Source organism: Mycolicibacterium austroafricanum (assembly GCF_902705885.1).
Lineage (GTDB): Bacteria > Actinomycetota > Actinomycetes > Mycobacteriales > Mycobacteriaceae > Mycobacterium > Mycobacterium vanbaalenii_A.
On sequence record NZ_CACSIP010000005.1, the window covers coordinates 1 to 56,352 of the forward strand.

Consider the following 56,352-nt stretch of genomic DNA (forward strand, 5'->3'; position numbering starts at 1 on the left):
ACCCCACCCCAACGCCGCCCCCCGTGGCATAGGCAATGTGCCCCCTCGATCATTTTCTTTTTTTGCTGCAGCAGAAGGGATTTCTGACGTGACGGAGCGGAAGTTGCGTGCGGTGAAGGCGGGTGAGAAGGCGCCGGCGGGGCGGGCTCCGCGGAAAGTGACGCCGAAGTCGGTGGCTGCTGCGGCGCGGTCGGGAAGTCGTCGGCAGTTGTTGGTGGCGCTGCGGAATCGGATTGCGGAGGCGATCGACGATCCGAAGACCGCGGGTCCGGCATTCGCAGCGTTGGTCAAGCAGCAGCGCGACATTGCCGTGGAGATTGAAGCTATCGATGCGGCCGCAAAAGCGAAGGGGGCGAAGCCGCCGAAGTCGGTTATCGCTGACACTCCTGATGAGGCGTGGGACGAGTCGATGATCTAGGCGCTGTGGGCGGGCCGACCAACATTGGTCGTCGACGCCGCCGCCCAGTCGTGACAAACCCTCTGTTCAGCGACTGGCCGCCGACCGCCCGCTACCGCCCACGGCGAATGTCGGCACGAGACTCATCGTTGATCACCTCAATCAGCGCATCTTCGGCTTTGCCGATGGCCTCCCAAGTCTCTTCCTTGAAGGTACCGACGTGCGCCAGTAGCGCGTCAAACACGGCCTGCTGGGTTTCTCTGCCCTTCGGATCAAGCGTCATCCGTAGCGTCGAGTAGGTGCGGGTCACGTCAGCCGTCTCTTCTTGTGTGAGGTCCGAGTAGTCGGCGCCGTCAGGAACCGCATCCCGGCTCTGCGCTGCAAGCTGCCAAACCGCTGTCAGGAATTCCGCGCCGAGCTCGCGTCGCTTGTCGACGACGCGCGATTGGCGCTCGATCGCCGAAGTGCGTTCCTGGCGCTGATCCGCTCTTCTTTGTGTGTAGACGATCCCACCGACACCGACGAGCGCCACAATTAGCGAGGGAATGCCGCCGATCAACACACCGGCGAGAGTCACATCGGGCATATGTCGATAGTTGCAAACCGGCTCTGTTAAGCGATCGACAACCCCGACGAGCGTGCAACTGCCAAGCCGGGATGTCGGGTCCGCGTCGTCAACGTGGGATGAGTCGTTCAGACTCGGGTAGCTATATGCGCGCCGGACGACTATGCGACACGAGCGAAGCGAGCACTTTCGAGCTGACTGGACTACGCCGCCGATTGGAAAGCCTTTGCGCCTGTCCCGATTAAGGCTGACAGCAAGCCCGTTGCCTCTAGTCTCTGTGCCGTGGGGACCTTCGACGATCTCAGGGCGACATTGCACCCAGTCGATAATCAGCGGAAGGGGAAGCAGTTCGAGTCCGTCTGCCAATGGTTCCTAGAAAACGATCCGACCTACCAGTCGCTGCTGCGGCGGGTGTGGCTGTGGGACGACTGGCCGGGCCGGAGAGGCATCGACGCCGGCATCGACCTGGTCGCTGAGGACAACTACGGCAAGTTGTGGGCGATCCAGGCCAAGGTGTACGCGCCGTCGCGCAGCATCAGCAAGCGTGACGTGGACAAGTTCGTCGCGGAGTCCAGCCGGTCAAAGTTCACGCACCGCTTGCTTATCGCCACAACCGACAAACGCCATCACATAGCCACACGCCTGATGGACGACCTCAGAATCCCCTTCATCGGTCTAACTCAGCTGCGCGCAGCCGACGACTACCTCGAATGGCCCAGCACACCGGCTGCATTGCGCCCCTCGAAGCCACCGAAACCCAAGAAGCCCTGGGACTACCAGCGCACCGCCATCAACGACGTTGTGAAGGGCTTCAATGCCAATGATCGCGGCCAACTCATCATGGCCTGCGGCACCGGCAAGACTCTAACCGCCTGGTTCATCACCGAACGACTGAAGGCTGAACGCGCACTGGTCTTGGTTCCGTCATTGTCACTGCTCAAGCAGACGATGCGGGAGTGGCAGACCGCCAACCCTAGGAAGCCGTTCGCCACGTTGCCGGTGTGCAGTGACGAGACCGTCGGCGCCCTCGGGGAGGACGCCGCGGTAGCGCACACCAGCGACCTTGGCGTCCCGGTCACTACCGACCCAGAAGTGATCGCGGAGTTCTTAAGGAAGCGGTCGGGCCCGCGCGTGGTCTTCTCCACCTATCAGTCCTCCCCGCGGATCGCCGCGGCATTCACGCTTGGACGGGTGCCGCAGTTCGACCTAGTGATCGCGGATGAGGCGCACCGGGTTGCCGGGCCGGTATCCGGTGACTTCGGCACCGTCCTGGACGCAACAGCGATCAGGGGCAAGCGGCGGCTGTTCATGACGGCCACGCCGCGCTACTTCACCGGGCGAGTACTGCGCGAGGCCAAGGAGGCCGACTACGAGATCGCCTCGATGGACGATCCCGGCCGCTTCGGCAATGTGTTGCACCGGTTGAGTTTCAGTGAGGCCATCGATCGCAAGCTACTTACCGACTATCAGGTGGCGGTCATCGGCGTGGACGACGCCACCTACCGGGCCTGGGCGGAGCGCGGGGCTCTCGTCACTCTGGACGGAAAGAAGATCACTGACGCTCGCGCACTTGCAGGTCAAATCGGTTTGGCGAAGGCGATGAAGAAATTCGACCTTCGCAGGACGATCAGCTTCCACAGCCGAGTCAAGACCGCGCGCGAGTTCGCGGCGTCCATGCCAACGGTGCTGGCCTGGATGCCTCCCCGGCAACGGCCGAAGGGATGGCTGTGGTCGGACTACGCCTCAGGCGAGATGCCGGCGGGCGAACGCGGCGTGCTCATCCAGCGGCTCAAGAGACTGGATGATGGGGAACGCGGTCTGCTCGCCAACGCCCGCTGCCTGGCCGAGGGGGTCGACGTGCCTGCGCTCGACGGTGTCGCGTTCATCGACCCGCGCCGCTCCGAGGTGGACATCGTCCAAGCCGTCGGGCGCGCGATCCGCAAGTCAGACAACAAGAAAATCGGTACCGTTGTCATCCCGGTGTTCATCGACTCAGAAGAGGACCCCGAGGTCGCACTCGACTCCTCGGTGTTCAAACCGGTCTGGGATGTCATCAAGGCGCTGCGGGCGCATGACACCGAGCTCGGCGAGGAGCTGGACGCCCTACGGCGGGAGATGGGCCGCAAGGGCGGCAAGCCGCGCCTGCCCGACAAGATTTATGTCGATTTGCCGGCCACGGTGGGCAAGAGCTTCGCCGACGCCTTCGAGGTCCGCCTGGTGGACGCGACCACCGCGCCATGGGAGTTCTGGTACGGGCTGCTTGAAAAGCGCGTCGCTCAGATTGGGAACGCGCCCGTCTTTAAAGACGAGGTCTTTGAAGGGCACCGGCTTGGGGGCTGGTGCGTGACTCAGCGGGTCAAGGGCCGTAACGGAACCCTAAGTGAAGACAGATTCGCGCTGCTCGACAGCTTTCCCGGGTGGATGTGGGACCGGCACGAGGGTCGATGGGAGGCAGGCTACCGCCTGATGCTGGAGTACCAGAAAGAACACGGCGACACGCTGATACCGGCAACTGTTGACTACAAGGGCTACCCGCTTGGCACGTGGGCTTCCATTCAGCGGAGTGATGGTCGAGCGGGAAAGCTGAATGTCGACCGCTATCAAAAGCTTGACGCGATTCCCGGCTGGGTCTGGCATCTTGAAGACGAGCGGTGGGAGAACGGGTTCCGTCATCTACAGGAGTACGTGGATGAGTACGGTAACTCCCGAGTTAAACAGTCATTCAAGTCCGCCGATGGCTTTGCGCTCGGCGCGTGGGTCAATTTTCAACGGCTTCGGTACAGGCAGGGAAGACTCGTCGAACCTCACCGCGCTGAGCGGCTCGCTGTGTTGCCCGGTTGGGTGTGGTCCGCGTTAGATGCCAAGTGGGAAGACGGGTTTCAGGCGTTGAAGTGGTTCGCGGAGACGTATGGACACGTGAATGTTCCAATCGGTTTCAAGGTCGATGGTTTGGAGTTCGATCTGAGAAATTGGTACGCCAATCAGAAACCGAAATTTCACAAACTGAGCATCGAGCGACAGGAACGCCTTTCCTCTCTGCCTGGGTGGGCCAGTTCAACGCAGGAGGGCCGGTGGGAGGGTGGGTTTCGGCGGATGCTCGACTACGTCCGTGAGTTCGGTGACGCCAAGGTTGAGCGCGGATACCAAGTCGACGGATTCCCTCTTGGCGCATGGGCAATGACCCAGAGGGGTGAATTCAAGAAAGGAAGTCTCAGCAAGGACCGGATCAAGCGGTTGAGCGCGCTACCCGGCTGGGACTGGGATCGCCGTGGAGGGAAATGGGAAGAAGGGTTTGCGCGCCTTCGTATTTACATCAAGAATCATGGGTCGCCGCCATCGGATGATTATGAAGAGGAAGACCTTTACCGCCTTGGTGCGTGGACAGCCCAGCAGCGCCACCTGAAGAGGTCCGGCAAGCTCTCTCCAGATCGGATGAAGCGACTCGACAGGTTGAAGGGTTGGGACTGGTCACCGCCTCGCGGCGCATCCGCCCGAAGGTGGCGCACCGAATGAGTCGAATACGAGGCAATTTTAAAGCTGCCCGAGCGGCCCATTCACCGGTACGTCGTGTGACCGATCCCCGACGCATTGCATGCATCGAACGACACCGCGGCGGCGAGCAATCGTGCGTCGGCCCACACGAGGCGGGCGTCTGGTCCCACAGCCGGCCCCCCGGGCCCAGGCGGCAGGCGTGCGGCTGCAGGATATTGCGGCTGGGCGGCGCCGACACCCGCATTGGTGGCCCTGACCTGCTGACCTGTCGCAACATGTCATACTCACGACATACCGTCGACCTAGACCCCGCAACGCGGGAGGTGTCACACGGAAAGGGTGCGGACGATGGCAAGTGTTCACGACGTCGCGGCGTACATCCTCTCCAAACGCAACGGCATGTCCACTATGAAGCTGCAGAAGCTCTGTTACTACAGCCAAGGCTGGGCCCTCGCGTGGGATGAGCAGCCGCTCTTCGACGAGCCTATTCGTGCCTGGGCGAATGGCCCGGTGGTCTACGAACTGTTCGACAAACACCGCGGACAATTTCGAGTCAACCGCTGGCCCTACGGCGACGCCAACAACCTGAAAGACTTCGAGAAGGAAACCATCGACGCCGTCCTGAGCAGCTACGGCGGACTGACTGGGCAACAGCTCAGCGATAAGACGCACGCGGAAACTCCCTGGACTCTGGCGCGCCAAGGAACGCAGGATGGCGCTCTCTCGACGGCGGAGATCTCGCTGCAGGCGATGCAGGAGTACTTCGGCGCACTCGCCCACAAGGAGGCGGTGGCCCTCGAACAGGACGACGCCGTTGAAGAAGAAGCCGCAGAACTCCTGGACGACGACGAGGGCGAGCGCGACGAGTTCTACGACTACGAGCCGCCGGACGACTACTACGCGGCCGCGGAGTACGCCGATCTCGGACCGGCCGAGGACGAAGACGCGGACTTCGAGCCGTCCGACGTCTGGGATCGGTAAGCCGTAGCGACGAGTGTCGGGACCACCGCCCAAGAAGCTCTCGAAGGCTGAGGCGCGTCAGCAGCGCAAGGAAGTTCGCCGAAGCTCAGCGGCGCCCGAGCCGATCGACGACAAGTATTTCAAGTGGTCTGCGGGCGACCTCGATCACTCCTACGCCGGTGAGTGGGATTGGAACCTGACGCCGGCCGAGACGGCCCAACTGCTCGCCATCCTTGAAGATCTGGCCGGGAAGACCTGGCGCGAGGTGCGGCAACTCAACGCCAAAGGACATCGACGCCACCATCCTCAGCCCTTAGGGTCCTTGTGCCAAGCCGCGCAGAAGCGGCTCGAAGAACTCGAACTGAACCTCGAAGAACTGTTTAGGCTGCGTCACGGCAGTACCCTGCGGATTTGGGGCCACCTGGTAGGCCCGGTGTTCCGCATCGTCTGGTACGACCGAAACCACCGGGTGTACCCGACGGAACCCAACAGCTGAGGGCGCCTGAGCCAGCCCGCGCGGCGTGGGCTCTACTGCTCAGGGGCCGTCGTATTGCATGCTTGGCGGGTGACTGCGGCAGGAAGCGACGCGCGCTCTGCGGGCAGGCCAGAACGCCGAGATCGGCGATCCGAACCCGTACAACGGGCAGTCGCTCGCGCTGGCGAAACTGTGGCGACGCGGCTATCAGACCATGCTCACGATCCGGTCGTCGGCGACGCCGGCGCGTCAGCAATACCTTGCCGCGCTTGCCGCTGCCGGACACTAGTCGGGGGTAGCGGGCCGCCGCGGCATTCGCAATGGTCGCGTGTCAGACCTCGCGAATATCTTGGGCTATCGAATAGCGTGCGCCGATCGTCAGATCGTAGGGATGGCCTACGGTGAACGTGACGAACTGGGTAGGGGTAGTGCATGGCTGACCGATCGGCGATCGAATGGACCGAAGCCACCTGGAACCCCGTCACCGGTTGCGATCGCGTCTCCGCAGGCTGCGACCACTGCTACGCGATGACCTTGGCGAAGCGGTTGAAGGCGATGGGATCGGAGAAGTACCAGAACGACGGCGATCCGCGCACATCCGGACCGGGCTTCGGCGTCACCATTCACCCACGGTCGCTCGACGAGCCGCGTCGTTGGCGCCAGCCGCGGATCGTGTTCGTGAACTCAATGTCCGACCTGTTCCACGCGCGTGTGCCGGTGAGCTTCATCCGCGACGTGTTCGACGTCTGCCGCGATACGCCTCAGCACACGTACCAGGTGCTCACCAAGCGCAGCTTGCGACTGCGCCGGCTTGGCGAAAGTCTCGACTGGCCGGCCAACTTATGGATGGGTGTGTCCGTCGAGAACGCAGACGCGTTGCCGCGGATCGACCATCTGCGCGATGTTCCCGCGGCCGTTCGCTTCCTGTCGTGTGAGCCGCTGATCGGGCCGCTCGACGGTCTGAACCTCGACGGCATCCATTGGGTGATCGCCGGCGGTGAGTCCGGCGCGAACCATCGACGGGTCGACGGCGAGTGGGTGCGCGGCATCCGTGACGCGTGCCAGGACGCCGGCGTAAGTTTTTTCTTCAAGCAGTGGGGTGGCCGGACGCCGAAGACCGAAGGGCGGGAACTTGATGGCCAGCTCTGGGATGAAATGCCCGCTACTGCGTAGGTGGCTCCACCACCAGATTTTCGACTTTCGGGCCTTTGCCGTCGCTGACGGTGAGGCCCGCCTTGTGCAGATGCTTGACGGCCTGCCGCGCTGCTGACTCGCGGACGCGACCCAGGAACGGGCCGAAGACTTCCATAGGGTAGTCGCCGAGCCGAAATTTGCCGTGCTCGTCGAGCAGGCGCTGGATATGCGCCGCGATGATCGGTACTGCGTCCTCTTCGACGTCTTTGATGGTGCGGGTGGGGTCGAAGAGTGGACCCTCCTCGAAGTCGAAGAGCGTCGCCCCTTCGAGCTCCTTCAGTTTCGCGCGCGCTTCCGTCCACCAGTCATCGGTCGCCTTGGCGGCGGCGTGAGCGAAGTGCCAGATGCCGGCCGGGTGCCGAGTGCCGAATACGAGGTAGTAAAGCGATTTGTGCTTGGGCCAGCGGTGTACGGGGATGGCAATCAAGGTCATCCCGGTGTCCTCTTCCAGCCGTCGGCCGAACTCGGCGAGCACGCTGTCAACGGCCTCGTCGTTGACGCCGTCCTTGAAGTAGGCCCGCCACCAGTCGCCTCCGAGGGCGGTATCGAGGGTTTTCATGCTCGCCTCGTTCGGCGTGGCTGAGGTTACGTGGCCGCCAAGCCGGCGCAGCGCCAACATGCTGAAGTTCAACATGACTTCTGTTGGCGGCCAGGGGTTGTCGCCGCCGCGGTTAATAGCCGCGACCAGGTCCTCATACGGAATCCCGACGCCGCAGGGGTCGAGGAACAAGAAAGCGGGCAGATCACTGAACTTCGGCAGACTGTCGCTCAGGTATTTCCTGGCGTGGCCGCGGTGGGTGTGCACGTCGACGTTCTTGGCGCGGTACGTGTCGCAGAGTTCATCCAGCGCCGCGAACAACTTGCGCTTCTTCTCGCATAGATACAGGGAGATGGGCACGCCTCTGGGCCCGTACAGCTGGCCGGTTGCGAACTCCAGCATTTCGCCAGCTGAACCCAACTTGCCGTCTTCGTAGACTCCACGCCCGGCGAAACCGTCGAAGTAGGCGGCGCGGCCGGCGATCGACGAGGTTCTGATGAGGAACACCGGCAGGTATCGCTTCAGCAGGTTGTGCTTGAGCACGCCAGGCAGTCGCGCATCTTTCCAGTAGTTGTCGTTCGCACCGATAGCCATCCAATGTCCCCCTTGACCGTTCGGTATCGCGCCGTCGTCGGCGGCGACCGACTGCCGCTGACCACTCGACTGTAGGACCCGGACAGGACAGAACCGCGGAGCCGCGACGGTTTGCCGTACGCCGCCACCTAGGGTGGGGCCATGCCGCCCAGTCGCTGCTCGCGGCCATCATCGCCGCGCGTACCTCGTCGTCCTCGACCGCGGTGTATCGCTCAGTGGTCGCGACGCTGGAATGTCCGAGCAGCGTTTGCACCGCGCGCAGGTTTCGCGATCCCCGATAGGCCCTAGTGGCGAATCGGTGGCGCAAGGTGTGCGCCGTCCAGTGATCGGGCAGCGCGCCGGCCATCAGCTTCCAGACCCACTGCGGCGACAAATGCCCGTCCTCGTCACCGGGGAACAGGTAGCCGACGAGGGTGTGCGTCTGACGCACACCCTCGGCGATGGGCTGATTCTGAGTAACCCCATCGGCGATCGCAGCGGCCAGGTCGTCGCCGAGCGGCACGACGCGCAGCTTCCCGCCCTTGCCGTGGACCAGGAGCTCGGCGCCGGCCGGCCCGCGGGTCAGGTCGCGGCGATGCACGCGCGCTATCCCGGCGCGGCGTAAACCGGCTTCGGCCGCAAGTCGCAGCATCAGCTTCACCCGCGGATTCGCGGCGGCGATCGCAGCGATCCACACCGCATCGGGCGCCGGCCGCGGCGCCGGCGCCGCCGCCCGCATCACCGGAAGCTCGGCCGCCGGGTTGGTCGGAAGGTGGCCGGCGCGGTGCGCCCACCCGAAGAACGAGACGGCGGTATTGCGGTGACTGCGGCGCGTCTCGATGCTCCACGACTGCCGGGCGAACCACGCGAGAATCACGGCCGTCGTCACCCGCGCCGGCCCGCACCGCAGCCCGCGCGCCATGAACGCCAGGTGCCCGCGACGGGTCGCGATCGTGGCCGGCGACCGGCCCGCGCCAGCTTCGGCCGCGAGGTACGCGTCGACCAGGCCGGCCCACGCCGGCGGCAGCGGTCGCGGCGCGTGCCCGCTCAACGCGACTCAATCAGCGTCGCGGCGAGGTCGAGCGCGCGAGCAACGCCGGCGCCGTCCTCGCCGGGCCACTGGTCGGCACGCGCCGCCGCGGCGCGGGTGCGCATCGAGTGGGCCGGATCAGCCCGGATACAGACGTCGAAGCTCAGCGCGGCGACCAGGAGGTCGCCGTCGCCGATCGGCAGGCCGGTAAAGACACCGGCGGCGTCGAGTTCGGAGTTGAGGTCCGCGAGGATCGCTTTGGTGTGTGTCATGCGCCGAAGCTAACCCGATTGATCGCGAACTGCCAAGGGGTCCAAGGGAAGTCGTACATATGTCGCTACCAGCGCAAATGTCTGTATCGGGCACATGTCCGGAACCTTGCGAATGTCGTGGCAAAGCGCGTCGGCCAGTCTTCACCCGCGGACAGTCAGTTCTGCGACGTGCGCGTGTGGCGTATGTGGTGGAGGTTCATCGCTTCGTTGATGAAGAGCATCGCGCCCTGGATCGAGACATGGAACCAATCGACGTCGAACGCCCCGGTATTGCCGCGCATGTCGTCAACCCAGTAGTGGCCATGGACCGACGCCGAGCCCTGGCGCCACAACTGGATGAACCCTGTACCGGCGTGGGTGTTCACGTCCACCATGCTCAGCAGCATGTCGAGCGTGCTGGGCGGTTCTGTTAGCCCGTCCGCGCCGAACGTCGACGCCCACTTTTCCAAGCGGGCTTTCTCGGCTTTCACACCCGCCAATATCTGCGATCGTGCCTCGTCCTGCTCATTGACCATGTGGGTCCCCGACATGGTCGTGATCGCCTTCCGCATCTCTTCCAGGTTCTGGTAGCGATAGCGGACTGCGCGAAGCCGCCGCTCTCTTGCGTCGTCTGGCTCTAGTAGCCAACGTGCTCGCGCCCCGCATTCCAGCGCCGTGCGCAGCGCGCTAAACGGCGCGTTAAGCCGCTTCGGGGGCCCGCTCCATACCGCGTCCACGACGAAGCCGAGATGGTCCAATGCCATCACTAGTACGCGGTGTGAGATAGGGGATACCGGGGGCCCCTCCGTATCATCACGGGCTAGGTCGCTGCCGGGCTTGGGCTGNCCTTTGCGGCGATCGCGCAGCCACGGGTCACCGTGATCACGCATCCACTCAATTATTTCGGCAAGCCGTTGTTGCTGTTCATCGACCACGCGACAAGCTTGTAACGATTCGGTAGGCGCCCGCCGCGGATCTGCGGATCTTCCAAGCAGAGGTCAGGTCATATCTAGGTCACGGGCCGCAGTTATTGGAGCAAAACCGCTGGTCAGAGTGGTGCGCGATACTGGGATTGAACCAGTGACCTCTTCCGTGTCAGGGAAGCGCTCTCCCGCTGAGCTAATCGCGCCGGTACATACTCGGAGGTGGAGACGGGAATCGAACCCGTGTGCACGGCTTTGCAGGCCGTTGCCTCACCACTCGGCCACTCCACCGCTGGGGTTGATGCCACTGCACCTTCGAGCGGATGACGGGATTCGAACCCGCGACCCTCACCTTGGCAAGGTGATGCGCTACCAACTGCGCTACATCCGCGCGCCACGGGCGAGATCGTCGCCCGTCGCGAAGCAGAACGATAGTCCACCCACTCAGGGGTACACAAATCCCTTGCTCGCCCGCGCGTCCACATTCAGAACAGGGTGTACGCCTGTTGCGACAAGGTGAATCCGTGGCCGTCGGAATTCGAGCACCGCATTCCGGACGGTTCGCTGTTGCAGCTCATGCCGCCCCCGGCTTGGAATTGGCCGTATTCCAGGGCAGGACCACTCCCGAGTGCAGTGTCCCCGGCGCAGACGAACCCGGCGGGGCCGTAGGGGCCGAGGGAGATGCCCTGCCCGTAGTCGGTGAAGTCCGGGCAGTCGGCGGGGCGCGGGGGAGGTGTCCAGTCCCGGGTGGCGATGTCGCAGCGCACCAGGTCCTCGGCGAGAATGCAGCCGATGTTGCCGCTCGGGGAGGTGAATCCCACGACGTCGGCCGAGGCGGCAGGGGCGCTGAACAGCCCCGCGACTATCGCCGCGGCGAGTAGGTAGCGCTTCATCGTCGTTGCTCCCGTCGAGCGGTCTGTTTCGGAGTTCGAATTCAGTTGTGCGGGTTGCCTGATGAACCCGAAACCGGTGGTAGATGCGGGACGCCGGTCGTCGCCGGCTTCGCGACCCGCCCAGCACCCCCGGCGGTGACCTTACCGGTGAAGTGCCTGATAGGCGGGGTGATGCCGGATATCGCCGACCACGGGATTCCGGGTTGGAGAGCGGTGCGTGTTAGTCTTCTGCCTCGTTCGATTCGTTGGAGTTCCGGTCTCGTAGCTCAGTGGGAGAGCGTCCGCCTCACACGCGGAAGGTCGCTGGTTCGAACCCAGCCGGGACCACCACAAAATAGTCGCAGTTCAGAGACCAGTTCTTGGCGCTCTTACGCCATTTTGGATGTCGCCGTCACTCGTCGATGGGGCCACGCGGTCGGACATCTTCGACGTTGGTCCCCGACGAATCGTTTCGGCGGCCTGACTGCGACGCCCGGCCCGCGCCGCGAACGCGTCGAGGGCGCTAAGAACTTCTGGCGCACGCCACGCTCTGTTGCGTGCGCGGTCGGTGAATTCGACGATGATCCCGGCTTCACACAACGGGTCGATGTATCGGCGCGCGTTGCCAGTCCTGATATCCAGCTCGCGTTGGAGGAGCCTTGCGTTCACCACCGGGCGCTTGATGAGCAAGTCGGCGACGCGATGCACCGCAGAGTCACGCCGGGCGGCGATTCGCGAGTTCCACGACTCCCGAATAGATCTGAGTTCCGCGACGAGCTCACGGCCGTTGGTGACGGCTAGCAGCGACGCTTCCGAGAGTCGCGCGACGATCGGGGCGACGTTGCCTTGGCGATAGGAGCCGAGTGCATCGAAGTACGCATCGGTGTTGGTGAGCAGGCCGGCGGAGATGGGGACTGTGATCCGGCGGGTGAGCCGCTTGTGGCGCAGCATCGCTTGGATGACTGCGCGTCCGGTGCGGCCATTGCCGTCGGTGAAGGGGTGGATGGTTTCGAACTGGGCGTGCGCTATCGCGATCTGGGGGAGTGTGGGCACGTCAGGGCGGCGGGTGAAGCCGAGTAGGTCCGTGATCGCGTCGGGGACGCGCGAGTGCTGCGGGGCGATGTAGTCGGCGCCGCGGGGTCCGAAGTTTCCGCCACCGATCCAGACTTGTTCAGTGCGCCACCGTCCGGCGGAGGCCGGGTCGCTGTCCCGCATCAGTGCGGCATGCATGGCAAGGATCGCGTTCTCGTCGAGCTGATCAGCCAGAGCAACGGCCGCGTTCATCGCCTCGGTGTTGGACACGATCAGCGCGGCGTTGCGCCGGCTGGTGTCTCCGAGTGCTTCGGCTTCGGCGATGGCGCGTGCTGATGCGGTCAGATTCTCGATGTTGGAGCTCGCTGCCGATTCGGATCGCAGCAAGACCGCCGAAAAAGGCGCAATCTCATCGCCGAGCTCAGCGTCGAATCGAGTGATTTCATTGCTCGCTTCCTCAGCGTCTGCCAGCGCCGCGGCCGGGAGCGTGACGGCTAGTTCGGCGATGGACGCGGGGATCGCTGCGTCGTACTTCCCAGCCTGGCGCTGCGCCGCGCGCAGGTCCGCGAGTCCGTAACCTGCTTCAACGGGTGCATCCCAGGTCAGCGTCTCGTATGTGAGCGCGGTGGTGCCAACAACTGATGCCACATTCCTAAGATAGCATCACTTAGCTATTTAAGTGATGCTATCGGACGTGCCGAGCACCTGTCGACCCATGATTGCGCGTGGCGCATCTGGGCCCACCTCAGCGACGCGCGCCGATCACTGCACACCCGAGTGGACTTTGAGTTGCTCTAGTCCAAACCGGCGAGGGCCTGGCGCGCTGCGTCGAGTTCGGCTTCCAGGGCGGCGACCTTGGCGGCCTGTTGGGATCGGGCTTCCTCGATGACCTTGTCGATCGGCGTGGCGAGGTCGTCGTGCAGCTCTTGGGCGGCCCGCGATACAGCGGCGGCCGCGACTGCGAGGTTGCGCGCCACGACGGTCGTGCCCTGCTTGAGCTCGGCCCGCCACTCCCCGTCGGCAGTGCCGACGACGGTAAGGGTCAGCTCGAGGGACTTGGTCTTCTTGCCGACCGCCTTCCTGGCCGGGGACGTCCTGGGGTTCTCGGCGCGGGATCCCGCAGCGGGTGTCGGCGGGACGGCGGGCGAGAGCCCGCCAGCAGGATTCACGACTTCGGCGGGGTTGGATGCAGTGGACTGCGGTTCCGCTGCCAGGGTGTCTGCGGTCATCGGTATGGCGATCTCCTGTCGAACATCGCCCGCGGTGAGCGGGCTGGTGGGCGAGTGGCCTCGAGTAGAACACACGTTCGATGACGGGCCAACTCGACCCGCGGAAACGCTCAGCTCTGCGGGATGTTGAAGACCAGGCAGAAAGTGTGCCCGGCCGGGTCGCGGAACACCCGGAAGTCGTCCTCGCCCTCGGCGTCGGTCACCCGGGTGGCGCCCAGCTTGAGCACATCGTGTTCGGCACGGTCGACGTCGTCGACCTCGATGTCGAGATGGAACTGTTGAGAGCCGCGCGGGTCCGGGAACTTCGGGGGCTCGTGGTCGGGTGCGAGCTGAAAAGCCAGTCGGTGGCCGCCCGGATCGTCCAGCGTCACCCAGGTTTCATCCTCCGCGGCCACGCGCCCGCCCAACACCTCGGCCCAGAACTCGGCAAGTCCCAGTGGGTCGGTGCAATCGACGACAACGGTGCGCAGCTTTCCGATCATGACCCTCGCGTTGCCGTGAATGTCGATTCCGAAACCGCCCCATAGCGCACTGCCGTGTTCATTACCACCACCCGGTTGCCGCCGCGATCTGGCGACCGAGCTCGTCGGCGAGGGTGCGCATATAGGTGGCGGAGAGGTGGTGAGAGTCGTGATACACGAGAACGTTTCCCTCGACGACGCGACAGTGTTCGGCGTTGCACACCGCATCGGTGAGGTCGAGGGGATGCAGCAGCGGATACTGAGCTGTGAGGGCCAGTGTCGGGTTGACCTCTGACAGTCCGGTGGATCTCGGTACCCCGCAGCTGGTCGCGGTGCCGCCGCGGGACAGGCAGTCGGTCGGATCGCGAAGCCAGCCCTGTCGGATCAACCAGGGCGTGTCCCGAATGCCGAGCATGCTGATCCCGTTGCTGGAGAACGTGTCCCAGATCCCCAGGTAGCCGTCGGGCACCACATCACCCGGGCCTTCCAGGTTCGGGCGCGTCGTGGTGGTGAACACGTAGTCGGGACGGTCGGCGACCAGCTTGGCCATCACCTTTTGATTCCAGCGGTGGCACTGCGGATAGGGGTCATCAGAAATGGCGATCATCGGCGACAGGTCGGTGGTGAGCGGACAACCCATCTTCAGGTAGGTGACCACCCGAAAGTGGTGTCGTGCTCCCAGCATGTCCAGCGCTGTGATCCAGTGCTCGGCGTGCGAGCCGCCTGCCAGCGCGATGGTGCGGTCGGCGTCAGGGTCACCGTAGATGCAGTTGACCACAGCGGGATTGAGGAAGTCGCTGATACACCCGTCGGTGGTGCTGGCGGGCACGTCGTCGTCGGCTTCCAGAACGGTGGGCCGCATCGGTAACTTGGGTACCCGCACCCCATCGGTGAGCGCCCGGGCCCCCGGATAGTCCCGCGCCGGCAACTGCGCGAGTTCGTGTCCGTTCGCGCGCTGCAGGACGACATGTTCTCGCCAACCGAACGACGTCACCGTCAACGCCACCGCCACCAGCGCCACCGCCGAGCCCAGCGCCAGTGTCGGGCGCAACAGCCGGCCCCACAGCGGTGCCACCGAAGCCGGCACGTGAGCGTCCGACCGTGGGTAGCGGAGCGGATTTTCGACAAACTGGGTGGTCAGGTAGGCCAGCAGGCCCGAAACCGCCAGCACGGCCAGCCCTTCGAGGAGCCCCACCCCGTTTCTGCCGGTGTGCACCATCCAGAAGATCAACACCGGCCAATGCCAGAGATACAGCGAGTACGCGATCGCGCCCAGCATGATGAACGGCCGCGCGGACAACAGCCGAAGCGGCAGCACCGGCGCGCCGGTGCGTGCCGAACCCGCGGCGATCACCAACAGCGTCGCACCGACCGGGACCAGCGCCCACGGACCCGGGAACTGTTGCGCACCGTCGATCAACACGCCGCAGGACAGGATCGCGACGATCCCCACCGTCGCCGCCACCGTCCGTGCCCAGACCGGCAACCGCAACTGCGACACAAACAGCGCGGCAAGTACCCCGACGAGCAGCTCCCAGGCGCGGGCAAAACTGTTGTAGTAGGCCGCGGCCTGGTTCTCGGACCCGATGATGATGGCGTACACGAACGACGCGATGGTCAGCGCGGCGAGGACGGCGGCAAGCACCGGTTTCAGGCGCGTCCCGAGGATCGGGCGCAACGTGTAGGTGAGCACCAGCGTCAGCGCGAGCAGGGCGATGTAGAACTGGCCCTGCACCGACATCGACCAGATGTGCTGGAGGGGGCTGATGGCCTCACCCGCGCGCAGGTAGTCCGATGCGGAGTTGGCCAACTGCCAGTTCTGGTAGTACCCGAGGCTGGCCAGGCTCTGGTCGGCGAACGTCTCCCACCGGGTTTCGGGCTGCAGGAACACAGTGAGCAGTGCCGATACCCCGAGGACCACCACCAGCGCGGGTAACAGCCGTCGGGCCAGGCGCCGGAGATGCGGTAGCGGGGACAGCGACGAACCGGGGGTCAGTGCGCCGCGCAACACCATCCCGCCGAAGAAATACCCGGACAACACCAGAAAGACGTCAACGCCGCCGGACACCCGCCCGAACCAGATGTGGAACACCGCCACGAGGGCGATCGCCACGCCGCGGAGCCCGTCGAGATCGTCACGGCGGTTGTCGGCGGGTGCTGATAGCTGCCTGGTCGTCGTCTGGTGGGGCGCTACCGATCCGCACACCATGCCGGACACGCTCACCACCTCACTGACCAGGGACTATCTGATTATGGCCTGGACACCCCCGGCGCATATTGCCAGTAATTTACCCAGTCCGGTCGCCAGATGCCTCCTCGGCCGCATTCGCCGGCAGTGCGGGGTGCAGGCCGACCTCTTGGGCTTTCACCACGAAGTACACCGTCTGACCGGGCTGAAGGTCGAGGTCGGCAGCAGCGGCTGCGGTGATGTCGGCGGCCAATCCGGCGCCGCCGTCGGGTTGATCGGAGCCGCGAATCCGGACCGTGGTGCCGTCGACGTCGAGTTCGGCGATCGTGACCGCCAGCACGTTGCGGGGACTGCCGTGCGGCGGGTCGAGGTGTACGGCCACCGCGCTCGGCCGAAACAGCGCGATGGCTGCCGCTCCCGCTGTCACGTTGCCGCTACCGGATATCTCGGTTCCCCAGCCGGTTCGAAGCACGCCCGACCGGGACACGACGCCGGGAATCAGGTTGATGCCCGCGATGCGGGCGCCGAAATCGCTGCGGGGGGTGGACAGAACCCCACGGACCGGACCGCTCTCGACCACCCGCCCGTCCTCGACGACGACGACCCTATCGGCGATGGCGAGCGCGTCGAGCAGGTCGTGGGTGACGATGATCGCGGTGCGGCGGTCGTTGCGCAGAACCTCGCGGAGTAGCCGACGCAGCACCGGCGCCGCGGTGACGTCGAGAGCCGCCATTGGTTCGTCGAGCAGAAGCAGTCGCGGATCGGCGGCCAGGGCGCGCGCCACCGCGACGCGTTGTGCCTGCCCGCCCGACAGTTGCGCCGGGCGTCGATCGGCGAGATCCACCGCGTCGACGGCCTCCAGCCAATGCTGCACGGAAAGACTTGTGGACGAACGGGATTCACCACGGCAGCGAAGTGGGTAACCGACGTTGGCCGCGACGGACATGTGCGGGAACAGCATCGCCTGTTGTGACAGCATGGCCACGCCGCGGGAATGCGCAGGCACGAACGTCCCGGTGCTGGTGTCGGTCACCACGGTGCCGCCGAGTTCGATCCGGCCGTGATCTGGTCGCAGCAGTCCGGCGATCATCAACAGCAGGGTCGACTTGCCGACGCCATTGGGCCCCAGCACCGCGAGCACCTCACCGTCGTCGAGGGTGACGTCGAAATCGACACCCCGCTGCTGCAGGCCGGCCCGGACGCGCACGCTGCTCACAGCGAACCCGTCAGCCGGCGGCCGGCCGAGGCGATGACGATGACCGCGGCCACCGCGATCAGCAGCAGCGACAGCGCGACCGCGGCGTCGGCATCGGTCTCGCGCTGCAGGTAGATCTCGAGCGGCAGCGTGCGGGTGACTCCCTGCAATGAGCCGGCGAACGTCAGCGTCGCCCCGAACTCACCGAGGGAGCGGGCGAACGCCAGCACGGCGCCCGACACCAGCCCCGGTAGCACCAGCGGCAGGGTCACGGTGCGCAGCACCGTGGTGGGCCGGGCTCCCAGCGTGGCGGCGACGTTGTCGTAGCCCGAACCCGCCGAGCGCAGCGCCCCTTCGAGGCTGACGACCAGGAAAGGCAGCGACACGAAGGACTGCGCCAGCACCACCGCAGTGGTGGAGAACGCGATCTGGACACCGATCACTTCGAGATGCTGCCCGATCAACCCCTGCCGACCGAAGGTGTACAGCAGGGCGATGCCGCCGACCACCGGCGGCAGCACCAGCGGCAGCAGCACCAGGGCCCGTAATGCCGATCGGCCACGGAACCGACCGCGGGCCAGCGCAAGTGCCATCGGGACCCCGACGAGCACGCACACCACGGTGCTCGCCGTCGCCGTCTTCAAGCTCAGAATCAGTGCGGCCCGCGAGGATTCGGACGTGATCAACGGGATGAACCGGTCCCAGTCGATCGTGAGCAGAATGGCGACCAGCGGTGTGATCACGAACAGTGCGCCGGCCAGTGCCGGCGCGTAAATCCAGGCCGGAAGTCCGACCTGGACCGGGCCGGGTGGCCTGCGGTGAATGATCACGGTTCGCCGAACCCCGCCGCCGCCAGGACCTCCCGACCTTGTGGCCCGTTCACCAGGTCGATGAAGTCCTGCGCCGCTTCCGGACGGGCGGATTCGGCGAGCAGGGCGATCGGGTAGTGGTTCACCGCGCGAGAGGACTCCGGGAACGGGACGGTGGTCACCTTGTCGCCGGCCGCGGCGGCGTCGGTGACATACACCAGCCCCGCGTCCGCCTGCCCGGAGGTGATCTTGCCCAACACGTCGGTGACGGCGGACTCCTCACTCACCGGAGACAGGGTCACCTCGGCGGCCTTCTCGAGCCTCGCGGCCGCCGCCCCACACGGCACCTGCGGTGCACACATCACCAGCTGCGTTCCCGGCCAGGCCAGATCAGCGAAAACGGTTATGCCACTGGGGTTTTCGGGCGGAGTGACGATGGTCAGCGTGTTGGTGGCGAAGGCGGCGGGGCCGCCGGACACCAGGCCCGCCTCGACCGCCTCGGTCATGCTGGTGGCGTCGGCGGAGGCGAACACGTCGGCCGGGGCGCCCTGGATCAGCTGGGCGACGAGGTCGGAGGAGCCGGCGAAGTTGAACGTCACCGTCGTTCCCGGGTTGTCGGTTTCGTACCGACTGCCCAACGCGGTGAACGTGGATCTCAGTGACGCTGCGGCGAAGACGACGATGTCGCCGGCGCCGCTCGGTGACGGCGAACAACCGACACCCAGGGTTGCGGCACACAGCACCGTGGTCACCGCGATCACCGCTCTCACGAGCTGCCCGCGGGTGTCTCGATGATCACGGTGGTCGCCTTGACCACCGCCTCGGCGACCACGCCCGGCTCGAGGCCCAGCTGACTTGCCGACTCCGAGCTCATCAGCGACACGACGGTGAACGGGCCGCACTGCATCTGGACCTCGGCCATCACCCGGTCTGTGGTCACCTTCGTGACCAGGCCCACGAACCGGTTGCGCGCGGAGCTACCCACATCGAGGAGGTCGGGCGGTGGCGACGCGTGCTCGCGGGCGAACCCGGCCAGCACGTCACCGGCGATCACCTTGCGGCCCACCTCGTCCTTGTGTGACGCCAGGTCGCCGCTGTCGATCCAGCGGCGCACGGTGTCATCGCTGACCCCGAGAAGCGCAGCGGCCTCCCTGATGCGAATGGCCGGAACCATACAGGCAGTCCTTCCGCAAATACGTAGTAAATATCGCATTCTATCCGTATCCGCGGAGTAAACCGATTCGCGAGTGTGGGATCAGTGCACGGGTGTCACTCGTCGTCGTCGTCGAGTACCGAGAACGGCTCGGTCGGGGTCTCGACCACCATCAGCTGTGCGGCCGACTCGGACGGCACCACGTTGCGAGTCAGCGCCTGCAGCGCGCGTTCGGTGCCCACGTCACGACCGGCCTGCTCGGAGAGCAGCCAGCGCACCTCCAGCAGGTCGCAATACGCCTGGATCGGCGTCCCGGTGCCGCCGACCGCGGCGTGCGCGCGGTGCATCATCGGCGTGGCCACCTCCATCACCCACAACTGCGCGGCGGTGCGTTCGTCGACATCGTGACCGGCCTCGCGGCACAACTGTCCCTGATAGGCCAGCAGATCGCCGAGAAGGATGCGCGCCTGCCCCTCACCGACGTCGAGGCCGGCGAGCCGCTGCAGCTGGGTGGCGTGGTAACGGCGGTCACCCACCGCCACGTGTAGCCGGACCTGGTCGGCGGCACCCGCCGGGTCATCGGCGACCGGCTGCATCGACACCTCGTCGACGGCGAAACCGAGCTCGTTGAGCTTGCGGATGGTCCCCTCGACCCGGTACCGGTCGGCGAAGCCGAAGGTCGGCTCGGAGTGCAGCAAGTCCCACAGTCGCTGGTAGCGCGTCCTGATATCGAGCGCCTCGTTGATGAATCCCGGCTCCAGTTCCGGCTTTTCGAGCTTGGCCGCCACATCTAACAGGCCCGCCGCGACGTTCTCCACAGTGATGTCGACGTCGTGCGTGCGTTGTCCGTCGGACAGGCGAGGATGCACCTCGCTGGTCTCTGCGTCGACGAGAAACGCCTGCAGCACCTGCCCGTCCCGGGAGAACAGCGTGTTGGCCAGCGAGCAGTCACCCCAGAAGACCCCGTGTCGGTGGAGTTCGACGAGCAGCGTGGCCATCGCGTCGAACAACCGAGCGCGGTGTTTGGGTGCGTCGGGGGGCAATCGCATGAACAGCCGCCGATACTGCCAAGATCCGACCAGGTAGCGGGTCAACAGGATCGCGGTGTCGAAGTCCGGCTGGAACACCAGCCCCGCGGGCCGGACGGAGTTCAGACACATCTCCTCGAGGCGGCGCAGGACGTCGTACTCGCGCGCGGCGATCCGCGGGGGCAGCTCCTTGAGTGCCCACAGCTCGCCGTCGGATTCGACGAACTTGACCAGGTGCCTGCTCGGTCCGACCGCGATGTCGCGCAGCGGGACCTCCGGCGCGCTCCAGTCCGCCAGCGGGCGATCCCACGGCAGCGCGAGCAGTCCCGGACGTGGTGCCCGAAGTCGCAGCTCGGGAGCCGCCATCGCGGTTGAGGCTCCGCAGCTCAGCCGTTGGTCGCTGCGTGCCGTCCGCGCGATTCGGGTTCGTGTGCCTCGCGCGAGCGCTCGTCGGTCCCATGCTCCTCGCGCGAGCGCTCGTCGGTCGTGGTGCGGGTGAGGTTGTCCCCGGTCTGCGGGTCGAACAGGTGCAGCCGTTCGTCGTCGAGCCACAGCGTGGCCTTGTCACCCGAGCGCACCCGGCTCAGCGGGTCCAGCTCCACACAGATCTGCGTGCGCAGTTGCTCGCTGTCTAGCTCACTGGCCAGTTCGGCGAGTTGTCCGGAGATCTCCGTCGTCGCCTCGAACGGCACGAACGCGTACTGCTCGTTACCCAGCCACTCGGTCACGTCGATCTCCACGTCGAAAGTGACTCCGCGCGAGCGCTTGTCGGTGTCGACGAACTCCGCGTCCTCGAAGGCCCCGGGACGGATTCCGGCGATGTAGACCTTCCCGTCCTCGACGACCCCCCGCCACTCGTCGCGCAGCGGCACCCTCGTGAACGGTAACTCGATCTCGTTGCCCTCTACCTTCGCGGGCACGAAGTTCATCGGGGGAGACCCGATGAAGCCGGCGACGAAGAGGTTGACCGGCTGGTCATAGAGTTCGCGAGGGCTTGCGACCTGCTGCAGCACACCCTTTTTCAGCACCGCGACCCGATCTCCGAGAGTCATGGCTTCGGTCTGGTCGTGGGTGACGTAGACCGTTGTGACACCGAGGCGGCGTTGCAGCCGCAGGATCTCGGTGCGCATCTGCCCACGCAGCTTGGCGTCGAGGTTGCTCAACGGCTCGTCGAACAGGAACGCGTCGGCCTGACGGACGATCGCGCGGCCCATCGCCACCCGCTGGCGCTGCCCACCGGAAAGGTTGGCCGGCTTGCGTTCGAGGTGCTCGCCGAGCTCGAGGGTGTCCGCGGCGTCGGTGACCAGCTTGCGGATCTCGTCGTCGGAGTGCTTGCCGGACAACCGGAGCGGGAACGCGATGTTCTCGAACACCGTCAGGTGTGGATACAGCGCGTAGTTCTGGAACACCATCGACAGGTTGCGGTCACGGGGCGCCTTGTCGTTGACGCGCTTGTCGCCGATCAGCATGTCGCCGGAGGTGATGTCCTCCAGCCCGACGATCATTCGCAGCAGCGTCGACTTCCCGCAGCCCGAAGGGCCGACGAGGATCACGAACTCACCGTCGGCGATGTCGAGGCTCACGTCGTTGACGGCCGGAAAGCCGTCACCGTACTTCTTGACGATATTGCGCATCGTGATTGCTGCCATGAGGTTATCCCTTCACTGCTCCGGAGGTCAGACCGGCGACGATGCGCCGCTGGAAGATGAGGACCAAGATGACGACGGGGATCGTGACGATCACCGACGCGGCCATGATGTAGGGCACCGGCGACTCGAAATACGAGGCACCCTGGAAGAACGCCAGCGCCGCAGGCACGGTACGGGCGCTGTCGGTGGATGTCAGCGAGATGGCGAAGAGAAAGTCGTTCCAGCAGAAGAAGAACGTCAGGATCGCCGTGGTGAACACCCCCGGTGCCGCCAACGGCACGATCACCTTGCGGAACGCCTGCCACTGCGTGGCGCCGTCCACCTGAGCGGCGTGCTCCATCTCCCAGGGGATCTGCCGGAAGAACGCCGACATCGTCCAGATAGACAAGGGCAGTGCGAATGTCAGGTACGGGATGATCAGTCCGAGCCAGGTGTCGTAGATGCCCAGGCTTCGCCACATGTCGAACAACGGACCGACCAGTGCGGCCTGCGGGAACATGGCGATGCCCAGTGCCAGCGAAAGAAGTACCTTTTTGCCCGGGAAGTCCAGCCGCGCAATGGCATAGGCGGCGAACATCGCGATGATCACCGAGATGACCGTCGCGATGACCGCAATGCCGATCGAGTTGATCAGCGCGCGGATGAACAGCGGCTGGCTGAAGATCTGGACGAAGTTGTCCATGGTGAACGTGCTCGGCAGGAACTGCGGGTCACGCGAGACGATGTCTGACGGCGGCTTGAAGGCCAGGCTGATCATCCACAGCAGCGGAACAAAGCTGTAGATCAGGATGACGATGCCGGCGATCGTCCACCACCGGGTGCTCTTGGCGCTGGTCACTGGTCACCCCTGACTTGCGAGAGGTCGGTTTTGAAGACCTTGATGAACAGCCACGCAATGGCGACCACGGACAGGAACAGCAGCACCGAGACCGCAGAACCCATACCGAGGTTCACCAGCGTGACGTTTTGTCGATAGGCCAGGAATGAGATGGTCTCGGTGTTGTTCGCACCGGCCGTCATCACGTACGGGTTGTCGAATATTCGCCACGCATCGAGGGTGCGGAACAGCAGCGCCACCATGATCGCGGCCTTCATGTTCGGCAGCGTGATCTTCCAGAGGCGTTGCCATGCGGTGGCGCCGTCGACCTTCGCGGCCTCCTGCATGTCTTCGGGGACCTGCACCAGGCCGGCCAGCAGCAGCAGCGAGATGAACGGGGTGGTCTTCCAGATCTCGGACAGGCAGATGACGAAGATCGCCGACCAGCGGTCACCGAACCAGTCGAAGTCGGTGATGTTGAGCCACTGGTTGACGAACCCCGAGTCGACCGCGAATGCGTAGCGCCAGATGAACGCCGAGACCACCGTGACGATGCCGTACGGGATCAGGATCGCGGTGCGCAATGGCCCCCGGCCGCGAACGATCCGCAGCATCACGAACGCGAACCAGAAGCCGAGGACGAGTTCGATGGCGACGGTGACGACAGTGATCGCGAGCGTGGTGACGAAGTCGTTCCACCACACCGGGTCGGTGAGGATGACCCCGTAGTTGCCAAGCCCGACAAAACTACGTCCCTGCGGATCGGTCAGGCGGTAGTTGTACAGCGACAGCACCAATGCGTATCCCAGCGGGTACGCGGTGACCAGCAGCATCACCACATACGACGGCAGCGTCAGGTAGATGCCGAGCCTGCGCTCGCCGCGGACCCGCTCGCTGAACGCCGGCTTGTCGGGGTCCTTCTGGATGGGTGCACTCTCGACGGTTGTCACAACAGTCGCCTCCCCGCGAGCACGTCAGCCATGAACTCGTCTGTCCTCTCCGGGGTTTGCGCGGTCACCGACGCCGGCGGGTGCCACGTCTGGGTGATCGCCCCGGCGACGTCGGTGTAGAAGGGCGTCAAGGGCCGAGGTCCACCCTCGGCGATGGATTCCCGGATCAGGTCCGCGTTGTCGTACTCGGCACGGATGTCCGGGTTATCGTAGGACGCCGCGTACGGCGACGGTTCACTTTCGTCGAGCATGTACTGGGTGGCTTTGGGCTCGGCGTTGATGCATTCGACCAACGCGACCGCCTCGTCGGGGTGCTCCGAGTAGGCGCCGATACCCAGGTTGGCGCCGCCGAGGGGTGGTGCGCTGGGGCGGTCGGGGAACACCCTCGGGTAACGGGCCCAGCCGATGTCGTCTACCACTTCCTGCGGGAGCGTGCCTTCCTCGGCGGCGCTGCGGGCCGCCGCGAGCACGTAGGGCCAGTTGAGCATGAACATGCCCTCTTCCGACTGGAACGTGGCGCGGGCCTGCTCTTCGGCGGCGTTGGACAGGTCGACCGGAGCGGCGCTGGAACGCGCGAGATTGCCGACGATCTCGGCGGCCTTGTCTCCGGCCGGGCTGGCCATGGACGGTTTCGCGTTGCGGCCGGCCTCGACGTCCTGGAGCACCTCACCGCCGGCCGACAACACCAGTGCGTTGATCCAGACCATGTAGCCCTCGTACCGCTGGCCCTGGGTGGAGATCTTCTTGCCTTGCCCCACAGCGGCTTTGAGCATCTCGTCCCATGTGAAGGTCGGGCTGGTGGGGTCCACTCCTGCCGCGGCCGCCTCCGATTTGCGGTACCAGAGGAGCTGAGCATTGGACTTGTACGGCGCTCCGAACAGTTGGTCGTCCCACATACCCGTCTCGACCGGCGACGGCAGCATCCCGGCGGTGAGGCGTGCGGACTCCTCGGCGGTGTAGGGGCGCAGGAATCCCGCGTTGGCGAATTCCGCGGTGAACACCACGTCGAGGCTCAGCACGTCGATCGAGGAGTCCCCGGCGGCAAGGCGGCGGACCATTTGCTCCCGTTGGGCGGTCGCGGTGCTGGGCAGCGATTCGATGCGCACCTGGTACGCGCCGCCCGAGGCGTCCGCGCATTCCTGGGCACGCGCCACTGAGCCGCCGTTGTCCGGCAGGATGTACCACGTCAGGGTCGGCGGCCCACCCCCGCTGCCGCATCCGGACAACAGGGTAGCCGCGACCAGAGGCGCGCTGGCCAGCGCGATTGCGCGGCGGCGTCGCCCTCGGGCGAACTGAATTCGTTTCATCACGTCCTCGTCCAAGAAGCCTGCAACGACGCCCGGGTCCGGATGAGGGCCACGGGCAGCACATTCGGTACGCCGATGAGTGTGTCACAGTTCACAACGATGATGGGGCAGTGGTGTCATCGCGGCGGGGCGGTCGACCCGCGGATCACCAGTCGGGTGGGCAGCGTCGTCACCACGGGCTCGGTCTCGGGTGCTTCGGGGTCGAGCCGGGCCAGCGCCTGAAGCGCCGCGATCCGGCCCTGCTCGCGTACCGGCTGAGCGACCGTCGTCAGATCACTGAGGTCGGCTGACGGGTGGTCGTCGACACCGATCACCGAGACTTGCTGGGGGACAGAGATTCCTGACCTCCGCAGGGTCCGCAGTGCGCCCAGTGCCATCTCGTCGGAATGGCAGAAGACGGCGGTGGGCAGCTCCGGACGGCTCAGCAGCGTCTCCATACCTCGCGCGCCGCCGTCGATACCCCACTCGACGGTCACCACGGTCGAGTCACCCAGGCCGGCCGCGCCGACCAGCCGGTGAAACCCGCGGATCCGGGCCTCGTTGGTGGCCCACGGGATTCCCTCGTCGTCGCCGGCCTGGATCATCGCGATGTCCCGGTGGCCGATGCGCAGCAGGTGCCCGACGGCTTGTTGCGCGGCCATCTCGTCGTCGATACCGACCCACGGCTGACCGTCACGAGGATGGTGACCTCCGACGAACACCGTGGGAAGTCCGAGTTGGTCCAGCCGGGTGTGCTCACGGGTGGTCAACGGAACGGAGACGACGATCACCGCGTCGACCTTGCGGCGCAACGGGAGTGCTTCGAAGAACCGATGCCGCGCCGCGGGATCCGGCAGTGCACAGAGCACCAGATCCACGCCGACCGCGTCGAATTCGCCGGCGATACCGGCGAGCACGGTCGAGTAGAACCACGCGTCGATTCGGGGCACCACCACACCGACGCGGCCTGTGGGTCCCCCCGACAGCCGGGACGCCTCCGGCGAGACCACGTAGGCCAGTTCGCGCGCCGCCGAGAGGATTCGTTCCCGAGTGGCGGGCGAGACGCCGCTCTCACCCCGCAGGGCACGCGACACCGACGCGATCGAGACACCCGACCGCTGGGCCACGTCGGTCATGTTGACCGCTTGTTTCGGGATCATCGGACCCGAGAATAGCGCAACGTAAATAGTTACGTATATAGGGAACGGATTGACAATATGGAGTGTTTTCTGGACCCTGGGAACGTAAACGATTACGCAATGAGTCAGAGGAGAGCCGTGTCCGTCACAACCCCGTCGTGGTGGCAGACCGCCGTCGTCTACCAGGTCTACATCCGCAGCTTCGCCGACGGCAACGGCGATGGCATCGGCGATGTCGCCGGGATGCGCGCCCGGCTGCCGTACCTGTCGCAACTCGGGGTCGACGCCATCTGGATCAATCCCTGGTATCCCTCGCCAATGGCCGATGCGGGTTACGACGTCGCCGACTACCGCGACATCGAACCGTCCTATGGCACCTTGGACGAGGCGCAGGCGCTCATCGCCGAGGCGCACGCGCTGGGTTTGCGAGTGCTGCTCGACATCGTGCCCAACCACACCTCCGACGAGCATGCGTGGTTCCGAGCGGCGCTCGCCGGTGAACCCGGCACGCGGCAGCGCTACCACTTCCGGACAGGTCGTGGGGTCGACGGCGAGCTACCGCCCAACAACTGGCAGAGCGTCTTCGGCGGCCCGGCATGGACAAGAATTGGCGACGCCCCGGGGTCCCCGTGGTATCTGCATCTGTTCGCGCCCGGTCAGCCCGACCTCAACTGGGACAACGACGAGGTTCGCAGCGAATTCGAGGACATCCTGGCGTTCTGGTTCGACCGCGGCGTCGACGGCTTCCGCATCGACGTGGCGCACGGACTGGTCAAAGAGGCAGGGCTGCCTGACGAGGAAGATGTCCTCGACACCGCACAGACCCTCGTCGAGCACCGGGAGGGGCACCCCGCCTGGGATCAGGACGGGGTGCACGAGGTCTACCGGGGATGGCGGGCGGTGGCTCAACGCTATTCGCCGGAGCGGATTTTCATCGCCGAAGCCTGGGTGCCCAGCAATGAGCGGCTCGCCCGTTACCTGCGCCCCGACGAACTGCACACCGCCTTCCAATTCGACTTCCTGCGCGCGCCGTGGCGCGCCGAGTTGCTGCGCGCGGTGGTCGACGATGCCATCGCCGGCGCGGCCACGGTCGGCGCGCCGCCCACCTGGGTGCTGTCCAACCACGACGTGACCCGGACGGTGACGCGGTTCTCCCGATCGCAGCCGACGCATCTGGTCGGAACGGACTGGGAGCGCGGGCGCTGGGGTGATGAGGATCCTGACCACATCCTGGGACGTAAACGCGCCCGCGCGGCGGCGCTGCTGCAGCTCGCGCTGCCGGGCACCGCCTACGTGTACCAGGGCGAAGAGCTGGCCCTCGAGGAAATCGAGGACCTGCCCGACGAGGTACGCCAGGATCCGACGTGGTCCCAGTCCGGGTTCACCGACGTCGGCCGCGACGGATGTCGAATCCCGTTGCCGTGGAACGCGACGTCGGCACCCTACGGATTCGCACCCGACGACGGCGCCGCGACGTGGCTGCCCCAGCCGGCGCACTGGGCAGAGCACAGCGTCGAGGCGCAGGATCGCGACCCGGACTCCACCCTCAATCTGTACCGGTCGGCGTTGCGGTTGCGCCACTCGCTGTGGCGCGATGCCGGTGACGTCAAGTGGCTGGACGTCGGCCCAGAGGTCGCCGCGTTCGAACGCGGCGGTGTCCAGTGCTGGGTCAACACCGGCGAGACCGACGTGAGGCTGCCCGAGGTGGCGACCGTGGCGCTCTCGTCAGTCCGGGCCGTCGACCGCCTCCTGCCCCCGGATGCGGCCGCGTGGCTCACGTTTGCGGAGCCCACCGAGTAGGGACCCATGAGAGGTCTTTGTGCCCTCTTTCTGACCCCCTTGTGTGGCGCACCCTGGATCCACACGAACTATGAAGGGGGGCGCGATGAGCGGTCACTTCGCAGACCTCGAGACCATCCGGTCCGCGCTGTCGCTGGCGGCACGTGCTCCGTCGGTGCACAACTCACAGCCCTGGCATTGGCGGGTGGGGGAAGACAGTCTGCACTTGTATGCGAACGGTGAACTGCTTCTGCCGCATACCGATCCCGATGGCCGGGATCTCATGCTCAGCTGCGGTGCGGCGTTGAATCACTGCGTGGTGGCGCTGGCCGCACTGGGCTGGCAGACCAAGGTCCGACGATTTCCCAACCCCGCCGAGCCCGATCACCTCGCCACCCTCGAGTTGTATCCCTATCCTCCCGCAGACCTCGACGTGGCCTTGGCTGCGGCGATCCCACGCCGGCGCACCGACCGCCGCCACTACAGTTCCTGGCCGGTACCCCGCGCCGACATCGCGCTGATGGGTGCGCGGGCTGCCCGAGCCGGGGTGCTACTGCGCAGGGTCGACGATCTCGACAACCTGAAGAGGTTGGTGAACGACGCCGCGTTCCGGCACGGGGCCGACAAGGATTACCTTGCCGAGTTGGCCACCTGGAGTGGTCGGTACGCGTCGACAGCAGGGGTGCCTGCGAAAAGTGTGCCCGGATCCGACGGCACGGGACCGATCCCGACGCGGACCTTCGCCGGTGGTGTGCTGCATCAGGCTCCTCACACCGAGCCCCAAGACGAGCACGCCGTCGTCGTCGCGCTGGGCACGGTCGACGACGGATCGTTGTCCCGGCTGCGTGCGGGCGAGGCCACCAGCATTGTGTTGCTGACGGCAACGGCGCAGGGGTTGGCGAGTTGCCCGATCACCGAGCCGTTGGAGATTGCCGAGACACGGGACCTGCTGCGCAGTGATGTCTTCGGCGCCGAAGGACATCCGCAGATGCTGCTTCGGATCGGTTGGGCCCCGGTCAACGCCGATCCATTGCCTGCGACTCCGCGCCGCGGTCTTTCGGAAGTCGTTGTCCGGCTGGACGGCTCGCCGCTGCTGTGAGCGCTGGACCCTAGGCCGGACCTGCTGATCCCGGGTGGTTCTGCCGATCGAGCCTGGACACGAACACCGCCGCCTGGGTGCGACGCTCCATCCCGAGTTTGGCCAGCAGCCGCGAGACGTAGTTCTTCACCGTCTTCTCGGCGAGGAACATCCGCGCCGCAATCTGCTTGTTGGTCAGCCCCTCACCGAGCAGGTCGAGAAGCACCCGTTCCTGATCGGTCAGACCTGAAAGAGGATCGGCGTGGCCACCCTCCCCGCGGAGTTTGGCCATCAGTGCGGCCGCCGCCCGGTTGTCGAGAAGGGAACGCCCTGCGCCGACCTCTTTGATCGCCTTCGCCAGTTCCATGCCCTTGATGTCTTTGACCACGTATCCGCTCGCCCCGGCCAGTATCGCGTCGAGCATCGCCTCGTCCGAGGTGAACGAGGTGAGCATGAGGCAGCGGAGATCGGGCAGCCGGGAGAGCAGATCGCGGCACAGTTCGATGCCGTTGCCGTCCGGCAGCCGAACGTCGAGAACGGCGACGTCGGGTTGCATCGCCGGGATCCGTGTCATCGCCTCGCCCACCGAGCCGGCCTCGCCGACTACATCGAGTTCGGGGTCACTGTTGAGCAGGTCGATCAGGCCACGCCTGACGACTTCGTGGTCGTCCACCAGGAATACGGTCACCATGTTGCGATTGACGCCTCTCTCGGCACTGTTCACAGTGCGTTGTGCGGTTCACAGATCAGGATCGAACAGTCGCTGTCGCGCAGGGCGGCGTTGCCGGGCGGACCGACGAGTGCAGCCACGCCACCCGCTCGTTCGCGACCGGCGACCACCAGCTGGATGGAGTCGGCGTTGGCGGCGAGGTAGTCCAGGGTGTCGCCGCGGGTCTGCACTGATGTGATGTCGAGGTCGGGGTAGCGACGCTGCCATTCGGCCAGCCGACGCTGCTGGCGCTGGGGCTGGACATCGGAGATCGTTCCGACGGGGGTCAGGACCCGGACCGAAGCCCGCCGCCGCCGTGCTTCCTCGAGGCCGCGCTGCAAGACCGTGTCGCTTTCGGCAGCGTTATCGACCTCGATGACCACCGCGCGGTCTGTGGCGTTGGTGTGGGGACGATGGGTCCGCACGATCGCAACAGGGCAGCGGGCGGTCGCCGACAGCGCCGCCGCGGTGGACCCGATGCGCCCCCGGGTGGCGTGCTTGAGGCCCCGCGCCCCGACACACAGCATCGCCGCGGATTGCGCCGCCGCCAGCAGTGCCTCGATGGGTCGGCCATGGAGGATCTCCCGTTCGAGTTCGACGGCGCGCCCGGTCGACTCCAGGGCAGTGAGCGCAGAGCGCACCGCCGCCTCGGCCGTCGCGACGCGGTGGGACTGCGCCTGCGCATCGATGTCCGGGTGCTCGGAAGGTTCGATCACACAGACCAAGCGCAACGGGACACCGAGTTCGACCGCTTCATCGACTGCCCACAGGCCTGCATCCACCGCGGCCGCGGAACCGTCGATTCCCACCACGACGCCGGATGTCCGACTGTCCTCTATCACTCTCGCCCCCTGTGCAATTGAAGTACTTCGTCGACCGGGCGGCGCGGAGTCGGGGGAGGTGTGGCATCCAACGCCGGCGCGAGCCCCACCCGCACGAGTGTTTGCGGGATGGCATCGCCCGGGATGAGTGCGGCGATGATATCGCGGCCCGTCGGCACCTCGGTGATGTGGCTGAACGTGCACGTCGACAGCCCTGCTGCAGCAGCGTCCAGTAGGACAGCGGAAAGCACTTCACCACAGTGCAATACGCTGTGGCTGGAGTCTTCTTCGGTCGATATCGCCAGGATCTTCGACTGGTCGTGATCAACCTCGGTGCGGCGTTCGGCTTGCGCGACGACGGGAAATGTTCGTCCGACATCGACGCGGTCGCTTTCGGCTGCCGATATCAGTGAACTCTGCGGAATTCCTTCATGACTGACGAACCCGGCGGTCCACCACGACAGTTCGGAGTGATACTCCGCATCGTAGACGCGCAGTGCCTCAACCAGATCAGAGGCCTCCGCCACAGAGTTGCGGAACTCGTCGGCAACCACATCCACCCGGATACCGCCGGACGTCGTGTGCTGTCTGAACGAGCTTGCCAAGTCCTCCCAGCCCGGTGGCGCGGTCAGCGGAAGCCGGTCGCTGCGACGCAACAGGATCGCATCGGCCCGGCGCCGTTGCAGGTCGGAGACCGCCGCCGCGGTGAACGTGATCGTCGCAAGGTGAAGGGGGTCGGCAGGGTCGGGAAAGCGTTGTACGGCAGCCCGCCACCCAGAGGCGGCCATCGCCACGCGGAAATGATCGAGTACCGCACCGCAGCTGATCAAGGCCTCGCGGCCGGTCGTGTCGGCCGACCGGACAAGGCGGGCGGGGTCGGCGAACAGTTCGACGGTGTCGTCGGTGGCGACCCAGCGCCAGGGTTGACTGTTGTGCAGTGAAGGTGCCCTGCAAGCCAACTGCAGCGCGTCGACGATCACCTCGCATCGAGGTTGTATCGCGGGCATCGGGCCTCCGTTCGGTGCACCGTAAGCATTGCTGCTCTGCTGCTGGACCGGACAGGGCCAATAGTCCTCAACCGACGGGCGATGAGACACCAGTCCGAACAGCGTCCACCCGCGCGAACGCCGAGGCGGCTGGTTGTCCGATGCTGTGCGTCAGCGCCGGCAAGGATCACAATGTGGCGCAGGGGATCTCACGGCGGATCGGCACCCGCTACCGCGCCGAAAACCAGGTACAGGCACTAGTCCACGGACGACTGTGCGTCCTCGACCAGGCCGGTGGCGACCTTGATCAACGGCACATTCGAATCCTGCGACAACTTGCGCAACAGCTCGAAGGCCTGGACGGCGTTCACCCCGTATCGCTCCATGATCATGCCCTTGGCCTGGCCGATGATGTCGCGGCTGGACAAGGCCCGGCGGAACTGCTCGTCACGGCGCGCCGAGTTCCACGCCACCGATGAGTGCGCCGCGAAGACCCGTCCCAGGTCACGCGAGTCGGTGTCGAAGGCGCCGGGTTGCTCGGAGAACACGTTCAAGGCGCCGACCGTCTCGCCGGCGATGAACATCTGGAACGCCATGATCGACCGGATGGGCGTCTCGGCCAGGACATCGCGGCGGTAGTTCGGGAACCGGTCGTCGGTCGCGAGGTCGGCGACGTGGATGATCTTCTCGTCCCACGCCGCGGTCAGGCACGGGCCTTCCTGGTGGCGCTCCTGGATCTTGTCGAGGAGCAGCGGCCAGTGGTGCGACGCCGCCGGGGTGTCGACTTTCTTGGCGTTCCGGGTGAGGGTGATCCCGGCGTACTGCGCCCCCGGGATCTCCACGGCGGCATGTTCGGCCAACTCTGCCACGACGGTGTCGGAATCGGTGTCTGGCCTGTTGTGCAGCCCCTGCACCAGCTCCGCGACACGCAGATGCGCAGTCTCCAAGCCGGCTTTATCGTTCACCGTCACCGTCCGTTTGGTATCGAGCCAGATTCTCGGTGTTCAGGTTACCTGTGACCACCGCGAATGGCCCACGCATGACGATTTACGAGTCTGTGACCGCCCGGCGGCCGGTCACAGGGCGCGAAGGTAGCGATCGGTGACGCGGCGCTGCACCAGTGAGGTGACGGGAGAGCCCAGCCGGCTCCACCACGTCGCGTGCCGGGAGAACGCGATCACCTCGGCGATCACGTTGTCGGTGGTGGGGTCGTAGCGGACCAGGAACAGTTCCTCGCCGGATTCCGCATGTCCGGGCAGCGTGCCGTAGGCGAAACCACGGCGGTCGGGCTCGTCGACGACGTAGACGACCCGGCACGGGGCAACCACCGGGCCGAGGTGCACCAGCACCTCGGCGCCGACCTCGGCGACCGGGGTCGTCGCCTCCACCCGCAGACCTGCCCCGCGCAGCATGCCCCAGCGCATACCGCGCGCGGCAGCCTGGTCGAAACGGTCCCGGCCGCAGCCGATCACCGACGATTTGCGCAGGTGGTGGTACCCGGACGGCATCGGTCCTGCGGTCGCCCCGACCTCGGTGTACGTCAGCGGCTTTCCGGACAGGGCGCTCAGATTCACAGGTGTCAGCTTGTCACCGTCGGCGTAGCGTCGTCACCGTGACGTCGACCTTCATCCTCGGTGGAGGAGAACTTCGCCGCCACGGAGATCGACCTCACCGACGCCGAATTCAGCACGCTGAGCAAAGCCGGGGAAGCCGACACATGAGACAACCAATACGGTAAGCGGGTGAGCGCCCACGAATCCGTCGATGTGCACGCAGGTGGGGGATTCAATCCGCCGGAACCCACCCGCAGTGGCGGACCGGACTACGGGCGTTTCGTCGAGGCGGTGCGATCGCTGCAGGACCGTGCCCGCGCCGCCGACGCGCCCGACGAGGTGATCACCGAAGCCGCCGACCTGCTCGAGAGGGCGTCGCAGCTGCTCGCCCCCTACGACGCCGATGAATGGTCGTCGCCTTCGGGACGCAGGATGGACCTGCCCAATCGCGGCAACATCCTGCAGGTACCGGTGGACTTGCACGTCACTGACGACGGCCGCGTCGCGGGCACCGCGGTGTTCCGCCGCTTCTACCTCGGTCGCAACGGGGCCGCCCACGGCGGCGCCGTGGCGCTGCTGTTCGATTCGCTGCTCGGGTTCACCGCGTTCAAACTCAGTCACAGCCGCGCGCAACGGACCGCGTTCCTGCACGTCGACTACCGCAACATCGCCCCGGTGGAAAAGCAGCTGCGGGTCGACGCGGGCATCGACTCGATGGAGGGTCGCAAGATCTTCGTCTCCGGCCGGATCCGCGACGGAGACGACGTGGTCGCCGAGGCGCATGCCCTGTTCGTCACGTTGAAACCCGGGCAACCATGAGCGAGGGCGGCCGGCGGGTGCTGTTGACCCGGCGGTGGGCGCGCTGGCGCGACGGTCTGCGCGAACGACGCGTCGCCGACCTCGTGTACCGACTCGTCGTCGGTGTGGTCGGCCTGCTGGTTCTCGCCGTCGGCATCGTCGCGATCCCGTATCCGGGCCCGGGCTGGGCGATCGTGTTCGTCGGACTGGCCATTCTGGCCACCGAGTTCGACTGGGCGCGCAGAATGCTGGCATACGCGCGCAGGCGCTACGACGCCGCGATGGACTGGTTCAAGCAGCAAGGTCTGTGGGTGAAGGTGCTGGGTGCGGTCTTCACCGTGGCGATCACAGTGCTGACCTTGTGGCTGGTCGGCGTCCTCGACTGGGCAGGGGAGTTGGTCAACATCGAGCACGAGTGGCTGGATAGCCCTATTGGTATCGGGGCGTGAGGGTCGACCCCGATAGCATGGTCGCGGTCAGCGGCCTGACCTCCGCCCGACGCACCACCGAATGTCCCGAGAGTTTGGAGATCCCGCGATGAGCGCCCCCGCCAGCACCGCCCTAGCAGCCCCGATCCGGGTCGCTGCCGGGACGACCGCAGGGCAGGCGGTGCGCGAGGCCGGCTTGCCGGCCAGGGGCGCCCCCGACGCCGTGGTCGTCGTGCGCGATGCGGACGGGCGGCTGCGCGACCTGTCGTGGGTACCCGACGTCGACGTCGAGGTCACCCCCGTCGCGGCCGACACCGAGGACGGGCGAAGCGTCATCCGCCACTCGGCCGCCCACGTCCTCGCCCAGGCGGTGCAGGCGTTGTTCCCCGACGCCCGGCTGGGCATCGGGCCGCCGATCACCGACGGGTTCTACTACGACTTCGAGGTCGCCGAGCCGTTCACTCCGGAGGATCTCGAGGCGCTCGAGAAGCGGATGCGCCAGATCGTCAAGGACGGCCAGCTGTTCTCGAGACGGGTCTACGAGTCCAAGGACGCTGCCCGCGAAGAGCTCAAGGGCGAGCCGTACAAACTCGAACTCATCGACGACAAGTCCGGTGATCCTGCCGTCATGGAGGTCGGTGGAGACGAACTGACCGCGTACGACAATCTCAATCCCCGCACCCGCGAACGCGTTTGGGGCGATCTGTGCCGCGGCCCGCACATCCCCACCACGAGGTACATCCCGGCGTTCAAGTTGACGCGCAGTTCGGCCGCCTACTGGCGTGGCGATCAGGACAACGCAAGCCTGCAGCGCATCTACGGCACCGCTTGGGAGTCCCAGGAGGCGCTCGACAGGCACCTCGAACTGCTCGAGGAGGCGCAGCGTCGCGATCACCGCCGCATCGGTGCGGAACTCGATCTGTTCAGCTTCCCCGACGAGATCGGATCGGGCCTTCCGGTCTTCCACCCCAAGGGCGGCATCGTGCGCCGCGAGCTGGAGGACTATTCGCGCCGCAAGCACATCGAGGCGGGATACGAGTTCGTCAACACCCCACACATCACCAAGGCGCAGCTCTTCCACACCTCCGGGCACCTGGACTGGTACGCCGACGGGATGTTCCCGCCGATGCACATCGACGCCGAGTTCAACGAGGACGGCAGTGTCCGCAAGCCGGGACAGGACTACTACCTCAAGCCGATGAACTGCCCGATGCACTGCCTGATATTCCGGGCGCGTGGCAGGTCGTATCGCGAGCTTCCGTTGCGCGCCTTCGAATTCGGCGCGGTCTACCGGTACGAGAAGTCGGGTGTGGTGCACGGCCTGACCCGGGTGCGTGGCCTGACTATGGACGACGCGCACATCTTCTGTACCCGCGATCAGATGCGCGGCGAGCTCGCCTCGCTGCTGCAGTTCATCCTGGACCTGCTCGGCGACTACGGATTGCAGGATTTCTACCTGGAGCTCTCCACGAAGGACCCGAAGAAGTTCGTCGGCTCCGACGAGATCTGGGAAGAGGCCACCAACACCCTCGCGCAGGTGGCCGCCGAGTCCGGCCTGGAGCTGGTTCCCGATCCGGGCGGCGCGGCCTTCTACGGTCCGAAGATCTCGGTACAGGCCCGCGACGCGCTCGGTCGCAGCTGGCAGATGTCGACGATCCAACTGGACTTCAACTTCCCCGAGCGCTTCGAACTCGAGTACACCGCCGCCGACGGTAGCCGGCAACGCCCGGTGATGATCCATCGTGCGCTGTTCGGCTCCATCGAGCGGTTTTTCGGCATCCTCACCGAGCACTACGCGGGCGCGTTTCCGGCCTGGCTGGCGCCGGTGCAGGTGGTCGCCATCCCGGTCGCCGACGGCCACGTCGACTACCTCAACGATGTGGTGGCCCAGCTGCGCAAGCACGGGATCCGTGCCGAGGTGGACGCCAGCGACGATCGAATGGCCAAGAAGATCGTCAACCACACCAACCAGAAGGTGCCGTTCATGCTGCTCGCGGGCGACCGCGATGTGGAGGCCGGAGCTGTGTCGTTCCGGTTCGGTGACCGCACGCAGATCAACGCGGTGCCGTGCGACAGAGCGACCGAGGCCATCGTCGACTGGGTGGCGCGGCGGGAGAACTCCACGCCCACCGCGGAACTCGTCGTCGTCGGCTCCGACGGCCCCGCTGCAGGTGAGGGGTGACGTGGATCCGGAGGACACGATCGTAGACCGCGGCGTCGGCGACCCGGACCATCTGCAGCGGCTCTGGACGCCACATCGGATGTCCTACATCGCCGAGGCGCCGATGAAGACCGGTCGCGCGACCACCACCGAGCCGTTCAGCGACATCCCCACGATGTCCGACGAGGACGGGCTGGTGGTGGCCCGAGGCGAACTGGTCTACGCCGTGCTCAACCTCTACCCGTACAACCCCGGCCATCTGATGGTGGTGCCTTACCGCAGGGTGTCCGAGCTCGAGGATCTCACCGTCGAGGAGGGCGCCGAGCTGATGGCGTTCGCGCAGAAGGCGATCCGGGTCATCAAAGCGGTTTCGCAGCCCCACGGCTTCAACGTCGGCCTCAACCTCGGTCACTCGGCGGGCGGCAGCCTGGCCGAACATCTGCACATGCATGTGGTTCCGCGGTGGGGCGGTGACGCCAACTTCATCACGATCATCGGGGATTCCAAGGTCATCCCGCAGTTGCTCAGAGACACCCGACAGCTGTTGGCCACCGAGTGGGAAAAGCAACGGTGAGTGACTTCTACCTGATGACCCGGGCCGCATACGCGAAGCTGTCGCGGCCGGTGGCCAAGGGGGCGCTGCGCTTGGGTCTGACCCCTGACAGCGTCACGATCCTCGGCACCGCGGGCGCGGTGCTGGGCGCGCTCACGCTGTTCCCGATCGGGCAACTGTTCGCGGGGGCCTTCGTCGTCGCGTTCTTCGTGCTCGCCGACATGCTCGACGGGGCGATGGCCCGGGAACGTGGTGGTGGCACCCGCTTCGGGTCGGTCCTCGACGCCACCTGCGACCGGATCAGCGACGGCGCGGTGTTCTGCGGATTGCTCTGGTGGGCGGCGTTCGGGCTGGACAGCGCCGCGCTGGTGGTCGCCACGATGATCTGCCTGGTGTCGTCGCAGGTGATCTCGTACATCAAGGCCCGCGCGGAAGCCAGCGGGTTGACCGGCGACGGCGGCATCATCGAGCGCCCCGAGCGGCTGGTGATCATCCTGCTCGGCGCCTGCCTGTCCGACCTGCCGTTCGTTCCACTGCCGTGGGTGCTCGACGTCGCGATGTGGACGCTGGCGGTGGCCAGCGTGGTGACGGTGGGGCAGCGGCTGCACAGTGTGCGGACCTCGGCCGGGGCGATGGACCGGCTCACGGTCACCGACAGCGGTGAGAAACCCGAGCCCGGCGAACAATGAACCAGCACCCGGCCGGTGCCAACACCGATCGCGGCGCCTTCATCGGCCACCCCACTTCCTGGGGTGGCCACCTCACCGACTGGGGTTATGCGGCCGGCTGGCGGTTGGTTCGTGCGGCTCCGGAGATCGTGGCGCGCAACGCGTTCGGTTTCGGCGCTCAACTCGCGGCCCGCAACGGTGGTCCCGACCAGTTGCGCAGGAATCTGGCCCGGGTGATCGGGGTGGCACCGGAGGGGGTGCCGGATGCGCTGATCCGTGCTTCGCTTGCCTCGTACGCCCGATACTGGCGGGAGGCGTTCCGGTTGCCGACGATGGATCACGCCGAGCTGGGCGCACAACTCGGTGTCCAGGACATCGAGCTGCTGTGGGCGGCGCTCGAGCAGGGCCGCGGGGCGGTGCTGGCGCTGCCCCACAGCGGCAACTGGGACATGGCCGGGGTATGGCTGGTGCAGAACCACGGCACCTTCGCCACCGTCGCCGAGCGTCTCAAACCCGAGTCGCTCTACCACCGCTTCCTGGCTTACCGGGAGCGGCTGGGATTCGAGGTGGTGCCGTTGTCGGGAGGCGAGCGGCCGCCCTTCGAGGTGCTCTGCGACCGGCTCCGCGACAACGGCGTGGTGTGTCTGATGGCCGACCGCGACATGACGCGCACCGGAGTGCAGGTGAACTTCTTCGGCGAGGCGAGCCGGCTGCCCGCAGGCCCGGCCCGGTTGGCCGTCCAGACCGGGGCGGCGCTGTTTCCGGTGCACTGCTGGTTCGAGGGGGACGGATGGGGGATGCGGGTCTATCCGGAGGTGGAGACCTCGTCGGGTGACCTGGTGGCCATCACCCAGTCCTTGGCGGACCGATTCGCCGTGAACATCGCCGCGCACCCGGCCGATTGGCACATGATGCAGCCGCAATGGATCGCCGACCTGTCGGATGAGCGCAGGGCCCGGCTTTTCGGCGGGCAGGCGCGAAGCGATCCGGGGATCGGGTGAGGTCGACCTGATGCGCATCGGCATGGTCTGCCCGTACTCGTTCGATGTGCCCGGCGGGGTGCAGGCGCACGTGTTGCAGCTGGCGGAGGTGATGCATCGCCGCGGCCACGACGTCAGTGTGCTCGCCCCGGCCTCGGCCGGTGTTCATGGTTCGCTTCCGGATTACGTGGTGTCCGGCGGAAGGGCCATCCCGATTCGCTACAACGGGTCGGTGGCCCGGCTGCGTTTCGGCCCGGCCACCCATCGCAAGGTCAAGAAATGGCTCCAGCAGGGCGAGTTCGACGTTCTGCACCTGCACGAGCCCAACGCTCCCAGCCTGTCGATGTTGGCGCTCAACATCGCCGAGGGCCCGATCGTGGCGACCTTCCACACCTCGACGACGAAATCGCTGACGCTGTCGGTGTTCGAGCCATTCCTCCGGCCGATGCACGAGAAGATCGTCGGCCGGATCGCGGTGTCGGACCTGGCTCGGCGCTGGCAGATGGAGGCGTTGGGCAGCGACGCCGTGGAGATTCCCAACGGTGTCGATGTCGAGTCGTTCGCGACAGCGCCACGATTCGAGGGCTACCCGCGTGCCGGAAAGACCGTGCTTTTCCTGGGACGTTTTGATGAACCCCGCAAGGGGATGGCGGTGCTGCTCGGCGCGTTGCCCGCGCTGGTGGAGCGATTCGCCGACATCGAGATCCTGGTCGTGGGCCGAGGGGACGAGACCGAACTGCGTGCCGCCGCCGGCCCGCTGGCCGACAGGCTGCGCTTCCTGGGGCAGGTCGACGATGCCGGCAAGGCCTCGGCGATGCGCAGCGCCGACGTGTACTGCGCCCCCAACACCGGCGGCGAGAGCTTCGGCATCGTGCTGGTCGAGGCGATGGCCGCGGGGACCGCGGTGGTGGCCAGCGATCTCGACGCGTTCCGGCGGGTGCTCGCCGACGGCGAGGCCGGCCGACTCGTGCCCGTCGACGACCCTGCCGGGCTGGCGGCAGGCTTGATCGAGGTGCTCGCCGACGACGTCCTCCGGCAGCGGTACATCGACCGTGGAACGGTGTCGGTGCAACGTTACGACTGGTCGATCGTCGCCGAGCAGATCATGCGGGTCTACGAAACGGTCGCAGGTTCGGGCGTGAAGGTTCAGGTGGCGGGAAATCGCGAAGCGACGGGCCGAACGACTTGATCCCGTGGGTCACCGCCGTGCTGGTCGCCGTGCTGATCGCGGCGGTCCTGGTGGTGGGCGCCTGGGCGTTTCAGACCGCGAATCGGCTCGACCGGTTGCACGTGCGCTACGACCTGTCATGGCAGGCCCTCGACGGCGCGTTGGCCCGCAGAGCGGTGGTGGCACGCGCCGTTGCGGTCGACGCCTATGGCCGAGGGCCGGACGGCAGACGCCTGGCCGCCCTCGCGGATGCCGCCGAGCGGGCGCCACGGTCAGGCAGGGAAGCTGCCGAGAACGAGCTGTCCTGGGCGCTGGCCCGGGTGGATCCGGCGTCGCTGCCCGTGGCGTTGGTCGCCGAGCTGGCCGACGCAGAAGCGCGCGTGCTGCTGGCGCGCCGCTTTCACAACGACGCAGTCCGCGACACGCTGGCCCTGCGGGAACGTCCCTCGGTACGCATTCTGCGACTCGGCGGAACCGCGGCGCTGCCAACCTATTTCGAGATCTCCGAAGGCGGGGACGTGTCGACCCGGGAGGCGGCGCCGGCGAACCGACGGACCTCGGCGCGGGTGGTGCTGCTCGACCACGACGGCGCCGTGCTGCTGCTGTGCGGTTCGGATCCCGCGGTCCCGGCCAGTGCGTCGTCGGCTCCTCGATGGTGGTTCACCATCGGAGGTGCCGCCCAGGTGGGCGAGTCGCTGGCCCAGACGGCGGCCCGCGAACTCGAGGAGGAGACCGGACTGAAGGTGACGGCCGACGACCTGGTCGGTCCGGTGTGGCGTCGCGACGCCGTCATCGACTTCAACGGCTCGGTGATCCGCAGCGAGGAGATCTACTTCGTCCATCGGACGACGCGATTCGAGCCTTCCGAATCGGGCCGCTCCGGCCTGGAGCGGACCTACATCACCGGTCACCGGTGGTGCGATGCGACAATGATCGACGAACTGGTCGCCAACGGCGAGGCGGTGTACCCGCGGCAGCTGGGCGAGCTCCTCGACGAGGCGAAGGCGCTGGCCGACGTACCGGACACGGCGGCCGAGAGGGCGTTGCGATCGATCAGGTGACGACGGCTCGTCGCCGCCGCGTGCACCGGATCAATAGCATTTGCCGCCGCGCTTAGACTGGATCAGTAGCGATTGAAGGAGAATACGGTGGAATCCGAAATGCCTGGGGAAGGCCTGGGGGCGCCGCCCGCCCGCGGGACTGCGCGGGTCAAGCGCGGCATGGCCGAGATGCTCAAGGGCGGCGTCATCATGGACGTCGTCACCCCGGAGCAGGCCCGCATCGCCGAGTCCGCCGGTGCGGTGGCCGTGATGGCGCTCGAGCGGGTCCCCGCCGACATCCGGACGCAGGGCGGGGTGTCGCGGATGAGCGACCCCGACATGATCGAGAGCATCATCGAAGCCGTCACGATCCCGGTGATGGCCAAGGCGCGTATCGGCCACTTCGTGGAGGCGCAGATCCTGCAGAGCCTCGGTGTGGACTACGTCGACGAGTCCGAGGTGCTGACGCCCGCCGACTATGCCAACCACATCGACAAGTGGAAGTTCACGGTACCGTTCGTGTGCGGCGCCACCAACCTGGGCGAGGCGCTGCGGCGCATCACCGAGGGCGCGGCGATGATCCGTTCCAAGGGCGAAGCCGGCACCGGAGACGTATCCAACGCCACCACCCACATGCGCAAGATCGGCGGTGAGATCCGTCGCCTCACGTCGCTGTCCGAAGACGAACTGTATGTCGCCGCAAAGGAATTGCAGGCGCCCTTCGATCTGGTCGTCGAGGTCGCCAGGGCCGGCAAGCTACCGGTCACGCTATTCACCGCGGGCGGCATCGCCACCCCGGCGGACGCCGCGATGATGATGCAGCTCGGTGCCGAAGGCGTCTTCGTCGGCTCCGGCATCTTCAAGTCCGGTGACCCGGCGCAGCGTGCGGCCGCGATCGTCAAGGCCACCACTTTTTACGACGATCCCGACGTGCTGGCGAAGGTGTCCCGCGGCCTGGGGGAGGCGATGGTCGGCATCAATGTCGAGGGCATCGCAGCCCCCCACCGACTCGCCGAACGCGGCTGGTAGAACACAACGGTGGCGATCGAAGAGATCCTCGATCTGGAGAAGATCGAGATCAACATCTATCGCGGCGGCGTCTTCAGTCCGGAGTCCGGTTTCCTGCAGCGCACTTTCGGCGGCCACGTCGCCGGCCAGTCGCTGGTCTCCGCGGTGCGCACCGTCGACCCGAAGTTCCAGGTGCACTCCCTGCACGGCTATTTCCTGCGCGCCGGGGACGCCCGCTCGCCGTCGGTGTACACCGTCGAGCGGATCCGTGACGGCGGTTCGTTCTGTACCCGCCGGGTGACCGCGATCCAGCACGGCGAAACGATCTTCTCGATGTCTGCGTCGTTCCAGACTGACCAGAGCGGCATCGAGCACCAGGACGCCATGCCGCATGCCGTCCCGCCCGACGACATCCCCGACTTCAAGTCGGTCAGCAGGGTGTTCGACGATGCCAGTTTCCGTCAGTTCGACGAATGGGACGTGCGGATCGTGCCGCGCGAGCTCCTGGCGGTGCGCGAGGGCAAGGCATCCCAGCAGCAGGTCTGGTTCAGGCACCGAGATCCGCTGCCGGACGATCACGTCCTGCACATCTGCGCGCTGGCCTATATGAGCGATCTGACGCTGCTCGGCTCGGCTCAGGTCAACCACATCGAGGAGCGCAACCACCTGATGGTGGCGTCGCTCGACCACGCGATGTGGTTCATGCGGGCCTTCCGCGCCGACGAATGGCTGCTCTACGACCAGTCGTCACCGTCGGCCTGTGGGGCCCGCTCGCTGACCCAGGGCAAGATCTACAACCAGTACGGGGAGATGGTGGCGGCGGTGATGCAGGAGGGGCTGACCCGTTACGCCCGCGGCTTCACCCCAGGGCGCGAGTGAGCACCCGGATCGGCGTGCTCGCGTTGCAGGGTGACACCCGCGAGCACCTCGCAGCGCTGCGGGCCGCCGGAGCCGACGCGGTCACGGTGCGCCGGGGCAGCGAACTCGAATCGGTGGAGGCCCTGGTGATACCGGGGGGCGAGTCCACCACGATGAGCCACCTGCTGCGCGAATTCGAACTGCTCGACCCGTTGCGTTCCCGGCTCGCCGACGGAATGCCCGCCTACGGTTCGTGCGCCGGGATGATCCTGCTGGCCACCGAGATCCTCGATGCGGGGGTTGCCGGCCGCGACGCCGTACCGCTGAAGGCCCTCGACATGACGGTGCGTCGCAATGCTTTCGGGCGTCAGGTGGACTCGTTCGAGGAGGACGTCGCCTTCGACGGGCTCAACGACCCGGTGCACGCGGTCTTCATCCGCGCGCCGTGGGTCGAACGCGTCGGACCCGAGGTGCAGGTGCTGGCACGCGCTGCCGGCCACGTCGTGGCGGTGCGGCAAGGGCGCACCCTCGCCACGGCGTTTCATCCAGAGGTGACCGGCGACCGTCGGGTGCATGCGCTGTTCGTCGACATGGTCACCGGCCGCGCCTGATTGCGATCTCGGCGTGATTGTCGCCGCCGAGCGACGACCAGCACGCCGAAAATCAGCGGATCGGCAGACCGGTGATGGCGCGCCCCATCACCAGACGCTGGATCTCGCTGGTGCCCTCGAAGATGGTGAAGATCTTGGCGTCGCGGTGCATCCGCTCGACGGGGTATTCGCGGGTGTAGCCGTTGCCGCCGAGGATCTGGATCGCCTCGTCGGTGACGTAGACGGCCGTCTCGCTGGCCACCAGCTTGGCCATCGACCCCTCGGCGGAGGTGAACTCCTTGCCGTTGCGTGCCATCCACCCGGCGCGGTAGACCAGCAGGCGGGCCGCGTCGACGCGTGCCTTCATGTCGGCGAGTTTGAATGCCACACCTTGGAAATCGCCGATCTTTCGCCCGAACTGCTCGCGCTCGCAGGCGTAGTCGCGGGCGTACTCGTAGGCGGCCCTGGCCACCCCGACCGCCATCGCGCCGACGGTGGGACGGGTCCGCTCGAAGGTTGCCATGGCCGCCTGACCGGCGGCCTTCTTGCCGTCGCGCACCTTCGCGATCCGATCGTCGAACTTCTCCTTGCCGCCGACGATCATCCGCCCCGGGATGCGGACGTCGTCGAGCACCACCTCGGCGGTGTGTGACGCGCGGATGCCGTGCTTGAGGAACTTCTGGCCCTGGCTCAGCCCCGGTGTGTCCGGCGGGATGATGAACGACGCCTGACCGCGGGTGCCCAGGTCCGGGTACACCGATGCGACCACGACGTGGACGTTGGCGATGCCGCCGTTGGTGGCCCATGTCTTGGTGCCGTTGAGCACCCACTCGTCGGTCGCCTCGTCGTAGCGCGCCTTGGTCAGGATTGCCCCGACATCGGACCCGGCGCCCGGTTCGGACGAACAGAACGCCGCCACCTTGGGTTCATCGATGGTGCCGAACATCTGCGGCACCCATTCGCCGACCTGCTCCGGGGTGCCGTTCGCGGCCAGCGACGCCGCGGCCAGCCCGGTGCCCAGGATGGCCAGCGCAATCCCGGCGTCTCCCCAGAACATCTCCTCGAAGACGACGATCATGCCCAAGCCGGAGGGCTCGGCGACCTGTTCGGCGAACAACTCCATGGAATACAACCCGACCTTGGCCGCCTCCTGGATGATCGGCCACGGCGTCTCCTCCCGTTCGTCCCATTCCGCTGCGGCGGGCCGGACCACGTCGGCGGCGAACTCATGCACCCAGTCGCGGACGTGGATCAGGTCGGGGGACAGATCGAGGGAGAACGTCATGGGCGAAGACCTTACTCTCCAGTAAGTTTGTTGCTCTACGGACTGTGACCGAAGAGACACCGGTCCGGGTGGCGTCCGATCGCGGATCGATGGTCACGGCTGCCGGCACCGACGTGACGGCATCGATCCGCGGTCGACGTAGACTCGTCGGGTTGCCACCGATTGAGACGAGCGAGGTAGTAGCTGCATGAGCGGCCATTCCAAGTGGGCCACCACCAAGCACAAGAAGGCCGTCGTCGACGCGCGCCGCGGGAAGATGTTCGCCAAGCTGATCAAGAACATCGAGGTCGCCGCGCGTACCGGCGGTGGCGACCCGGCCGGCAACCCGACTCTGTTCGACGCCATTCAGAAGGCCAAGAAGAGTTCGGTGCCCAACGACAACATCGAACGCGCCCGCAAGCGGGGCAGCGGCGAGGAAGCCGGCGGCGCCGACTGGCAGAACATCACCTACGAGGGCTACGGCCCCAACGGTGTGGCTGTGCTGGTGGAGTGCTTGACCGACAACCGCAACCGCGCCGCCGGTGAAGTCCGGGTCGCGATGACGCGCAATGGCGGCAACATGGCCGACCCCGGGTCGGTGGCCTACCTGTTCTCCCGCAAGGGGGTCATCACGCTGGAGAAGAACGGCCTCACCGAGGACGACGTGCTGACCGCCGTGCTCGAAGCCGGTGCCGAGGATGTCACCGATCTCGGTGACAGCTTCGAGATCATCTCGGAACCCACCGATCTGGTCGCTGTTCGGACCGCGCTGCAGGATGCCGGAATCGATTACGACTCCGCAGAGGCGAGCTTTCAGCCTTCGGTGACGGTCCCCGTTGACCTCGAGGCCGCCCGAAAGGTGTTCAGGCTCGTGGACGCGCTGGAAGACAGCGACGACGTGCAGGACGTCTACACCAACATCGACATTCCCGACGACGTCGCTGCGCAGCTCGACGAAGACTGACCCATGGCGGGACCGCGAACGGGTGCGCGGCTGGCGCAGTTCGGCAGCGCATGACCGAGCTGACCGAGTGGGCTCGGGCACAGGGGGACGCCGGCGATGGCGGCCAATGGGACGTGGTGCAGACGGCCGCCGACCTCCATTGACCGCGCAGAAACTCGCAGATCGCCGTCGCGGTGACCATAGGCCCTAGGCCCCGTCGGTCCGCCTGAACCACAGTGTCAGTCATGGCCGGCTACGACACCGAAGAAGACACCGAAGAACTTGTCATCGACTCGATGATGCCCACCTACGACGCGGTGATTGCCGAACATCTGGTGATCGCGACCGACCCGGGCCAGACCTTCACCGCTGCCAGGAACCTTGATCTACTGACCGTGCATTCACCTCTACTGGACGTGTCGATGTGGCTGCGGGCTCTGCCGGCCCGGATGGTCGGCAAGGCTGCGCCGCCGGTTCCCGAGCTCGTCATCAGAGAGGACATGGGCCTGCCCGGGTGGACGTTCCTGGGTGAACGGCTGAACCGCGAGATCGCCTTCGGCGCGGTAGGCAGATTCTGGCAGCCCGCGATCGAATGGCGAGATGTCGCCGTTGCCGACTTCGCGGACTTCGACGAACCCGGCTGGGGCAAGATCGCTGCGAACCTGTCCGTCCGGCCCTACGGCGCCGCCACGCTGCTCAGCTACGAATGCCGCACCGTGACAACCGATTCCGACTCCCGCCGGCGTTTTCTGCGTTACTGGCGAGTGGTCCGGCCGTTCGTCGGGCACATCATGCGGGCCACGCTGCGACAGATCGACGCCGATGCCGTCGGGTCCTCGACGCCGGGCGCATCAGCGGTCGGGAAAGACAGGTGACCCGCATCCTCGTGGCCTACGGATCACGACGGGGCGGCACCGCCGGTCTGGCCGCCATGATCGGGGAGGCGCTGACCGCGGTCGGTCACGAGGTCGTGCTGTCACCGGCTCGTGAGGTCTCCACTCTTGCGGGCGCGGAGGCGGTGATCGTCGCCGGAGCGCTCTACGCAAACCGGTGGCACCACGACGCCCGGCGATTCGTTCGGCGAAATCGTGCTGCTCTCAGCGAGTTGCCGGTTTGGCTGGTCAGCAGCGGGCCCCTCGACGAGACCGCGGCACAGCACGAGATCGCAGCGACGCCACAGGTTCGCAAACTCATGGCCCGCGTCGGCGCCCGTGGGCACGTGACGTTCGGTGGCCGCCTCAGCCCGGACACCACGGGATTCCCGGCGAGCATGATGGCGAAGACCAGAGCGGGGGACTGGCGCGACGCGACACAGGTGCGTCGGTGGGTGTCGTTGATCTCCGCGCAATTGGACGGGGCGCACCGGGCGACCTGAGATCAGCCGCGTGTCCTTGCCCGCTGTGGTCGGCGGCAGCCACTAAGCTCTCGAACAGATGTTCTGACGAAGGGGCTGACGTGCGGGTGATGGGAGTCGACCCCGGGCTGACCAGGTGCGGGCTATCGGTCATCGAGAGCGGCAAGGGCCGCCAGGTGATCGCGCTCGATGTCGACGTGGTGCGCACCCCGGCCGACCATCCGTTGGCGCACCGCCTGCTCACCATCAGCGACGCCGTCGAGCACTGGATGGACACCCACCGCCCCGACGTGATCGCCGTCGAACGGGTCTTCGCGCACCAGAACGCCTCCACCGCGATGGGCACCGCCCAGGCCGCCGGGGTGATCGCCCTGGCTGCGGCCCGCCGCGACATCGACGTGCACTTCCATACCCCCAGTGAGGTCAAGGCCGCTGTCACCGGCAACGGACGCGCGGGCAAGGCGCAGGTCACCGAGATGGTCACGAGAATCCTCACCCTGCAACAGAAACCGACACCTGCCGACGCGGCCGACGCTCTCGCACTGGCGATCTGCCACTGCTGGCGGGCGCCGATGATCGCCAGGATGGCCGAGGCGGAGGCGCTGGCGGCCGAGCAGCGCCGCAAGTACCAGGCCACGCTGAAAGCGGCCAAGGCTGAGGCGAAGCCGGTGCCGATCAAGATGTCTCGGAGCGGTACGTGATCGCCGCGGTACGGGGTGAGGTCCTCGACATCGCCCTCGACCACGCGGTCATCGACGCTGCCGGCGTCGGTTACAAGGTGATGGCGACCCCCGCGACGTTGGCCACCCTGCGCCGCGGATCCGAAGCCCGGCTGATCACCGCGATGATCGTCCGCGAGGACTCGATGACGTTGTACGGCTTCGCCGATGCCGACGCTCGCAACCTGTTCCTCACCCTGATCGGGGTTTCCGGGATCGGGCCCAGCATCGCTCTCGGCGCCCTGGCGATGTACGACGGCCCCACGCTGCGGCAGGCGATCGGCGACGGCGACGTCACCGCATTGACCCGAATTCCCAAGGTGGGCAAAAAAACTGCCGAGCTGTTGGTGCTGACGCTGCGGGACAAGGTGGGTGTGGTGACCCCGACCGGTGCCTCCTCGGCCGGCGGGCACACCGTGCGCGGGCCGGTGGTCGAGGCGCTCGTCGGCCTCGGGTTCGCGCTCAAGCAGGCTGAAGAGGCCACCGACAAGGTGCTCGCCGACGACCCCGGCGCCAACCAGTCGGGTGCGCTGCGCTCGGCGCTGTCGATGCTGGGTAGGAAGTGATGGGCCGGTTCGACGAGGAAGACCACGAGGACACCTCCGACCGTGAGGTCTCCGCCGCGCTGACGGTCGGTGAGGGTGACATCGACGCCAGCCTGCGGCCCCGTTCGCTCGGCGAGTTCATCGGCCAGCCCCGCGTCCGCGAGCAGCTTCAACTGGTGCTCGAGGGAGCCAAGAACCGCGGCGGCACCCCCGACCACATCCTGCTGTCCGGGCCACCCGGTCTGGGCAAGACGTCGCTGGCGATGATCATCGCCGCGGAGCTGGGTACGTCGTTGCGTGTCACCTCCGGGCCTGCGCTGGAGCGTGCCGGAGATCTGGCCGCGATGCTGTCCAACCTCGTCGAGCACGACGTGTTGTTCATCGACGAGATCCACCGGATCGCCCGGCCCGCCGAAGAGATGCTCTACCTGGCGATGGAGGACTTCCGCGTCGACGTGGTCGTCGGCAAAGGTCCAGGCGCCACGTCGATCCCGTTGGAGGTCGCACCGTTCACCCTGGTCGGCGCCACCACCCGGTCGGGCGCACTGACCGGCCCGCTTCGTGACCGCTTCGGTTTCACCGCACACATGGACTTCTACGAGCCCGGCGAACTCGAGCGGGTGCTGGCCCGCTCGTCAGGCATCCTCGGCATCGAGTTGGGTGCCGACGCCGCAGCCGAGATCGCCCGCCGGTCCCGCGGCACGCCCCGCATCGCCAACCGGTTGCTGCGCAGGGTTCGCGACTACGCCGAAGTGCGCGCCGACGGCGTGATCACCCGCGACATCGCCAAGTACGCGCTGGCCGTCTACGACGTCGACGAACTCGGGCTGGACCGACTCGACCGCGCGGTGCTCTCGGCGCTGACGCGCAGCTTCGCCGGCGGCCCGGTGGGGGTGTCGACGCTCGCGGTGGCGGTGGGGGAGGAAGCCGCGACCGTCGAGGAGGTGTGTGAGCCGTTCCTGGTGCGCGCGGGCATGATCGCGCGTACGCCGCGTGGACGCGTCGCCACCGCGCTGGCCTGGACGCACCTTGGCATCACCCCGCCGAGTGGGGTCTCCGGACTGGGGCAGACCGGACTGTTCGATTGACGAGGGCGCCCGCGCGGTGACGTGGCGTTCGTTCTGGGTGATCACGGTGGTGCTCGTGATCACCATGGGTTGCGTCCGCAGTTCTGCCGATCCGGTGGCCGCGACACCCGGTGCTGTCGACATCGGGGCCGGGCGCTCGCTGTTCCTGCAGTGTCAGGGGTCCGGATCGCCGACGGTGTTCGTGATCCCGGGCCTCGGCAGTTACGCCGAGGCCTGGAACCACGTCATCCCGGCCGACGATCCGATCCGGGAATCGCGTTTCGACATGATCGACCGGGCCGACGTGGTTCCCAGTCCGGAGGCGGCGCAGCCGACGGTGGCCAGGACCACTCGGGTCTGCGTGTACGACCGGCCCGACACCCGGCCGGACGGTGAGCAGCGGTCCACCCCGGTTGCGCAGCCTCACCACCTGCAAGGGGACGTCGACGACGTTGTCGCTCTCATCGCCGCAGCCGGCCTCACCGGGCGGTTGGTGTTCGTGGCCCACTCCTACGGTGGGCTGATCCTCGACCTCCTGGCGCGCCAGCGCCCCGACTTGGTCTCCGGGTTGGTGTTCGTCGAGCCCACGTCGGAATTCCTGCCGGAGCTGGGCACTTCGTCACAGAACTCCGCCTTCTTCGAGAGCGGCCGTCACGGGAAGGGTGCCGACGCCGAGGGCGTCTGGTTCGAGGGCGCCTTCGCTGCCGTGGCGGCCGCGCCGCCGCTGCCCCGGGTGCCGTCAGTGGTGCTCACCGGTGATCGGTTCCCGCCCCCCGAACAACTGACCGAGGACACCTACACCCAGGCCCAGATCCGGCGAGCCAACGACATGCTGGCCGCCGCGCTGGGCGCGGTCAACGTGCTGGTGCCGGGCAGTGGCCACAGCATGATGCTCTACCAACCGGCGGTCGTGGCCGCCGCCGTTGTCGACATCGTCGAGCGTGTGCGCTGACCGCCGGTTCCGCCGGTCCGGCGGGGGTTCGGCCGGTTGGTCTCAAAGCGGTAAACCACCCCCCATCGGGATTACCTGCGTTCGCTGTCGGGTACTCGTCTTCCACTCAAGAGGAGGAATCATGATCGGATCGAAGCATCCGGAAGGCCCCCGGGGCGGCCGGATGAAGATTGCCCGTAGCCGTGGCGCAGCCAGCGGGTTCCTGCTGATACTTCTGGGCGCCTGGGGTGCGCTCATTCCGTTCGTGGGCCCGTACTTCGACTTCGCGTTCAGCCCGGACCGACCGTGGGCGTGGACCAACGCCCGGGGTTGGCTCGAGGTTTTGCCCGGCGTGGTGGTCGTGGCCGGCGGCCTGATCCTGTTGGCGTCGCGCAACCGCGCCGCCGCGATGCTCGGTAGCTGGTTGGCCGTCGCCGGCGGTGCATGGTTCGTGGTGGGCCGTGCATTGGCAGGCCCGCTCGGGCTGGGCGACGCCGGGACGCCGGTCGCCGCAGCCGAGACCAAGCAGGTCTGGCTGGAGTTGACCTATTTCTACGGACTCGGCGCGGTGGTCGTGTTCCTGGGAGCGCTGGGGTTGGGTCGGCTGTCGGTACGTAGCGTCCGCGACGTCGAGTACGCCCAGAGGCCGCTGGAGTCGGCCGACCACGGGGTATCGAGTGACCACGCCGTCACCGGCGACACGGGTCCGCAGACCGTGGTGTCCGACGACACCTCCGACGACGCCTCCGGCGACACCGCCACGGCGGGTCACGCGGCCGATCACAAGGCCACCGAAGGTGGCCGTAGCTGGCGCAACATGTTCCGCGGCGATCGCCGTGACCGCACGCTGAGTCACCACTAGCGCCGGCCACCACAAGGGCTCCCGTCGCACCTCCGAGAGGGTGCGACCGGGGGCTTTTGTGGTGGCCGACCGGTGCCGGCTGCCGTGCGGCGATCTGCTCTCCGAACTCAACGCCTTCGAGCCGAATCCGGACACTGACCACGATCGGCACTCCCGCTCATGCGCTGCGTCGCGCCGAGAAGTGGACAAAGGCGTGGCCGTTGGTGCAGATCTACCGGGTGACGGGTCCGACCCCGCTGCTCCTCAAGCCGCTGTCGGAGGCGCTGGTGGGCGCCGAATCTTCAATCGAGGCACCCGATCTCGCGCGCTCTGTGATGAGCGCGTTCACCGCAGCGCAGAAATCCGCCATGTTCCACGCGATGCGGTCGATGATGCTCGAGCGCCCGGACATGGGGGCCGACATGGCGAAGATCACCGTTCCGACTCTGCTCATCGCCGGTCGTGCCGACATCACCGGTTGGCGGCCCGCCGATGCGCAGGCCGTCGCGGACACCATGGTCGACGCGCGCGTCCGCGCTGCCGAAGGGTCCGGGCATTCCTCGCCCCTTCTCGTCGACCGGCAGACCGTGGCGGGAGCGCTGGCCGACTTCTGGGCCGCTCAGCCCGTGTAAGCCATGACGTGTTTGATCCGGGTGTAGTCCTCCAGCCCGTACATCGACAGGTCCTTGCCGTGTCCCGACGACTTGAACCCGCCGTGGGGCATCTCGGCGACCAGCGGGATGTGGGTGTTGATCCACACGCAGCCGAAGTCCAGCGCGTTGGAGACCCGCAGCGCGCGGGACACGTCCTTGGTCCACACCGAGGAGGCGAGTCCGTACTCCACACCGTTGGCCCAGGTGATCGCCTCCTCCTCGTCGGCGAAGGACTGCACCGTGATCACCGGTCCGAAGATCTCCTGCTGGATCAACCTGTCCTCTTGGCGGAGCCCGCCGACCACGGTCGGTTCCACATAGAAACCGGTGTCGCCCTGGCGGTTACCTCCGACGGCGACCGTGGCGTGTGACGGGACGTCGGAGAAGAAGGACAGCACCCGCTCCATCTGGTTGACGTTGTTGACCGGTGGCACCCAAGCGTCCTCGTCGTCTGCAGGTCGGCCGAAGGTCGTCGTCGCGGCTCGGGCCTGCTCGGCCAACGCAGCGGTCAGGTCCGCGGCGATCGACCCCGACGCCAGCACCCGGGTGGCTGCCGTGCAGTCCTGCCCGGCGTTGAAATACCCGGCGGTCGCGATGCCTTCGGCCGCGGCCGCGAGATCGGCGTCGTCGAACACGATCACCGGCGCCTTGCCGCCCAACTCCAGGTGTGTGCGTTTGAGGTTGCCGCCGGCGCTGACCGCGACGGCCTTACCCGCTGCCACCGACCCGGTGATCGCCACCATCTGCGGTGTCGGGTGGGCCACCAGGTTGGCGCCGGTCACCCGATCACCGGTGACGACGTTGAGCACCCCGGGCGGAAGATGGCGGGCCGCCAGTTCGGCGAGCATCACCGTCGACACCGGTGTGGTGTCGCTGGGTTTGATCACCACGGTGTTGCCCGCCGCGATGGCCGGGCAGAACTTCCAGATGGCCATCATCATCGGGTAGTTCCACGGCGCGACCTGCCCGATCACGCCGACCGGCTCCCGGCGGATCCACGACGTGTGCTCGGCCATGTACTCACCGGCCGACTTGCCCTCGAGGATGCGCGCGGCGCCGGCGAAGAAGCGGATCTGGTCGACCATCGGCGGGATCTCTTCGGCCCTGGTGACGTGACAGGGCTTGCCGGTGTTGCGGCCCTCCGCGGCGACCAGGTCCTCTGCCGCCCTCTCCACGTCGTCGGCGAAGTCGAGTAGCGCCTTCTGCCGGTGCGACGGGGTGGTGCGCTTCCAGTCCGTGAACGCCTTGGCGGCGGCCCGATAGGCGTTGTCGATGTCCTGCTCGCCGGAGATCGGCGCGCTGCCGTACCTCTCGCCGGTGCTCGGGTCGACCAGGGGCATGGTGGCCCCGGTCACCGAGTCGACGAGCTCACCGGCGATGAAGTTGCGGACAGTGGTCATCGGTGCGTTCCCTCGACGGTGTCAGCGGAGTTCGGCGAGGATGCCTGCGATCACGTCGACCCCCTCGAGCAGCAGTTCGTCGCTGATCGTCAGCGGCGGCAGGAATCGCAGCACGTTGCCGAACGTCCCGCACGACAGCACGATCACCCCTGCGCGGTGCGCGGAGGCGCACAGCTTCTTGGTCAGCTCCGCGTCGGGTTCGGTGGTGCCCGGCTCGACCAGTTCTACCGCGATCATCGCGCCGCGCCCGCGCACGTCGCCGATGCGCTCGTCCTCGGCCTGCATCCGCCCGAGCTTGTCTTTCATCAGCGCCTCGATCTGAGCCGCGCGCTGAACCAGGCCCTCGGCCTCGATGGTCTCGATGGTCGCCAAAGCGGCCGCGCAGGCCACCGGGTTGCCGCCGTAGGTTCCGCCCAGACCGCTGACGTGCGGCGCGTCCATGATCTCGGCCCGTCCGGTGACCGCCGACAGGGGCATCCCGTCGGCAATGCCCTTGGCCGAGACGATCAGGTCGGGCACGATGCCTTCGTGTTCGCACGCGAACATAGCGCCGGTGCGCGCGAACCCGCTCTGCACCTCGTCGGCGATGAACACCACGTCATTGGCTCGGCACCAATCCAGAACGGCCTGCAGGAAGCCGTCGGCGGGAACGATGAAGCCACCTTCTCCCTGAATCGGCTCGATGATCACCGCGGCCAGGTTGTCGGCACCCACCTGCTTGTCGATGACGCTGATCGCCCGCCTGGCGGCGAGTTCGCCGTCGGTGGCCATCTCCTTGCCGAATTCGGCGTCGCGGAACGGGTAGGACATCGGCGCGCGGTAGATCTCCGGCGCGAACGGACCGAACCCGTGCTTGTAGGGCATCGACTTGGCCGTGAGCGCCATCGTCAGGTTGGTTCGGCCGTGGTAGGCGTGGTCGAAGGAGACGACGGCCTGCCTGCCGGTGTAGGTCCTGGCGATCTTGACCGCGTTCTCGACGGCCTCTGATCCGGAGTTGAACAACGCCGACCGTTTCTCACCGGTGCCCGGGGTGAGCCGGTTGAGCGCCTCGGCCACGGCGACGTATTTCTCATACGGAGTCACCATGAAGCAGGTGTGGGTGAACTTGCCGGCCTGCTCGGCGATCGCCTCGACGACCCGGGGCGAGGAGTTGCCGATGGTGGTGACCGCGATACCCGAGCCCAGGTCGATGAGCCGGTTACCGTCGACATCCTCGACGATCCCGCCGAACGCCCGCGCCGCGTACACGGGCATCGTGTTGGCCACGCCGCGGGCGACCGCCGCACTCTTGCGGGCGATCAGCTCGGCTGACAGCGGGCCGGGAATCTCGGTGACGAGGTGGCGGCTCTGCTCGAGGGTGCTCAACTGGAAACCTCCTGGATGCCCGTATTGAAACGGAAGAATTCGACTGCCGCGTGCTGGTTCGAGCCTAGCCGCAACGTGCATTGATCCGTCGGCAACCGCGACTGCTCGTGCCGGGAAGATGGGTGACATGGCACAGCGGCAACGGATTTCGTCGCGCCGACGCCCGGGATCGCGAACACCGAACCACCGGCGACCCGGGTGCAGGGCCGCGGCAGCCGACCCGGGGACGCGAACGCGATGGGTCGCAATGGCACACTGGTCAACAGCTTCTTCATAGATGCGGCCCCCACCCGCGGGTTCGGGAGCCGTGACCGCGAGACCGATACGAAAGACACGGCTGCCATGGACCTGATCATCTTCCTCCCATTGCTCATCGTCATGGGCGCGTTCATGTACTTCGCGTCCCGGCGCCAGAAGAAGGCAATGCAGGCCACCATCGACCTGCACAACTCGCTGGAGGTCGGCGACCGCATCCACACCACCTCGGGCCTGCAGGGGACCATCACGGCCCTGGGCGACGAGTACGTCGACCTCGAGATCGCCCCCGGCGTCGTCACCACCTGGATGAAGCTGGCGGTGCGGGACCGCATCGTGGACGATGTGGACGACGCCGACGAGGTCGAGGGCGCCGGGGACGACGACTTCGAAGAGGCCACGGAGATCACCGAGAGCCGGAACACCAAGACTGACAGCTGACGCTCAGTCGCAGCACGTAGTCTTTGTGAGCCTCTGCGCCCTGCGCGGTACCTGACGAACTGATCTCTAGGAGACCCTTACACGTGGCATCGCCTTCGACGCCGGTGCACCCTGCCCGCTACCTGGCCGTGTTCCTGGTGCTGGTCATCGGCGCCTACCTGCTGGTGTTCTTCACCGGAAACAAAGAACCGGACCCCAAGCTCGGTATCGATCTGCAGGGCGGCACCCGGGTCACGTTGACCGCGCGCACTCCCGACGGTTCGCCGCCGACCCAGGATGCGTTGAACCAGGCGCAACAGATCATCAGCGCCCGCGTCGACGGCCTGGGCGTGTCGGGTTCGGAAGTGATCATCGACGGGCAGAACCTCGTGATCACCGTGCCCGGCAACGACGGCAGCGAGGCCCGCAGCCTCGGGCAGACGGCACGGCTCTACATCCGGCCGGTGATCCACGCGATTCCGGCCGAGGGCGCCGGTCCGCCGCAGGAAGCGCCTCCGCCCGGCATGCCGCCGGGCGCGGTCCCGGGGATGCCGCCGGGCGCGGTCCCGGGGATGCCGCCGGGCGCGGTCCCGGGGATGCCGCCGGGCGCGGTCCCGGGCGCACCACCGGCCGAAGCCCCCCCGACGCCGCAACCGCGTCCCTTCCCCGCGCAACCGGCCCCGAGCCCGTCACCAGGACCCGAGCCGGACCCGGGTGCAGGACCCGAGCCGGACCCGGGTGCGGGACCCGGGGTGCTGCAGAACGAGGACGCGCCTCTGGCGCAGCGAATCCAGGACGAGAAGCAGCTGCGGCAGAGCGGCGAGCAGGCGATCCAGATCCTGGCGATGCAGTTCCAGGCGACCCGCTGCGGGGAAGAGGATGTACTCGCGGGCAACGATGACCCCAACCTGCCGTTGGTGACCTGCTCGGTCGACGGTGACGAGGTCTATCTGCTGGACAGCTCGATCATCAGCGGCGAGGGGATCGCCAACGCCACCTCCGGGATGGACCAGCAGCGCGGCGAGAACGTCGTCGACGTGGAGTTCAAGAGCGATGCCGGAGACGTGTGGGCCGACTTCACCGCGGCCAACGTCGGCACCCAAACCGCGTTCGTGCTGGATTCGCAGGTGGTCAGTGCCCCGCAGATCCAGGAGGCCATCCCGGGCGGCCGCACCCAGATCACCGGGCAGTTCACCGCAGATTCGGCGCGG

The 56,352-nt window shown here is 66.7% G+C and carries 56 protein-coding genes, 4 tRNA genes and 1 pseudogene (1 of these 61 only partly in view); 31 read left to right on the forward strand and 30 right to left on the reverse strand.

Features of this window, described 5'->3' with window-relative positions:
* Positions 1 to 418: hypothetical protein (locus tag BEMPMBAN_RS04820; RefSeq protein ID WP_234897295.1), on the forward strand; the 418-nt coding region annotated here is incomplete at its 5' end.
* Between the two features lie 91 nt (positions 419 to 509).
* On the opposite strand, the gene BEMPMBAN_RS04825 is transcribed toward BEMPMBAN_RS04820, so the two are convergent.
* Positions 510 to 983: a hypothetical protein gene (locus BEMPMBAN_RS04825; protein ID WP_159229263.1), complete on the reverse strand. Its 474-nt coding sequence runs from the start codon at positions 981 to 983 to the stop codon at positions 510 to 512.
* 261 nt (positions 984 to 1,244) lie between these two features.
* Here BEMPMBAN_RS04825 and BEMPMBAN_RS04830 point away from each other — a divergent pair, with 261 nt between their 5' ends.
* The 5 genes from BEMPMBAN_RS04830 (at position 1,245) to BEMPMBAN_RS04845 (ending at position 7,062) form a co-directional block, all read left to right on the forward strand.
* On the forward strand, positions 1,245 to 4,475 hold the full coding sequence (locus tag BEMPMBAN_RS04830; protein ID WP_234897296.1) for a DEAD/DEAH box helicase: 3,231 nt from the start codon (positions 1,245 to 1,247) through the stop codon (positions 4,473 to 4,475).
* A 327-nt stretch (positions 4,476 to 4,802) separates the two neighbouring features.
* Complete coding sequence (locus BEMPMBAN_RS04835) at positions 4,803 to 5,435, forward strand: Panacea domain-containing protein (protein ID WP_159229264.1); 633 nt, start codon at positions 4,803 to 4,805, stop codon at positions 5,433 to 5,435.
* 13 nt (positions 5,436 to 5,448) lie between these two features.
* Positions 5,449 to 5,910 carry a hypothetical protein gene (locus BEMPMBAN_RS04840; RefSeq protein ID WP_159229265.1) on the forward strand — a complete coding sequence of 154 codons (462 nt, stop codon included), beginning with the start codon at positions 5,449 to 5,451 and terminating at the stop codon, positions 5,908 to 5,910.
* 97 nt (positions 5,911 to 6,007) lie between these two features.
* The gene (locus BEMPMBAN_RS33090; protein WP_425294931.1) at positions 6,008 to 6,178 is read left to right on the forward strand and encodes a ribosome modulation factor; all 171 of its coding nucleotides are present in this window, start codon (positions 6,008 to 6,010) and stop codon (positions 6,176 to 6,178) included.
* 143 nt (positions 6,179 to 6,321) lie between these two features.
* Complete coding sequence (locus tag BEMPMBAN_RS04845) at positions 6,322 to 7,062, forward strand: DUF5131 family protein (RefSeq protein ID WP_159229266.1); 741 nt, start codon at positions 6,322 to 6,324, stop codon at positions 7,060 to 7,062.
* Here BEMPMBAN_RS04845 and tcmP read toward each other — a convergent pair.
* The 7 genes and pseudogenes from tcmP to BEMPMBAN_RS04885 all read right to left on the reverse strand — a co-directional run bounded on the left by tcmP (position 7,052) and on the right by BEMPMBAN_RS04885 (position 11,291).
* Positions 7,052 to 8,215: a three-Cys-motif partner protein TcmP gene (gene tcmP / locus BEMPMBAN_RS04850; RefSeq protein WP_234897297.1), complete on the reverse strand. Its 1,164-nt coding sequence runs from the start codon at positions 8,213 to 8,215 to the stop codon at positions 7,052 to 7,054. The two genes, BEMPMBAN_RS04845 and tcmP, sit on opposite strands and share 11 nt — an antisense overlap.
* Positions 8,216 to 8,465: 250 nt before the next feature.
* A pseudogene (locus BEMPMBAN_RS33020) lies at positions 8,466 to 9,116 on the reverse strand (tyrosine-type recombinase/integrase); the annotation flags it as partial.
* A 125-nt stretch (positions 9,117 to 9,241) separates the two neighbouring features.
* Positions 9,242 to 9,496, reverse strand: coding sequence for an amino acid aminotransferase (locus tag BEMPMBAN_RS04860; RefSeq protein WP_159229268.1), 255 nt, complete (start codon positions 9,494 to 9,496; stop codon positions 9,242 to 9,244).
* Positions 9,497 to 10,529: 1,033 nt separating this feature from the next.
* Positions 10,530 to 10,604: transfer RNA gene (locus tag BEMPMBAN_RS04870), tRNA-Val, on the reverse strand.
* Positions 10,605 to 10,618: 14 nt separating this feature from the next.
* Positions 10,619 to 10,689 (reverse strand) — tRNA-Cys (locus tag BEMPMBAN_RS04875).
* A gap of 27 nt (positions 10,690 to 10,716) precedes the next feature.
* Positions 10,717 to 10,789, reverse strand: a tRNA-Gly gene (locus BEMPMBAN_RS04880).
* Between the two features lie 94 nt (positions 10,790 to 10,883).
* Complete coding sequence (locus BEMPMBAN_RS04885; protein ID WP_159229270.1) at positions 10,884 to 11,291, reverse strand: DUF6636 domain-containing protein; 408 nt, start codon at positions 11,289 to 11,291, stop codon at positions 10,884 to 10,886.
* A 255-nt stretch (positions 11,292 to 11,546) separates the two neighbouring features.
* On the opposite strand from BEMPMBAN_RS04885, the gene BEMPMBAN_RS04890 reads away from it, so the two are divergent.
* Positions 11,547 to 11,621: transfer RNA gene (locus BEMPMBAN_RS04890), tRNA-Val, on the forward strand.
* A gap of 15 nt (positions 11,622 to 11,636) precedes the next feature.
* Here BEMPMBAN_RS04890 and BEMPMBAN_RS04895 read toward each other — a convergent pair.
* The 14 genes from BEMPMBAN_RS04895 to BEMPMBAN_RS04960 form a co-directional block, all read right to left on the reverse strand.
* Positions 11,637 to 12,950 carry a Fic family protein gene (locus BEMPMBAN_RS04895; RefSeq protein ID WP_159229271.1) on the reverse strand — a complete coding sequence of 438 codons (1,314 nt, stop codon included), beginning with the start codon at positions 12,948 to 12,950 and terminating at the stop codon, positions 11,637 to 11,639.
* A gap of 146 nt (positions 12,951 to 13,096) precedes the next feature.
* Positions 13,097 to 13,531 carry a DUF6319 family protein gene (locus BEMPMBAN_RS04900; protein WP_159229272.1) on the reverse strand — a complete coding sequence of 145 codons (435 nt, stop codon included), beginning with the start codon at positions 13,529 to 13,531 and terminating at the stop codon, positions 13,097 to 13,099.
* Between the two features lie 110 nt (positions 13,532 to 13,641).
* On the reverse strand, positions 13,642 to 14,013 hold the full coding sequence (locus BEMPMBAN_RS04905) for a VOC family protein (RefSeq protein ID WP_159229273.1): 372 nt from the start codon (positions 14,011 to 14,013) through the stop codon (positions 13,642 to 13,644).
* 61 nt (positions 14,014 to 14,074) lie between these two features.
* Positions 14,075 to 16,201, reverse strand: a complete 2,127-nt coding sequence (locus tag BEMPMBAN_RS04910; protein WP_159229374.1) for an acyltransferase family protein — start codon at positions 16,199 to 16,201, stop codon at positions 14,075 to 14,077.
* Positions 16,202 to 16,280: 79 nt separating this feature from the next.
* Positions 16,281 to 17,396 carry a sulfate/molybdate ABC transporter ATP-binding protein gene (locus tag BEMPMBAN_RS04915; RefSeq protein ID WP_159229274.1) on the reverse strand — a complete coding sequence of 372 codons (1,116 nt, stop codon included), beginning with the start codon at positions 17,394 to 17,396 and terminating at the stop codon, positions 16,281 to 16,283.
* Complete coding sequence (locus BEMPMBAN_RS04920; protein ID WP_159229275.1) at positions 17,393 to 18,205, reverse strand: ABC transporter permease; 813 nt, start codon at positions 18,203 to 18,205, stop codon at positions 17,393 to 17,395. The genes BEMPMBAN_RS04915 and BEMPMBAN_RS04920 overlap by 4 nt, the downstream gene beginning before the upstream one ends.
* Complete coding sequence (gene modA / locus BEMPMBAN_RS04925) at positions 18,202 to 18,954, reverse strand: molybdate ABC transporter substrate-binding protein (protein ID WP_159229276.1); 753 nt, start codon at positions 18,952 to 18,954, stop codon at positions 18,202 to 18,204. The genes BEMPMBAN_RS04920 and modA overlap by 4 nt, the downstream gene beginning before the upstream one ends.
* On the reverse strand, positions 18,951 to 19,358 hold the full coding sequence (locus BEMPMBAN_RS04930) for a TOBE domain-containing protein (protein WP_159229277.1): 408 nt from the start codon (positions 19,356 to 19,358) through the stop codon (positions 18,951 to 18,953). The genes modA and BEMPMBAN_RS04930 overlap by 4 nt, the downstream gene beginning before the upstream one ends.
* A gap of 95 nt (positions 19,359 to 19,453) precedes the next feature.
* Positions 19,454 to 20,731, reverse strand: coding sequence for a DUF4032 domain-containing protein (locus BEMPMBAN_RS04935; RefSeq protein ID WP_159229278.1), 1,278 nt, complete (start codon positions 20,729 to 20,731; stop codon positions 19,454 to 19,456).
* A gap of 20 nt (positions 20,732 to 20,751) precedes the next feature.
* The gene (locus BEMPMBAN_RS04940) at positions 20,752 to 22,014 is read right to left on the reverse strand and encodes an ABC transporter ATP-binding protein (protein WP_159229279.1); all 1,263 of its coding nucleotides are present in this window, start codon (positions 22,012 to 22,014) and stop codon (positions 20,752 to 20,754) included.
* Between the two features lie 4 nt (positions 22,015 to 22,018).
* A complete protein-coding gene (locus tag BEMPMBAN_RS04945) occupies positions 22,019 to 22,852 on the reverse strand; it encodes a carbohydrate ABC transporter permease (protein WP_159229280.1) in 834 nt (277 codons plus the stop codon).
* On the reverse strand, positions 22,849 to 23,781 hold the full coding sequence (locus BEMPMBAN_RS04950; protein ID WP_159229281.1) for a carbohydrate ABC transporter permease: 933 nt from the start codon (positions 23,779 to 23,781) through the stop codon (positions 22,849 to 22,851). The genes BEMPMBAN_RS04945 and BEMPMBAN_RS04950 overlap by 4 nt, the downstream gene beginning before the upstream one ends.
* Complete coding sequence (locus BEMPMBAN_RS04955) at positions 23,778 to 25,088, reverse strand: extracellular solute-binding protein (protein WP_159229282.1); 1,311 nt, start codon at positions 25,086 to 25,088, stop codon at positions 23,778 to 23,780. The genes BEMPMBAN_RS04950 and BEMPMBAN_RS04955 overlap by 4 nt, the downstream gene beginning before the upstream one ends.
* Before the next feature lie 116 nt (positions 25,089 to 25,204).
* On the reverse strand, positions 25,205 to 26,227 hold the full coding sequence (locus BEMPMBAN_RS04960) for a LacI family DNA-binding transcriptional regulator (RefSeq protein WP_159229283.1): 1,023 nt from the start codon (positions 26,225 to 26,227) through the stop codon (positions 25,205 to 25,207).
* Between the two features lie 117 nt (positions 26,228 to 26,344).
* Here BEMPMBAN_RS04960 and BEMPMBAN_RS04965 point away from each other — a divergent pair, with 117 nt between their 5' ends.
* Together BEMPMBAN_RS04965 and BEMPMBAN_RS04970 are read left to right on the forward strand one after the other, a co-directional pair.
* Entirely contained in the window at positions 26,345 to 28,006 is a 1,662-nt protein-coding gene (locus BEMPMBAN_RS04965) for a glycoside hydrolase family 13 protein (protein ID WP_425294929.1), read from the forward strand.
* A gap of 85 nt (positions 28,007 to 28,091) precedes the next feature.
* Entirely contained in the window at positions 28,092 to 29,084 is a 993-nt protein-coding gene (locus tag BEMPMBAN_RS04970; RefSeq protein ID WP_159229285.1) for an Acg family FMN-binding oxidoreductase, read from the forward strand.
* Between the two features lie 10 nt (positions 29,085 to 29,094).
* Here the strand turns inward: BEMPMBAN_RS04970 and dosR are convergent, their stop codons facing one another.
* The 5 genes from dosR to BEMPMBAN_RS04995 form a co-directional block, all read right to left on the reverse strand.
* Positions 29,095 to 29,754, reverse strand: coding sequence for a hypoxia response regulator transcription factor DosR/DevR (gene dosR, locus BEMPMBAN_RS04975; protein ID WP_159229286.1), 660 nt, complete (start codon positions 29,752 to 29,754; stop codon positions 29,095 to 29,097).
* A gap of 29 nt (positions 29,755 to 29,783) precedes the next feature.
* Entirely contained in the window at positions 29,784 to 30,614 is an 831-nt protein-coding gene (locus BEMPMBAN_RS04980; RefSeq protein ID WP_159229287.1) for a universal stress protein, read from the reverse strand.
* Complete coding sequence (locus BEMPMBAN_RS04985) at positions 30,611 to 31,600, reverse strand: Acg family FMN-binding oxidoreductase (RefSeq protein WP_159229288.1); 990 nt, start codon at positions 31,598 to 31,600, stop codon at positions 30,611 to 30,613. The genes BEMPMBAN_RS04980 and BEMPMBAN_RS04985 overlap by 4 nt, the downstream gene beginning before the upstream one ends.
* Positions 31,601 to 31,836: 236 nt before the next feature.
* On the reverse strand, positions 31,837 to 32,544 hold the full coding sequence (locus tag BEMPMBAN_RS04990; RefSeq protein ID WP_159229375.1) for a GAF and ANTAR domain-containing protein: 708 nt from the start codon (positions 32,542 to 32,544) through the stop codon (positions 31,837 to 31,839).
* 111 nt (positions 32,545 to 32,655) lie between these two features.
* On the reverse strand, positions 32,656 to 33,153 hold the full coding sequence (locus BEMPMBAN_RS04995) for a DUF1990 domain-containing protein (RefSeq protein ID WP_159229289.1): 498 nt from the start codon (positions 33,151 to 33,153) through the stop codon (positions 32,656 to 32,658).
* A 168-nt stretch (positions 33,154 to 33,321) separates the two neighbouring features.
* Between BEMPMBAN_RS04995 and BEMPMBAN_RS05000 the strand changes: the two genes are divergently transcribed.
* The 11 genes from BEMPMBAN_RS05000 (at position 33,322) to pdxT (ending at position 43,405) form a co-directional block, all read left to right on the forward strand.
* Positions 33,322 to 33,951, forward strand: a complete 630-nt coding sequence (locus BEMPMBAN_RS05000; RefSeq protein WP_159229290.1) for a PaaI family thioesterase — start codon at positions 33,322 to 33,324, stop codon at positions 33,949 to 33,951.
* The gene (locus BEMPMBAN_RS05005) at positions 33,948 to 34,379 is read left to right on the forward strand and encodes a TIGR02611 family protein (protein WP_159229291.1); all 432 of its coding nucleotides are present in this window, start codon (positions 33,948 to 33,950) and stop codon (positions 34,377 to 34,379) included. Before BEMPMBAN_RS05000 ends, BEMPMBAN_RS05005 begins: the two co-directional genes overlap by 4 nt.
* Before the next feature lie 88 nt (positions 34,380 to 34,467).
* Positions 34,468 to 36,540 (forward strand): threonine--tRNA ligase, encoded by a 2,073-nt coding sequence (thrS, locus tag BEMPMBAN_RS05010; RefSeq protein WP_159229292.1) that lies wholly within the window; start codon positions 34,468 to 34,470, stop codon positions 36,538 to 36,540.
* Position 36,541: 1 nt separating this feature from the next.
* Complete coding sequence (locus BEMPMBAN_RS05015) at positions 36,542 to 37,093, forward strand: ATP adenylyltransferase (RefSeq protein ID WP_159229293.1); 552 nt, start codon at positions 36,542 to 36,544, stop codon at positions 37,091 to 37,093.
* Positions 37,090 to 37,761 (forward strand): phosphatidylinositol phosphate synthase, encoded by a 672-nt coding sequence (gene pgsA / locus BEMPMBAN_RS05020; RefSeq protein WP_159229294.1) that lies wholly within the window; start codon positions 37,090 to 37,092, stop codon positions 37,759 to 37,761. The genes BEMPMBAN_RS05015 and pgsA overlap by 4 nt, the downstream gene beginning before the upstream one ends.
* Positions 37,758 to 38,741 carry a phosphatidylinositol mannoside acyltransferase gene (locus BEMPMBAN_RS05025; RefSeq protein ID WP_159229295.1) on the forward strand — a complete coding sequence of 328 codons (984 nt, stop codon included), beginning with the start codon at positions 37,758 to 37,760 and terminating at the stop codon, positions 38,739 to 38,741. Before pgsA ends, BEMPMBAN_RS05025 begins: the two co-directional genes overlap by 4 nt.
* 10 nt (positions 38,742 to 38,751) lie before the next feature.
* Positions 38,752 to 39,909, forward strand: coding sequence for a glycosyltransferase family 4 protein (locus tag BEMPMBAN_RS05030; RefSeq protein ID WP_159229376.1), 1,158 nt, complete (start codon positions 38,752 to 38,754; stop codon positions 39,907 to 39,909).
* A complete protein-coding gene (locus BEMPMBAN_RS05035) occupies positions 39,906 to 40,949 on the forward strand; it encodes an NUDIX hydrolase (protein ID WP_159229296.1) in 1,044 nt (347 codons plus the stop codon). The genes BEMPMBAN_RS05030 and BEMPMBAN_RS05035 overlap by 4 nt, the downstream gene beginning before the upstream one ends.
* Positions 40,950 to 41,048: 99 nt before the next feature.
* Entirely contained in the window at positions 41,049 to 41,957 is a 909-nt protein-coding gene (gene pdxS, locus BEMPMBAN_RS05040; RefSeq protein WP_159229377.1) for a pyridoxal 5'-phosphate synthase lyase subunit PdxS, read from the forward strand.
* A 9-nt stretch (positions 41,958 to 41,966) separates the two neighbouring features.
* Entirely contained in the window at positions 41,967 to 42,815 is an 849-nt protein-coding gene (gene tesB / locus BEMPMBAN_RS32475) for an acyl-CoA thioesterase II (RefSeq protein ID WP_159229297.1), read from the forward strand.
* Positions 42,812 to 43,405, forward strand: coding sequence for a pyridoxal 5'-phosphate synthase glutaminase subunit PdxT (pdxT, locus tag BEMPMBAN_RS05045; RefSeq protein WP_234897298.1), 594 nt, complete (start codon positions 42,812 to 42,814; stop codon positions 43,403 to 43,405). The genes tesB and pdxT overlap by 4 nt, the downstream gene beginning before the upstream one ends.
* A gap of 52 nt (positions 43,406 to 43,457) precedes the next feature.
* On the opposite strand, the gene BEMPMBAN_RS05050 is transcribed toward pdxT, so the two are convergent.
* Positions 43,458 to 44,669, reverse strand: coding sequence for an acyl-CoA dehydrogenase family protein (locus BEMPMBAN_RS05050; protein ID WP_159229299.1), 1,212 nt, complete (start codon positions 44,667 to 44,669; stop codon positions 43,458 to 43,460).
* 187 nt (positions 44,670 to 44,856) lie between these two features.
* On the opposite strand from BEMPMBAN_RS05050, the gene BEMPMBAN_RS05055 reads away from it, so the two are divergent.
* From BEMPMBAN_RS05055 to BEMPMBAN_RS05095, 9 genes are all read left to right on the forward strand, one after another.
* Positions 44,857 to 45,612, forward strand: a complete 756-nt coding sequence (locus tag BEMPMBAN_RS05055) for a YebC/PmpR family DNA-binding transcriptional regulator (protein ID WP_159229300.1) — start codon at positions 44,857 to 44,859, stop codon at positions 45,610 to 45,612.
* 224 nt (positions 45,613 to 45,836) lie between these two features.
* A complete protein-coding gene (locus BEMPMBAN_RS05060) occupies positions 45,837 to 46,466 on the forward strand; it encodes a hypothetical protein (protein WP_159229301.1) in 630 nt (209 codons plus the stop codon).
* Positions 46,463 to 46,966, forward strand: a complete 504-nt coding sequence (locus BEMPMBAN_RS05065; RefSeq protein ID WP_159229302.1) for a flavodoxin domain-containing protein — start codon at positions 46,463 to 46,465, stop codon at positions 46,964 to 46,966. Before BEMPMBAN_RS05060 ends, BEMPMBAN_RS05065 begins: the two co-directional genes overlap by 4 nt.
* Positions 46,967 to 47,046: 80 nt before the next feature.
* Positions 47,047 to 47,646 carry a crossover junction endodeoxyribonuclease RuvC gene (ruvC, locus tag BEMPMBAN_RS05070; RefSeq protein WP_159229303.1) on the forward strand — a complete coding sequence of 200 codons (600 nt, stop codon included), beginning with the start codon at positions 47,047 to 47,049 and terminating at the stop codon, positions 47,644 to 47,646.
* Positions 47,643 to 48,230: a Holliday junction branch migration protein RuvA gene (gene ruvA / locus BEMPMBAN_RS05075; RefSeq protein ID WP_159229304.1), complete on the forward strand. Its 588-nt coding sequence runs from the start codon at positions 47,643 to 47,645 to the stop codon at positions 48,228 to 48,230. Before ruvC ends, ruvA begins: the two co-directional genes overlap by 4 nt.
* A complete protein-coding gene (gene ruvB / locus BEMPMBAN_RS05080; protein ID WP_159229305.1) occupies positions 48,230 to 49,297 on the forward strand; it encodes a Holliday junction branch migration DNA helicase RuvB in 1,068 nt (355 codons plus the stop codon). Before ruvA ends, ruvB begins: the two co-directional genes overlap by 1 nt.
* A gap of 16 nt (positions 49,298 to 49,313) precedes the next feature.
* A complete protein-coding gene (locus BEMPMBAN_RS05085) occupies positions 49,314 to 50,228 on the forward strand; it encodes an alpha/beta fold hydrolase (protein ID WP_234897299.1) in 915 nt (304 codons plus the stop codon).
* A 121-nt stretch (positions 50,229 to 50,349) separates the two neighbouring features.
* Positions 50,350 to 51,069 (forward strand): hypothetical protein, encoded by a 720-nt coding sequence (locus BEMPMBAN_RS05090; RefSeq protein WP_159229306.1) that lies wholly within the window; start codon positions 50,350 to 50,352, stop codon positions 51,067 to 51,069.
* A gap of 203 nt (positions 51,070 to 51,272) precedes the next feature.
* Positions 51,273 to 51,680: an alpha/beta fold hydrolase gene (locus BEMPMBAN_RS05095; RefSeq protein WP_200845877.1), complete on the forward strand. Its 408-nt coding sequence runs from the start codon at positions 51,273 to 51,275 to the stop codon at positions 51,678 to 51,680.
* Here BEMPMBAN_RS05095 and BEMPMBAN_RS05100 read toward each other — a convergent pair.
* Both BEMPMBAN_RS05100 and gabT read right to left on the reverse strand, forming a co-directional pair.
* Positions 51,668 to 53,101 (reverse strand): aminobutyraldehyde dehydrogenase, encoded by a 1,434-nt coding sequence (locus BEMPMBAN_RS05100; RefSeq protein ID WP_159229307.1) that lies wholly within the window; start codon positions 53,099 to 53,101, stop codon positions 51,668 to 51,670. The two genes, BEMPMBAN_RS05095 and BEMPMBAN_RS05100, sit on opposite strands and share 13 nt — an antisense overlap.
* 21 nt (positions 53,102 to 53,122) lie before the next feature.
* The gene (gene gabT, locus BEMPMBAN_RS05105) at positions 53,123 to 54,466 is read right to left on the reverse strand and encodes a 4-aminobutyrate--2-oxoglutarate transaminase (RefSeq protein ID WP_159229308.1); all 1,344 of its coding nucleotides are present in this window, start codon (positions 54,464 to 54,466) and stop codon (positions 53,123 to 53,125) included.
* Positions 54,467 to 54,808: 342 nt separating this feature from the next.
* On the opposite strand from gabT, the gene yajC reads away from it, so the two are divergent.
* Positions 54,809 to 55,162 carry a preprotein translocase subunit YajC gene (gene yajC, locus BEMPMBAN_RS05110; protein ID WP_159229379.1) on the forward strand — a complete coding sequence of 118 codons (354 nt, stop codon included), beginning with the start codon at positions 54,809 to 54,811 and terminating at the stop codon, positions 55,160 to 55,162.
* Between the two features lie 83 nt (positions 55,163 to 55,245).
* Positions 55,246 to 56,352: the 5' portion of a protein translocase subunit SecD gene (gene secD, locus BEMPMBAN_RS05115; RefSeq protein WP_159229309.1), read on the forward strand. 672 nt of this gene lie beyond the right edge of the window; 1,107 of the gene's 1,779 nt are visible here — the first part of the coding sequence; the start codon lies at positions 55,246 to 55,248; its stop codon lies off the right edge, out of view.

Excerpts from the sequence above, each read along its gene's own strand:
- BEMPMBAN_RS05060 (WP_159229301.1), top strand. The coding sequence starts at position 45,837 with ATGGCCGGCTACGACACCGAAGAAGACACCGAAGAACTTGTCATCGAC.
- BEMPMBAN_RS05090 (WP_159229306.1), top strand. The coding sequence starts at position 50,350 with ATGATCGGATCGAAGCATCCGGAAGGCCCCCGGGGCGGCCGGATGAAG.
- BEMPMBAN_RS05025 (WP_159229295.1), top strand. The coding sequence starts at position 37,758 with ATGAACCAGCACCCGGCCGGTGCCAACACCGATCGCGGCGCCTTCATC.
- BEMPMBAN_RS04885 (WP_159229270.1), bottom strand. The coding sequence starts at position 11,291 with ATGAAGCGCTACCTACTCGCCGCGGCGATAGTCGCGGGGCTGTTCAGC.
- dosR (WP_159229286.1), bottom strand. The coding sequence starts at position 29,754 with ATGGTGACCGTATTCCTGGTGGACGACCACGAAGTCGTCAGGCGTGGC.
- tcmP (WP_234897297.1), bottom strand. The coding sequence starts at position 8,215 with ATGGCTATCGGTGCGAACGACAACTACTGGAAAGATGCGCGACTGCCT.
- BEMPMBAN_RS04910 (WP_159229374.1), bottom strand. The coding sequence starts at position 16,201 with ATGGTGTGCGGATCGGTAGCGCCCCACCAGACGACGACCAGGCAGCTA.
- yajC (WP_159229379.1), top strand. The coding sequence starts at position 54,809 with ATGGACCTGATCATCTTCCTCCCATTGCTCATCGTCATGGGCGCGTTC.
- BEMPMBAN_RS05055 (WP_159229300.1), top strand. The coding sequence starts at position 44,857 with ATGAGCGGCCATTCCAAGTGGGCCACCACCAAGCACAAGAAGGCCGTC.
- BEMPMBAN_RS04835 (WP_159229264.1), top strand. The coding sequence starts at position 4,803 with ATGGCAAGTGTTCACGACGTCGCGGCGTACATCCTCTCCAAACGCAAC.
- BEMPMBAN_RS04825 (WP_159229263.1), bottom strand. The coding sequence starts at position 983 with ATGCCCGATGTGACTCTCGCCGGTGTGTTGATCGGCGGCATTCCCTCG.
- BEMPMBAN_RS04860 (WP_159229268.1), bottom strand. The coding sequence starts at position 9,496 with ATGACACACACCAAAGCGATCCTCGCGGACCTCAACTCCGAACTCGAC.
- BEMPMBAN_RS04845 (WP_159229266.1), top strand. The coding sequence starts at position 6,322 with ATGGCTGACCGATCGGCGATCGAATGGACCGAAGCCACCTGGAACCCC.
- BEMPMBAN_RS04935 (WP_159229278.1), bottom strand. The coding sequence starts at position 20,731 with ATGGCGGCTCCCGAGCTGCGACTTCGGGCACCACGTCCGGGACTGCTC.
- ruvB (WP_159229305.1), top strand. The coding sequence starts at position 48,230 with ATGGGCCGGTTCGACGAGGAAGACCACGAGGACACCTCCGACCGTGAG.
- BEMPMBAN_RS04900 (WP_159229272.1), bottom strand. The coding sequence starts at position 13,531 with ATGACCGCAGACACCCTGGCAGCGGAACCGCAGTCCACTGCATCCAAC.
- BEMPMBAN_RS04955 (WP_159229282.1), bottom strand. The coding sequence starts at position 25,088 with ATGAAACGAATTCAGTTCGCCCGAGGGCGACGCCGCCGCGCAATCGCG.
- BEMPMBAN_RS04930 (WP_159229277.1), bottom strand. The coding sequence starts at position 19,358 with ATGGTTCCGGCCATTCGCATCAGGGAGGCCGCTGCGCTTCTCGGGGTC.
- BEMPMBAN_RS04905 (WP_159229273.1), bottom strand. The coding sequence starts at position 14,013 with ATGATCGGAAAGCTGCGCACCGTTGTCGTCGATTGCACCGACCCACTG.
- BEMPMBAN_RS04960 (WP_159229283.1), bottom strand. The coding sequence starts at position 26,227 with ATGATCCCGAAACAAGCGGTCAACATGACCGACGTGGCCCAGCGGTCG.
- BEMPMBAN_RS05030 (WP_159229376.1), top strand. The coding sequence starts at position 38,752 with ATGCGCATCGGCATGGTCTGCCCGTACTCGTTCGATGTGCCCGGCGGG.
- BEMPMBAN_RS04985 (WP_159229288.1), bottom strand. The coding sequence starts at position 31,600 with ATGCCCGCGATACAACCTCGATGCGAGGTGATCGTCGACGCGCTGCAG.
- BEMPMBAN_RS04940 (WP_159229279.1), bottom strand. The coding sequence starts at position 22,014 with ATGGCAGCAATCACGATGCGCAATATCGTCAAGAAGTACGGTGACGGC.
- pdxS (WP_159229377.1), top strand. The coding sequence starts at position 41,049 with ATGCCTGGGGAAGGCCTGGGGGCGCCGCCCGCCCGCGGGACTGCGCGG.
- BEMPMBAN_RS05050 (WP_159229299.1), bottom strand. The coding sequence starts at position 44,669 with ATGACGTTCTCCCTCGATCTGTCCCCCGACCTGATCCACGTCCGCGAC.
- BEMPMBAN_RS05100 (WP_159229307.1), bottom strand. The coding sequence starts at position 53,101 with ATGACCACTGTCCGCAACTTCATCGCCGGTGAGCTCGTCGACTCGGTG.
- BEMPMBAN_RS04970 (WP_159229285.1), top strand. The coding sequence starts at position 28,092 with ATGAGCGGTCACTTCGCAGACCTCGAGACCATCCGGTCCGCGCTGTCG.
- thrS (WP_159229292.1), top strand. The coding sequence starts at position 34,468 with ATGAGCGCCCCCGCCAGCACCGCCCTAGCAGCCCCGATCCGGGTCGCT.
- BEMPMBAN_RS05005 (WP_159229291.1), top strand. The coding sequence starts at position 33,948 with ATGAGCGAGGGCGGCCGGCGGGTGCTGTTGACCCGGCGGTGGGCGCGC.